Origin of the sequence: Dorea chungnamensis (assembly GCF_039832125.1) — a bacterium.
Classification (GTDB): domain Bacteria; phylum Bacillota; class Clostridia; order Lachnospirales; family Lachnospiraceae; genus JAFBIX01.
The window spans coordinates 1-57,671 of the sequence record NZ_JBDOHT010000007.1 but is presented as its reverse complement, the minus strand read 5'-3'; the positions used below and the strand labels follow the sequence as shown (position 1 = coordinate 57,671).

Here is a 57,671-nt window from a genome sequence, read left to right as displayed (position 1 = left end):
GGAATATCAGAATTGGATTCCGGGAATTCTGCAGGCGGAACAGATTATCCGTGAAGTAGCCGGAAGACATCATCAGTTGTTTATTCCTTTGCATGAGGAGATGCAGGAAGCGGCTGAAAGGTACGGCTATGATGCGTTGACGACAGATGGGATTCACCTGACAAGAAAAGGTGCCGGGATTGTGGCTGACAGATGGATAATAGAAGTAAAATGAGACTGTTGCTGGTATTTATCTTGACAAAATCAAGGAAATCAGGTAGGATTTTAGACAAACCTGTTTTTTATATGATTCAAAGGCTTAGAAAAGAAGAAGTAGTAATCTTTACACCCATACAGAAAGTTGCCGGTTGATGAGAGGCGCATGAAGGAAGCGGTTATGAATACATCTTGGAGCTGCACACCGAAAATATCAGATACTTTTTGTGTATGCGCAATAAAGTATCAGTAGGCTGTGACGTAAGGCACACGTTACTGTGCGAGAGTTGTGAATACGCAACTTACAGAGACTGTTTATGCGAATGGCAGTGAATCAAGGTGGTACCACGGTATATATCCCGTCCTTATCTATGATAAGGACGGTTTTTTATGATACAGGGATTTTGTCCTAATAGAACATTTCCGCAAAGTGTGGGTCTGTAACATTTATATAAGAATCATAGAATAAAAAAAGAAAAGGAGAGAAAACAATGGGAATTTATGAAGAATTGCAGGCGAGGGGACTGATTGCTCAGGTAACAGATGAAGATGATATCAGAGAGCTGGTTAACAATGGAAAGGCGACTTTTTATATAGGATTTGATCCAACTGCAGACAGTCTCCATGTGGGACACTTTATGGCACTCTGCCTGATGAAGCGTCTGCAGGATGCAGGAAATAAGCCGATTGCGCTGATTGGCGGTGGAACCGCGATGATCGGAGATCCGTCCGGTAGAACCGATATGCGTCAGATGATGACGAAAGAGACTATCCAGCATAACTGTGAATGCTTTAAAAAGCAGATGAGTCGTTTTATTGATTTTTCAGATGGAAAAGCACTGATGGTCAATAATGCAGACTGGCTTCTGGATCTGAATTATATTGATGTACTCCGTGAAGTAGGAGCACACTTCAGTGTAAACCGTATGCTGACAGCAGAGTGCTATAAGCAGAGAATGGAAAGAGGACTTAGTTTCCTGGAGTTCAATTATATGATCATGCAGAGCTATGATTTCTACGCATTATACCAAAAATATGGATGTAATCTGCAGTTTGGTGGTGATGATCAGTGGAGTAATATGCTTGGCGGAACAGAGTTGATTCGTCGTAAATTAGGAAAGAATGCATGTGCAATGACGATTACATTACTTCTCAATTCTGAAGGCAAGAAGATGGGTAAGACTCAAAGCGGTGCAGTATGGCTTGACCCGAATAAGACTTCTCCATTTGAATTCTATCAGTACTGGAGAAATGTTGCAGATGCAGATGTATTAAAGTGCATCCGTATGCTCACGTTCCTTCCATTAGAAGAGATCGACAAGATGGATTCATGGGAAGGTGTACAGTTGAATACTGCAAAAGAGATTCTTGCATATGAATTGACCAAACTGGTTCATGGAGAAGAAGAAGCACAGAAAGCACAGGAAGCGGCAAAAGCATTGTTCAGCAAAGGTGCAGCAGCAGATATGCCTACTACAGAATTGACAGAAGCAGATCTGACGGAAGGAAATATTGATATTCTTACTATGCTCGTAAAAACAGGATTAGTTTCGTCCAAATCAGAAGCGCGTCGTGCAGTACAGCAGGGCGGAGTAGCTGTGGATGGTGAAAAGATCACGGATATCTACGCATCATTTGCCGGAGAAGATCTGAATGGCGAAGGCATTGTCCTGAAGAAAGGTAAGAAGAATTTCAGAAAAGTTGTTTTAGTCTAGCATGCTGCATGTTGTCAAGTGATAAGGAATGAGAAAAATGAAAAAATATAAAATATTTCTTTTGTTACTCTGTCTGATGTTTATCCTGTCAGGTTGTAAAGCAAAAGAGAAGCAGACAGAGGAGACAACGGAAGAACCATTGAAGATAGAATCTGAAGAGGAAGAAGAAGTACCGGAGGAAGAGGAATCTGAAGAACAGGCACAGGAGCCGGAGGAACCTCAGACAAATGGAAAGCTGATCGTAATTGATCCGGGGCATTCCGGGGTGGTCGCTCAGGGAACGGAACCAGTAGGACCTGGAGCATCTGAGTATAAAGCGGCAGATTCCGGCGGAACCTGTGGTGTCAGTACCGGGATTCCCGAGTACGAACTGACACTGACATTATCTGTAAAACTAAAAGCAGAATTAGAAAACAGAGGATATACAGTCATAATGACAAGGGAGACGAATGATGTCCCAATGAGCTGTACACAGAGAGCAAATGTAGCCAATCAGAATGGTGCGGATGCATTTGTCAGAATACATGCAAATGGTTCGGAGAACAGTGGAGCACAAGGTGCCATGACGATCTGTACAACTCCTTCCAGTCCTTATGTTCCGGGGCTTTACAGTCAGTCCCGGGCATTATCTGATTGCATTATCAACCATCTTTGCGCGGCAACCGGATGCAGAAGTGAGGGAGTATGGGAAACAGATTCCATGAGTGGAAATAACTGGAGCCAGGTTCCGGCTACCATTGTGGAAGTGGGATATATGACGAACCCACAGGAAGATCAACTGATGGCAACGGAAGATTATCAGAATAAGATTGTGCTGGGCATTGCAGACGGAATTGAAGATTATTGTTTCTGATTGCCTCATGATAATGAGGTAAAAAATAAGGAGGAATATTATTATGGCATTTCAAGAAATAGCAATTGACAGTTTGGAATTCAATCCATTCCAGAAGATTTCAAAAGAATGGATGCTGATCACTGCAGGTGATGAAATCAAAAGCAATACGATGACAGCAAGCTGGGGAGGTCTGGGAATCATGTGGGGCAAAAACATTGCAACCGTGTATATCCGCCCACAGCGTTATACCAAAGAATTCGTTGACCAGAACGATACATTTACTATTTCCTTTCTTGCAGAGGAATACAGAAAAGCATTGAATGTATGTGGAAGTGTGACTGGAAAGAATGTGGAAGATAAATGGAAAGAAGCAGGGCTTCATCCATATTATGTAGACGGTACAACAGCTGTAGAAGAAGCGGATCTCGTATTCGTCTGCAAAAAACAATATCATCAGACTATGAAACCAGAATGTTTCGATGTCACTGAAAATGATGACAAATGGTATCCAGAGAAAGATTATCATGAAATGTACATGGCAGAGATTGTAAAGGTTCTGAAGAAGGGATAGCTGATATGTTAAGAGATAAGATGCTGTGGATATTCCCAAGTGATATGTTACGGGATGAGTATCGTCAATGTGTGGATGAAGGTCGCCTGGTAGAAGAATATGCTCCCGAGATTGAAAAAATCCTTGCAATAGAGGAGGAAGATAGTCGAAACGCACAGGCAAAAAGACTGTTGCTTCAGATGGAACAGGCTCCGATAAAAGAAGATTTTGAATATCTGGAGCCAGTGTCTTATGAGGAGATTCAGCGATGTCTGAGTGAAGAAGCAAAGCAGAATTATCCGTACGATACAGATCATCTCAAAGACCATGTATTAGGTGCAGTCTATGGAAGAATTACGGCCTGTGTACTTGGAATTCCTGTGGAGGGATGGCCACGCAAGAAGATAAGGGAATATCTGGAGGCAACAGGTCAGATGCCTTTAGCATATTATATTTCCTCAACGAAGGATGATGCTGTCAGGGAAAGATTTGATCTCCGGGAAGAAGATGCAATGACGTCTTATGACCGTCAGAAAGTAGAATGGTACGATAATCTGAATGGGCAGTTTCCGAATGATGATGATATTAACTATACCGTAATTGCGCTCAAGATCCTTGAACGATATGGAAGAGACTTTACCATGGAAGATGTTGCGGAGGCATGGCTTCTTGGAATCCCTGCATTCCATGCCTGTACCGCAGAGCGTGCAGCTATCCGTAATCTAATGAATGGGGTATTACCGCCGAAGTCAGCTGTGGAATGCAATCCTTACCGGGAATGGATCGGAGCTCAGATACGGGGAGATTTCTTCGGCTATGTGAATCCCGGTCATCCATTCGAAGCAGCAGAGATGGCATACCGTGATGCATCGGTGTCCCATACGAAGAATGGTGTCTATGGAGAGATGTTCATTGCAGCCTTGATCAGTCTGTGCTTTGTTCCGGATATGACGATGATAGAGAGAATCTATACAGCATTGCAGCAGATTCCGCCCAAGAGTCGGTTAAAAGAAAGTCTGGATGAAGTGTGTCGGTGGTATGAACAGGGATGGACATTTGATACAATGGCCGAAACAGTGCATCAAAGATATCACGAAGAAGAGATGTTTGACTGGTGCCTGACCATTCCGAATGCTATGCTGGTCGTTGCATGCCTGCTCTGTTATGATAACTTTGACGATGCAGTGACCGCTGCAGTGCTGTCTGGATTTGATACGGACTGTAACGGGGCAACCGTAGGTTCCATTATGGGAGCGATTCATGGATTGAAAGGCATAGATCCGAAATGGTATGAAGCATTCGATGGGATTGCCCGTACCAGTGTGCATGGATATCATGAGATACCATTGCAAGAATTGGCAGAGCGGACAATCTCACTGATAAAAGAATAGATGAATATAGTTGGAAAAAGATAAACAGCCGGATTGCATAGAATCTCATGGAAACTATGTGTCCGGCTGTTTGGATGATCGAGTTGTCATGGCATTAGAAAGTATTTTCTGTAGAAAGCCATATAAGGATTATTGTTTCAGATATTGAATGCTGTAAGGAGGTAATTCCAGCTCTCCATTCATGGAGAGTTTTCCATGAGTCAGTAATTCGACCGCATCTCCCTGAAGATCCTGATGCCTTGCAGTATAAGGGGTATCTGCTGCATTGATCGCAACCATCACTCGTTCAGTATCTGAAGAGCGCTCAAAGATTAGCTGATGATTCTGGATCAAGACATTTCGATAAGTGCCATTGCACAGAGCGTCGCTGTTCTGGCGGGTACGAATTAATAGTTTCATAAAGTCTGTCAGTTCATTGGGCTTTGGCGCATCGAAACAAGGGCGCAGTGAATAGTCGTTATCCGGCGCTTTTTCTCCGGGTTCTCCCCATTCACTCCCATAATACAGGCATGGAATCCCCGGCATCCCCAGTAAAAGACCATAGGCCAGAGGAATGTGTTCCTTGTTCGTTAATATACTTGCAAGTCTCGTGACATCATGATTATCCACAAAAGTCATCAGATGCTTGCCACGATAGATACACCAGGGATCAGCTCCAAATTGACGATGCAGAGAATGTGCAATCTCAAAAAGGTTCATGGAGTTAAAGCTTGAGAAAATCCCCTTGTAACATTCATAGTTTGTACAGCTGTGAAGCATATCATCATTCACAATCAGATTATAGTCTCCGAATAATACTTCTCCGATCAGAGCAAAATCAGGTTTTAATTCCTGAACATAAGAACGGAGCCTGCGCATAAAATTATGATCCAGGCTGTAAGCAACATCCAGTCTCAGACCATCAATATCGAATTCATCTACCCAGAATCTGACACACTCCAGCAGATATTCTACAACAGACGGATTCTGAAGATTCAGTTTGACCAGCTCATAATGGCCTTCCCAGCCTTCATACCAGAATCCGTCATCGTAACAGCTGTTTCCGTCAAAGTTGATATGAAACCAGTCTTTGTATGGAGAATCCCATTTCTTTTCCTGTACGTCCTGAAATGCCCAGAAACCACGTCCTACGTGGTTGAATACGCCATCCAGGACAATCTTGATTCCATGTTCGTGAAGACAGTTACAGACTTCGGAAAAATCTTCATTCGTTCCAAGCCGGCAGTCGATCGTTTTGAAATCACGGGTGTCATAACCATGGTTGTCGGATTCAAAGATTGGATTCAGAAGAATAGAATCAATTCCCAGGTCGTCCAGATAATCCGTCCATTCCATTAATTTGCGGATTCTAGGAACACATTCTCCGTCATTGTGAACAGGAGCGCCACAGAAACCTATGGGATAGATTTGATAAAAAACACTATTGTAGGTCCACATTTTATACCCTCTCTTCCTTGAAATAATCATTCAGTTGTAGTATCGTAAGAGATGCCTCAAGGCAGAGACACTTACAGCAGTTATTATAGCAAAAATCGGAAGAAAAATCAAAGAAAATGGTTGACACACGTGGCACCGTATAATATAATAATTCAGTGTGAAAAAACGAGAAACAGCACGAAACCAAAGCCCCGGAGTCTTGCTGATTCTGATATAATTATTACAATGTTAATGATTCATAGGAGGTAAACCAATGAAAACTTATATGGCTAATCCAGATAAGATTGAAAGAAAATGGTATGTAGTTGACGCTGCGGATTATACATTAGGACGTTTAGCATCAGAAGTAGCTAAGGTTTTAAGAGGAAAGAATAAACCGGAATTTACACCACATGTTGATACAGGTGATTATGTAATCGTTGTAAATGCTGAGAAAGTAAAAGTAACAGGTAAGAAGCTGAATCAGAAGATTTATTACAATCACTCTGATTATGTAGGAGGAATGAAAGAGACTACATTAGCTGAGATGATGAACAAGAAACCTGAAAAAGTGATCGAACTTGCTGTAAAGGGAATGCTTCCAAAAGGACCTTTAGGAAGATCTATGATTAAGAAACTTCATGTATACGCTGGACCAGAGCATGAACAGCAGGCTCAGAAACCAGTAGAACTGAAATTTTAAGGAAAGGTTGAAAGGAGGATATTACAGTGGCTAAAGCAAAATTCTACGGAACAGGAAGAAGAAAAAAATCAATCGCAAGAGTATATTTAGTACCAGGAACAGGTAATATTACTATAAATAAAAGAGATATCGATGAGTATCTTGGACTGGAAACATTAAAAGTTGTTGTACGTCAGCCATTGGTTGCTACAGAGACATCTGACAAATTCGATGTAATCGTTAACGTAAAAGGCGGCGGATACACAGGACAGGCAGGAGCAATCCGCCATGGTATCGCAAGAGCACTTCTTCAGGCAGATCCAGATTACAGACCGGTTCTGAAGAAAGCTGGATACTTAACACGTGATCCACGTATGAAAGAACGTAAGAAATACGGTCTCAAAGCTGCACGTAGAGCACCGCAGTTCAGCAAACGTTAATTTCGGTTCACAAAGAGATAATCGTTTGGGACGAGAAAATGCATACAAAACCTCAGAAACCTTGTGTTTCTGGGGTTTTTCTTTACCCTCGAATCTTTATGGGATGTCCAGAAACGTGGTGGAAATTTGTGGATATGTAGCAAGTATGCAGCATGTATGCATCAAAAATCACAGCAACTATGTGGTCAGATTCTCCTTTCCATTCTCTCTTTCTCCCACAATTTTGTTTATGGCATCGATCAGAACCTGGACATCAAGATGTGTGTAGACACGTTCTGTAAGCGTCATAGCTCCAGAATGCCCAACAATCTTCTTGATGGTAGTTTCATCAATGCTGTGTTCTTTCATCATGGAGATTGTAGTGTGGCGTGTACAGTGTGGTGACCACTTAATTCCAATCTGTTCCATGATTGTGGTGTAATAACTGTCTTTGTAGTTTCGATAAAGGAAGTGTTTCCCGTCAGGTGTGCTTAAGAGATATTCGCATTCCGGATGACGGTCATACCATTCTTGATAGAAAGGTAAAAGTTTATCTGGAATTGGAACTTTTCGAAGTCCGTTTTCGGTTTTGCTGGCGATGACATCGAAATACTGTTCTTCCAGATGGACGTTTTCTTTCTTGAGATCCAGAAATTCGCTGATTCGGCAACCATTGTAGAGAAGCATCAGAACAATTTGATAATATGGATCTTCTTTCATTGTCCATACCCGTTCGACTTCTTCTTTACTGAACTTGTTGCGGTCATGTTTGTTTGGGTTGCGATCCTTATACTTTGCAACGTCGACATATGTCGAGTAGTCTTTGTTACAGATCTCGTATTTCAAAGCATATGCATACAACTGATTGAACAATACCTTAATCTTTTTCAATGTTGGATAATTCTTGCCGCAATCATCAATTACAAACTGCAGATCTGCCAACTTAATGTCCTTAAATACCTTGTTGTAGAGATAGCTGCAAGCTCTGTAGGATGCATTGTATCCTTTTACATTGCTTTCTGATACGGTAGGAAACTTTGTTTTCGACCATTCTTCAAATACTTCTTCAAAGGTCATCTTGGCAGCCTTTGCATCGAATGGATTATTATTATAATCAGCCAGCATTTTCAAGCCTTCTGCCTTTGTAGGAGCATAACCTATAATGATATATTTCTGTTTCTTTGTCCTTTTTTCCGGATCGAGTTCGTATCCGTCTGTTTTTCTGACAACCCAGGGATTTCTTCTTCTCCCTGACATCTTGGTAACACTTCCATAACCATTCGGTAATTTCATATAATTTAGCCTCCTTTTTGTCGCATATAGCAACTTTTAAGAGCCTAAATTCCAAACTGTTCATCTAGTAAAGCATTTCTTTTTTTAATACGTTCATCCTCTGTAAGTTTCTCAACTTCTTTTTCGGAAAGAGTAGTGTTGGCATAATAGGCGAGCGTTTTATCTTTCCAATTCTGGTACGCCTGTGCTGTTTGAGCATAGGAAGCATATTCTTCTCGTTTTTCATTAAATTCTTCCAGAAACAGGCACATATCGGCATTTTCAGAAGCAGTGGTATCTTTGCCATTGAATGTAATAGAACATTCCCAACCATCGTGATTTGGTGGACGTTTTACATCAATGGAAAAACCTAATTCATTCAACTGATCTAAATGGAAGAGAAACTGCATCACATCTGCCATATTTGTGATGGCTTTTGTATCAGCCTGATATCCAATGAGATAAGTTGAGGTGGTGTCCAGTACTTTGGCAATATCGTTGATCACACCGATCGATACTTCAATCTCTCCACTTTCATATTTCTGGATTGTACGAAGAGATTTACCAAGCTCTGTTGCAAGCTGCGTCTGATTCATACCTTTTTGCTTTCGGGCAGTTCGGATTCTAAGCCCTATTTCATTATTATTGTCTTTCATTTTTTGAGTTCACCTCTCTTCGATTACATAGTAACACAAGAAAATGCGAATTACAAGTACATATTCTAAAAGAAATGTGTTGACATGCGCATTAATTATGCGTATAATCAAAATACGAACTAATAGTGCGTATTAAATGGAACGGGGGTGATATATATGAAAATAAACGCACTTAAACTACAGATTCTAATGGGTGAACAGGATCTGTCGATAAAATCACTTGCTGAAAAGAGTGAAGTATCAAGGCAGACAATTTCCTGTATTAAAGCAGGAAAAAGCTGTTCTCCACCGGTAGCCTGTAAGCTTGCTAAGGCACTGGGAGTTCGAGTTGAAGAACTATTGATGTAACGTATGTTATGACAGATATTTGAGGAGGTGATGAAAAAATGGAGAAAAAGCTGTATGTGGAATTACCACCTTTTACTGGACGGAATGTTCCGATTAAAGAAATTGCAAGTGCAATAGGGAAAGATCCTCATTATATTCGTTTGGCGATCCAGGCCGGAGTTTTAAAATTCGGAGTTGCAATGAAGATGGAGAATTCAAATGAATATAGCTATTATTGTCCGGATCGAAAGGTCTGGGAAGAAACCGGGTATTTCCGAAATGTCGCAAAAGAAAAAGCCCTTGCACAGTAGGCAAGGACTGATCCAAAGAGCTTCTGATATGCTCTATCTCGCAAATTCAGTATATCAGAGGCATCCGTTGGATTCAATGGAAAGTTTGAGGTATACGTATGAATATTTTTACAGAAGTGAAAAGCCGTGTGAGTGCGGCAGAAGTGGCAAAAACCTACGGTTTGAAAATCAATAGAAATATGATGGCTTGTTGTCCATTTCATGATGATAAGCATCCAAGCATGAAAATTGATCAGACTTATTATTGCTTTGGGTGTGGTGAAAAAGGAGATGCCATCAATTATGTTGCCAAGACATTTGGATTAAGCCAGATCGAAGCTGCAAAGAAAATAATACAGGATTTTCATTTGCCTATTGAATCTGAAAAAAGAGAAAAACGAAAAAGGAAAACACCTGAATCAATCAAGAAGAGGAAAGAATTGGAAAATAATCAGGTGGAAGAAATCAAAAAAAGATTTCATAAGTGGTGCACAGACAAATGTCATACTTTTTTAGACCTATTAAATCTGATTCAAACAGTGAAAGAATCTCTGGAAGATAAGCATCCAGAGGTGATAATGAATGATGACGCATTTGCTGTAATGCTTCATGCAGAACCAAAGCTGAATCATTGGATGGATATCCTGTGTTTTGGAACAGAAGAAGAGAAGAAAGAGTTCTTTTTACAGGGACGAAAGGAGGTGATGGAGCTTGAAGAACAATTATTCAGAGCAGGAAAAGCAATCCTGGACAGAGATTGGAACTGCATTGAACAGCGAAAATGTGGATGATCCGATTACACTAAGAGATTACTCCTGGATTACAGAGGATGGAAAGATTGACGAGGTGTCATTTTGTAAATCTTTTGTAGCCAGCAATCCCATCAAATGTGTAAATGGAATTTTCTATGGAATGGATGGAGTGGTGGAAATTGAAAATCTGAGAGCAGATATTTATCAATTAATTTGTGAAGTACTGACCAATGGAGTTGCAAAGAAAGTGGATAATCTGATTGAAGCATTAAAACTTGAAACGCATACGAAAGAACTTCCGCTGGAATTGGATCGTATTCATGTTGTAAATGGAGTCTATTATCTGAATGGAAATTTTGAAGGTGAAAAACAGTTCTGTAGAAACCGGTTAAATGTCAATTATAATCCGGAGGCTCCGAAACCCGAAATGTGGTTGAAGTATTTAAAGGATCTGGTTGAGGAAGAGGATATCCCAACCATTCAGGAATATCTGGGTTATATGCTGATTCCATCCAACAAAGGACAAAAGCTGATGATGATTTTAGGACGTGGTGGAGAAGGCAAATCCCGCATGGGGCTAATCATCAAAAAGATTTTTTCAGAGGCACTCAACTTTAGTAGTATTGAAAAAGTGGAGCATAACAAATTTGCCAGAGCTGACTTGGAAAACAAACTGGTAATGATTGACGATGATATGAAAATGGAAGCATTGAAAGATACGAATTATATCAAAACCATTGTTACATTGGAAGACGAGATGGATCTAGAGCGTAAGCAGAAGCAAAGTGTACAGGGAAAACTATTTGTTCGATTCCTTCTTTTTGGAAATGGAAGTCTAAGTGCTCTTCATGATAAGTCTTATGGATTTTACAGAAGGCAGTTGATTATTACAACGAAAAAACCACCAGATGATCGAGTAGATGATCCCTATCTGGTAGAAAAAATCGTAACAGAAAAAGAAGGAATCTTTCTCTGGATGTTGGAGGGATTGCAACGGTTATTGGAAAACAATTATAAGTTCACAATCAGTGACAGGGCAAAAGGCAACCTTCTTGAGGCAATGCAAAGTTCCAATAACGTAATTCCGTTTTTGGAGTCCGAAGGATATATTCGTTTTGAAAAAGGAACCACAGCAACCAGTAAGGCAATTTATAATGTGTATTGCAAATGGTGTGAGGAAAATGCTGAAAAGCCGATGTCTTCCAAAACGGTGTTAGGTTATCTGAAACAAAATTCAGAGGAGCTTGGGATTGAGCCTTCCACCAATATTCCAATTGATGGTGGAAAAAAGGCTCGTGGTTTCAAGGGTATTTTTACAAAGATACGTGCAGATGGCACATAAAATACACATTATCATAAATGTGCAAAATCACGTGTATATGCGTATATTGCAGATATATAAAGACTTTTACATTAGCCATATGTGTATGAATACACGTATACGCATGATTTGCCGTATTCATCATTTTTAGAATGACGATACGGATTATATGCCATCTTTGTACCTTTTCTTATCCCGGCAGCCTAACGCCTAAGCTCCTAAGTAGGCTGCTCGGTATAAGGCAAGTTTCGCAAAGTGGTATACCACATTCGCACCGGAAGCAGCCCAAGGGCTGTTCCTAAACTTGTCAGGGGCGTTGCCCACCTTGAATCCCCCAACAGGCGCTGCCCGCCCTGTACCCGGGATGAAATTATGTTCTATACGGAGGTTGAAAATGAGAAATAGATCACACAATGTCATGGTACGAATGGATGATGAGGAATACAACCAGTTCTGTACCAATGTGAAAGAATCAGGCCAGACAAAACAGGCCTATGTGACGAATGCAGTGCTTCATGTGCCGGTGATGCCAAAAGAAGAATTAGAGGAAGTACAAAAGATCAGTCAGCTTATGGCTGATGATAACAGACAGCTTCGTGGAATTGCAGTAAATCTGAATCAGATGACAAAGCGGTTACACACATTTGGAGAGATTCCTCAGATAAAAGAATTGCACGAACTTGAACAAATGTTACAGAAGATGAGAGAGGAGAGTGAACGTCCATGGCAATTAATAAGATTATTACTAAACCGCCAAAAAGCCACAGCGGATTAAAAAACTGTTTAGCATATGTGCTGCGATCCGATAAGACAGAACAAACGCTGACAGCAATCACAGGTCCATATCATCATAAGGAATTAAATCCCAATTTTGCTTATCAATCATTTTTACAGGAAAAGAGAATCTGGCAGAAGGATAAAGGACGGATGTGTTCACATAGTATCATTTCCTGGCACAAGGATGAAAAGATTACACAAGAAGAAGCCTTTACCTTTGGTCAAGAATTTGCAGAAAAATGGTTTGCTGGATTTCAAACGGTCATTGCCGTTCATCAGGATCAGGATCACATTCACTGCCATCTGGTAACCAATTCTGTCAGTTATGAAGATGGGAGAAAATATCACACTTCAAAAAAAGACTTAGAGCGGATGAAGCTTTTGACAAATGAAATGTGCAAGGAGCGGAATCTGATGGTAGCGGAAAAGGGTAAACATTTTGATGGTACACCGATGGAAACCGGAGAGGTAACTACCTGGAATCAGGACAAGTACCAGATGTTTAAAAATGATGCAAAGAAAAGTTACTTATGGGATTGTGCGATGGCAGTGGTGAATGCCATGAAGCAATGTATAAGCAGAGATCAATTTATAGAGCGGATGAAGCTATCTGGATGGAATGTTCATTGGAAAGATTCTAGAAAGCATATTACTTTTGAAAACAAAGATGGTAAAAAAGTGAGAGATTCTAATCTGTTCAAAACATTTCATCTGGATGTAGGAAAGGAGGGGCTGGAACGTGAATTTATTCGACAGCGAGAAAACACCGAATTGTCAGAGCAAGAACTTGAGCAGTACTACAGACAACTCGAAGATATTGATGCAGGAAATGTCACAAAAGCTCAGAGAGAGCTTGTGTTTGAATCAGGAGCTATCAGAAGTGAATCACAATCTGCAAGAAGAACTTCGGAAAGTTCTAACAGATCTGTCCGATATAACGAGGCTCAATCAACAACTGAGCATCGAGAACGACAACTTGCGGAACAGAGGAGGCTGGATGCTGAGAGAGCAGCAAGAGAAGCTCGAAAGAGAAATCGCAGACGTTCAGGACCAGAACTCTAGGCTGAACAGACTGGTAAATATGTCGAACGTAACTGCATACGAAAAGATGAGAAGAGAAAGAGATGATGCTTTGAATCAGGTGGCAGAAGAAAGACAGAAAACTTTCATGGCAAAAAAGAATTTCAGAGAGGACATTAATAAGGTAAACAAAAAAACAAACGATAAAGTTCTGGATATGAAAAATAGAATGCAATTCTGGCAAATAGTTTCTATTGGAACTTTGATTGTGGGATTTTTAATTGGATGGATACTGTAAAATATTGCATTGTAAAAAATGTTAGCGTCAACCCGGTCATTTTTGACCGGGTTCATTATATGAAAAGACTTGTAAAATATTTATTTTTTTTGTGCACTGAATAATCACAAAATTGAGATTCTTTCTTTTTTTCCCATACCCAGGAAAAGTCTGTGGTACAATATTGAAAGGTATCATTGCTATGCAGAGATTTCTTTGTGAGAATCTGTATTGGAGGAATTAGGATATGCAGAATATATTAGTTGTAGAAGATGATTATGATTTGAATCAGGCGATCTGTTATTCTTTGAAAAAGTCAGGATATGGAGTTTATGGTGTGACTTTTATGGAAAAAGGGAAGCAGATTTTTTTTGAGAATCAGATAGATATGGTCCTTCTGGATGTGAATCTTCCAGATGGCGAGGGCTTCTCTTTTTGCCAGTGGGTAAAAAAGCAAAGAGAAGTTCCGGTCATTTACCTGACAGCCAGGGATATGGAGGAGGATGCTCTGGCAGGATATGAATCCGGGGCAGAAGATTACGTTACAAAACCATTTTCAATGAAGATTTTACTTAGAAAAATAGAAGTCATTTTAAAAAGAACTGCTTCGGTCAATCGTCTGATTTTTGCAGATGAGTATTTATATATAGATTTGGATAATGCACGAGTGACGGTAAAAGGTCAGGAATGCCCCGTCACACCGACAGAGTGCCGTCTGCTTCGTCAATTTCTTATGAATCGGGGACAGCTTCTGACTTATGATTTGTTATTGGAGCGGTTGTGGGACAGCGGAGGACAGTTTGTGGACAAGCACACACTGGCAGTAAATGTGAATCGTCTGAGAGGAAAGATTGAAGATAAGAATCACAGGTATATTTCAAATGTATATGGGATGGGATATCAATGGATTGGCTGATGTGTATCATGATGATAATTTTATTTGCAGCAGTAATGGTATTGTTATGGAAAAACTACCGGATAAAAAAAGAAGCGAAGTTGTTTGCTGAAAAGGTGGAAGATGCTCTGGATGCTATCGTAACAGGAAAAGAATGGAATATGGAAGAAGAATTGGAGGATAGCCTCTGGGGAAGAACAGGAACACAATTAGCGAAAGCCGGGCACGTATTCCGGAAAAAAGAAGAAGACGGTTTTCGTGAGAAAGAAAGAGTAAAGGGATTGATTTCTGATATATCCCATCAGACAAGGACGCCCATTGCCAATATAAAACTATACCTGGAACTCCTTGAGGACGAGGAGTTTTCGCAAAACAGTCAGGAGTTTTTGGGAAAAATCAAAGGGCAGATGGAAAAAATTGATTTTTTAATGCAGAGCATGGTAAAAATGTCAAGGCTTGAAACGGGAATTCTGCAAATACATAAGGAAGACAAAAATCTATACGAAACAATTCGCCACGCGGTTGCCGATGTGGTTCCGGAGGCGGCGTTGAAGGGGATTGATCTATATGTGAACTGCGAAGAAAATATGATGATCCGTCATGACAGCAAATGGACGGAGGAAGCAATTTATAATATTCTGGATAATGCACTCAAGTATACCGAGCCTGGTGGAAAGATCCATATTCAGACAGAAAGACAGGAATTATTTTTTAAGATCAGTATTTCCGATACTGGAAAAGGGATTGCCCCGGAGAGGCAGGCAGAGATCTTTACAAGATTTTACCGTGAGCCGGAGGTTCATGATAAACCAGGGGTTGGGATCGGATTATATGTTGCAAGAACAATCATGGAGCTTCAGAAGGGCTACATAGAAGTACAGTCTGAAATGGGAAAAGGAGCGTGTTTTCGCCTGTATTTTCCAGTGAATGAATCGTAACATAACCGGGGGATTGTCACAATCTTGTGATAATTGAAAATTGAGACAGGTTTGTGATTTTTAGGAGATATTCTATAGAATATCAAAAGAAGGAGGCAAACCAATGAAAGAGTACATTGTAGAGACAAGAAGCTTAAAAAAATACTATCAAATGGGTGAAAATACGGTAAAGGCATTGGATGGCGTAGATTTTCGTGTGAAAGATCAGGAATTTGTTGCTATTATCGGAAAAAGCGGATCCGGGAAAAGTACACTTTTGCATATGCTGGGTGGACTGGATGTGCCAACAGAAGGGGAAGTGTTGGTAGAGGGTAAGTGTCTTCTGGGGATGAAAAAAGAACAGCTTGCCATATTCCGCAGAAGAAAGATCGGGTTTATTTTTCAAAATTATAATCTTGTCCCGGATCTTAATGTATATGAGAATGTCATTCTTCCGGTGGAACTGGATGGGAGAAAGGTTGATGTGGAATATGTGGATAGGATACTGGAACTTTTAGGGCTGTCAGAGAAGAGGGAAGCTCTTCCTGGAACATTATCTGGTGGACAGCAGCAGAGGGCTGCGATTGCCAGGGCGCTTGCGGCGAAGCCCGCCATTATTCTGGCTGATGAACCCACGGGAAATCTGGATTCGGTTACCAGCCATGATGTGCTTGGACTTTTGAAAATGGCAGCAAGACAGTTCAGCCAGACCTTGATCTTGATCACTCATGACAGAGACATTGCACAGCTTGCAGATCGTATCGTACATATTGAGGACGGAAAGATTGTAGGAGATACCAGGAAGGGAAGTGATTCCTATGCTTAAGAATCCTAATCAGAAAGTGATCAAAAGGATGGCATGGAATGCTTTAAAAGTAAACAGGAGAAAGACCATTACGTTGTTCCTTGCGGTTCTTCTTTCTTCCTTTTTGGTATTCACAATATTCACAGTTGGAGATTCTTATTTTAGACTTCAGAAAATTCAGAACATCCGTATGTCAGGAGCTGAATTTGATGCAATCATGTATGGAGTGACGGATGAACAGAGGAAAATGTGTGAGAACAACCCGGATATCGTTCTGACAGGTGCGGTGGGAGTCTGTGGATGGGTAGAAAAAACAGATCAGGATTCCACACCTAATGTGGGACTGATCTGGGCAGATGATGGATATTGGACACAGATGATGGAGCCGGTCAGAGAAAAGTTGGAAGGAAGATATCCGACAGCTTTGGATGAGATAATGGTAACAAAATCCGCTTTAAAAGAATGTGGTTACGAAGATCTTGATGTAGGCGATACCCTTGCTATGTCTTATGGAACACATGAGGGAATCTTTACAGGGACTTTTCGAATCTGTGGGATCTGGGACGGATATGGACCAAAGAAACAGTTTTATGTCTCGAAAGAATTCTATGATCAATCGGGATGGAAGCTTTCGCAGGCAGCTTCCGGTCGTTACTTTATGGATTTTAAGCAAAAAATAATGACAAAAACAGAGCAGAATGCTTTTATCGAAAGTATGAATCTTGGAAAGCAGCAGAATCTTTTCTTCATGGAAGATCTTGGCGCATCGGTTCAGATATTGGCAGGCCTTATTGGCTTGATTGCAGTTACCTGTTTGTGTGCGTATCTGCTTATTTATAATATTATGTATCTTTCCGTAGCTGGAAAAGTTCGTTATTATGGTCTGCTTCAGACGGTCGGAATGACTGAAAAGCAGATAAAAAGGATGATGAAGGAACAGATGCTTCTGATCGGATCTGCAGGGACAGTACTTGGATGTCTGTCAGGTGGGCTGGTATCCTTTTTCCTGATTCCTGTTGTAGTAAAATCACTTGGAATTAAAAGTGGTTATGTTGGAGCAGATATGGTTCGTTTTCATCCGGCAGTTCTGCTGGCAACCATCTTACTGGTTGGAGTTACCATCTTTCTTGCTGGCCGGAAACCAGCAAAAATGGCAGCAGATATCTCTCCAATAGAAGCGCTTGGTTATCGTTCGACCCACAAAACCGTAAAAGAAAGAAAAGCAGGAAAGGGGAAAGTAATAGCAAGACTTTCCCTGGAGCAGTTTACAAAGGATAAGAAAAGAACTGCGGTGGTACTGTTGTCTTTGGCAGCCAGTCTGTCTGTGTACCTTTGTATTGTGACCATGCTGGACAGTCAGGCAGCAAGAACCATAGTGTCAAATTATATGGATACGGATATGGTCATTAAAAATGATACGGCATGCAAAGAAAAATCAGAAGACAGAAGAGACATTCTGGATGATTCTTTCGTGAAGTCAATCAAAGAAAATGCTGGAGTCTCTGAAGTACATTCTATGATATTTGCCGAGATTACAGTTCCATGGGAACCGGATTTTGCTGAGATGTGGATGAAAGAATTTTATGCAAAGTGGATGAGCATTCCATATAGTAAGGAAAAGGACGAGTATCAGAATCATCCTGAGAATTTTGGATCCTCTCTGATTGGAATTGATGAACAGGAATTTGATTATTTAAATAACAGTCTTGAGCATCCGATAAATAAAGAGGACTTCCTTTCGGGAAAAGCATGTATTGTTTATCGAAATGGTTTGGATTTCGCAGATGCTGATATAATAGGAAAAAATGTGACATGTGCTTTGTATGAAGATCAACAAACGACAAAAACTTTTACCATAGAAGGAGTTACGGACGAGAATTATTATACAGCACTCCTTGGATACCCACCGACGATTATAGCCAGTGATCAGGTGGTGAAAACATTTGCCAATAATCCAATTACACTAAAGACCAGCATAAAATATCACAAAGAATATGATAAAGATACAGAGCAGGAAATCCTGGCGTTATTAGAAGAAAATGACAATGCAAAAGACTTTTCCTGGGAATCCAAAATCGAAGATGCAGATGAGATTGAAAAAGCACAGGGCAATATGCCGCAAGTGGGAATCGGGATTGTGTTGATTCTGGCTTTTATCGGAATCATGAACTATATGAACACCTTTGTAGTAAATGTGCAGAGCCGGATGACGGAGCTTTCGGTTATGGAGAGTATCGGGATGACCCCGAAGCAGCTTCCTGGAATGCTGGTCAGGGAAGGAGTTCTCTATGTAGGCGGCGCATGGCTTGTTACGCTAACAGTAGGAATGGGAGCAACGTATCTTCTTTATGAATCAATGAATTATCGGGGGATTGCGTTTTCAGTGCCATTACTTCCACTTTTATTTGCATTGGGAATCAGTTTGCTGGTTTGTACTATGGTTCCAGTCCTTACCTGGATTATTTTGGAAAAGAATGGAACTGTTGTTGAGAGGATTAAGGGAGTTGAGTGATTTGACAGGAAGTGTTTCTATTAATTATTTTAATTGAATTACCAGATGGATATACATATTCAGAACAGTATTTATCAATGAACACCACAGTTTGATTAGTATTGGAAAGGGCTATCTATGGGCTGATTCTATACCAAACATTTACGTTGGTTAAAAAGACAAAGAATGCTATAGAGGTTAGTAATAGAGAAAATAATTGTTAAATCAACGGGAAAATGAGAATAACCGTATTTTAATCAATGGAAATGCTCTAACTTGTTGTTAAAGTTAGAGTATTTTTTGATGTGAAAACAACAAAATCGAAAAACACGAACATTTATATTGAAAAATTAATAAAAATTGAAATTTATATTATAAAAAAACGAAAAACACGAATTTTCTATTGAATGGTGGATAAAATAATAGTATAGTAAATACATAGAAAGTGAAAGAGGGAGTGATATTTATGTTGATAATGTTTAGAATTAAGAATTTTGCATCTTTTAAAGATGAGGTTATTCTGGATCTCAGAGCTGTCAGTTATAAAGATATGAAAAGTCATGTTATTGATTTGAAGGATAATAAAATTTTAAAAACATTAGCTATATATGGAAAAAATGCAAGTGGAAAATCAAATTTAGTAAGTGCACTCTATTTTTTTGAAAGTTATATTTTTAATCAATTTTTTGGAGCCGGTCATAAAGATGATGATATGGATAAAGTAGAAAAAATGCCAGATATTCGACGTACATCATTTAAGTTAAATGAAAAGATTGAAGAAGAATCTGAGTTTGAAATAATATTTAATCATAATGACACAACTTATCAGTATGGTTTTTCGATAAAAGATGATTTGGAGAGTAATGATTATATTATTGAAACCGAATGGTTGCTCGTAAATGAAAAAGAAGTTTTCGATAGAGCTAAAAATGAACTTACATTTGGAAAGGTGTATGAGAAAGAGTTACAAAAAATTGATAAAGTAAGGGACGATCGCTTATACATTGGGACATTAGATTATTTTGCTGATGGAGAAGTAAAAAGTATCGTTGATGGTTTTAAGGAATATTTAAAAAAGAATTTTAATGTTCATTTTGAGGTTATTATTGAATCGAGTATTAAGGGTATGGTTTCAGGTATAACTCTATCCAAAAGGCTATTGGAAGATGAAGAGTATAGAGCTATAATAGAGAGATTTTTACGAGTTGCAGATATTGGTATATCAGGATTAAGAGTAGAGCCAGTAGAGAGTAAAAACGGAAAGAAATATAAAATAAAAACATTACATGATGTATATAACGATGCGGGTAACATTGTTAAACAGGAAGAGTTTGATTTACGTGAAGAATCATCAGGAACAATAAGGTATTTCTCATTTATACAATATATTCTAAATATGATGGATAAAGGAGGCGTTTTTATTGTAGATGAAATTTCAGCAAGATTACATCCGGTACTGACAAAATTTATTGTTGATTTATATCAAAGTGAAAAGAATAAAAAAGCTCAATTAATATTTACTACACATGATATATCATTAATGAATAGAAAGCAATTCAGAAGAGATGAAATAGCATTTGTTGATAAAAATAAGAGAGGAGAATCATCTATATATACGTTAGCAGATATAAGAGCTAGATCCGATGCAAGTTTTTCAAAGGATTATTTATATGGTAAATATGGTGCAATTCCAGTAATTCGTGATTACGAGGAAGAAGTAAAAGAAATGGTTGGTGAATGGACTTGGGAAGACTAGTTAATGGAGAACGAAAAATAAATAATCCAAAACCAGAAAACGCAGGTAGTTTATTAATATTTTGCGAAGGTTCGACAGAGTATAATTATTTGAGTTATTTTAAATCATATTTAGAACACAATGTAAAAGCACATTATTCTAATATTGTTTTAGAACCAATCAATACTGAAGGAAATGCCATGCATGTATATAATTATGCAGAAGAATTCCTAAAGAATGATACGAACAGAAAAAAATATGATTTGTATGAAAAACATTTGGTTTTTGATTGCGATGCACCTGAGAATATTGAGGAAGTATTACGACTTATGAGTTTATCAGAAAACGAGTATGTTATAGATTATTCTAATTTGTTGTTTGAAACATGGTTAGTAATGCATTTTATGATTCTCACACCAGAAATGAATAATGGAAAAAGTAAAATGTATGAAACAATGAAAATATTTTTAGGTGTTGATAATTATGGCTCCCAAGAAAAAGCTGATGTTGGAACAATAAAGAAGTTGTTGAGCGATGATGGAAATAAAAGAATTCGAGATGCTGTTGAAAATGCAAAATCATTGGAGAAACATTGGTTAGAATCGGGTATGACTCTACCGGACAAGATAAAAGAAATGAATCCATCTGTTTCGGTACATATTTTGATTGAGCGATTGTTGGATGAGATTGAATATTCATGTAAATAGTATACGAAGGAATTAAGAGAATCAATGCTTGAAGAAAGGAGAATCTATATGAGAAAAGAAGAAAAATTAAATATGATTTTTGATAATTTAGCTAATGGATTAAATATTACTCAAACGATGATGGAAAAAGCTGAGACGGCTTATCATGCATTAGGTGAGCATATTAAGAATACAAATGAAGAATGGGATGTCACTATATATCCGCAGGGATCTTTTCAATTGGGAACAGTAATAAAACCCGTGAATGATGAAGAACAATATGATGTAGATTTAGTAGTATTGGTAAAGGCGCCTCACTATAGTGCAGAGTCACTAAGAAATGAAGTTCTACAGGTTTTGGAAAGCCATGGAAGATATGAAGGGAAAATTGAAAATAAGAAGCCTTGTATTCGTATCCAATATGCTGATTCGGCACAGTTTCATATGGATATAGCAAGTGCGCAAGAATTTGGGATGTCTAATGATACCTCTATTAACATAGCTCGTTTTGATGGTGATGAAAGCTATTTTTATGAAATTAGTAATCCCAAAGGATATATTGAGTGGTTTAAAAAGACAATGCAGTTTGAAGAATTGCAAAAATCCCAAAGAGCATTATATGAGAAGTGTCAAACAGAAGTTGAAGAATTAGAGCTTTCAAAGATGAGAACACCTTTACAGAAAGCAATTCAAATACTTAAAAGACACAGAGATATTTTTTTCGCAGATAGAGCTAATGCAGACGACAGGCCATCTTCTATAATTATCACAACACTTTGTGCAATGGCATATGAAGATTTACTTGGAAAATACGAAAAAGATAACATATATCTTACAGTTGTAAATATGTTGGAAAGATTCCCTACATATCTTAAGAAGAATGATGATGGGGAATATTATTTGGAGAATCCTTCAAATCCAAAGGAAAATTTTTTAAAAAAGTGGTGTGACAATCCAAAGTTAGTAACTGCATTTGAACAATGGATAGTTAAAGCAAAAACAGATATTATCTATAATCCGGAATCTTTTATTGAAGATAATCCGCAAGAATTACGAAAATCTTTGTATGAATCTTTTGGGCAAAGAGACACGGATATTGCGTTGGACAATTACGGGAAACAAATTGGAAAGTCTGCACAAAATGGTCAGTTGAAGTATGATGCGACCGGTGCTAATGTTGTATTGCTTGAAAAAGAAGGAAAATCATATAATAAACATACATATTTTGGTGGGATGCTTAAATGAAAGAATCAACTTTAAATATGTATAAAAACCTATTACAGTTAAATAAGTTGGAAGGTTGCCGGATAGTTGCTAAGAAGAGAAACTGTTTCTCAGCGGAGCTTCTGATACGTGATGGAAGATATAAAATAAGATTAGATTATTATGCTACAGGGAGTCCTAATGTGTATGTTGTAAGTCCAGTAATAGATATGAGCAATTCTTTAGAAATTCATACATTTGGATTAAAATTTCACGGCGCATATAATAAAGAATTACCCTGTTTATGTCTTACACATTATGAAAGCGATAAATGGAATTCTTCTATTATGCTTACTGAATCATATATTCCTTGGGCGATTGAGTGGACAGAGTTTTACGAATTATGGCTATTGACTGGAACATGGTATGGTGGTGGAGTACATCCAGGAGGTGATAAGGAAAATGAGTAAAAAATGTATTAGAGTTGCGTTTTGGGGAGTAGTTACTTGTGTTGTTTTTGGTGGAATACTTTACGCAGAGAAAAATAATATTTCAGTGTTGAATACATTACTGGGAATACTTATTGCATATACGGTGCAATTTTGTGTGACAGCAATTGTAGATTGCACAGATAATAGTACTTGGAAAGAGCAGTTAAGAATGTTTATGCGTAAACAAATTATAAAAAAAGATGATCCAATTAGAATCTCGTTTGCATATTTGTTCCGAATAAAAGTAGATGGAAAGTATTTGCTTGTGCGTAATGGGAGAGGAACTGGAAAATATCAGCCTGTTGGAGGAGCATATAAAACTAAAAATAAAGAGAAAAACTATTTGAAAGATAATTTTTATTTGGCAGAGGATAATAAGATACCAGTTGACGCTGCTTCTAAGAATGATTATCGTATGTTTGTTCCAGCAAGTAAGTTGAAATCATTTGTGAGACGATTTGATAAGACTATAGATAGAGAACTAGTTAAAAGTTTAGAGAGGGAATTCCGGGAAGAGTTAATTGCTACAGGTATTCTTGATTTTGAAAAGATACGATATAGGTACTGTGGTAGACATTTTACCAGTATAGAATTTAGCAGACATTTTCGATGTTATGAATTGTTATTAGCAGATATAGTTGAATTATTACCAACATCTGAACAAGAGGATAAATTAAGAGAATTGATAAAGAGTGATAGTAATGAGTATTATTTTGCAACAAAAGAAGAAATTGAACATTGTGGAATTGTAGAGGGCACGGATAACCTTAAAGAAGTGATAGCGGATCATTCGTTTAAAATTCTTGAGGAGACAGAGCAATATTTAAAAAAAATTAGAAGAGATAAGGGCATTTATAAAGTGAACATACATTAAAAGCCAGATACCATTGCTGATACCTGGCTATGAAGAGAAGTGCTCAGTTGTTATAAGATGCTGTGGGTTTGCAGCATGTATGCAGCATACATATCCACAAAGCCTTATTTTATGGGCTTCCACAGTTTCCTAAACGTTAATCATTCGTTCGAGACTACAAATTATATACGACGCAGAACGTCACAAGACGTTTCACGACCTCTCAGGACATTTGTTCTGGGAGGTTTTTAGTTTATCAGAAGTGAGAACTGTGGTAGAATGTAATCAGGTTCATATGTAATATTATTTTCATAAGAAAGAGGATAAAAACAATGTTGGCGCCAAGGAAAGTGAAATTTGAAGCTCAGAAAAGAGAAAGGGAAAATCTGGAATTTCGTACATTTTTGAAGTGTAATGCGGATGAAAAAGAACTGGATGAGCAGTTTTTTAAATTGCATGACGAGTTGTTTGCACAATATGATTGTAATAGATGTAGAAATTGCTGCAAGATGTATCATGGAAGTATTCCGGAGGAGGATGTTGAGAAAGATGCGATGTATTTAGGAGTAACCGCTACAGATTTTGCTGAACAATATTTAGGCGGAAAAGATTCTGAGGGGAATTACAAGACAAAGCATAAACCATGTGATTTTTTGATGGAAGACGGGAGTTGTAAATTGGGAGATTGCAAGCCTGAAAGCTGCAAAAAATATCCGTATACGAATCAACCAGAACGTCTGTGGAGCTTATATAGTGTGTTGGATACTGTGTCTGTTTGTCCGGTGGCTTTTGAAATCTATGAAAGACTGAAGAAAGAATATGGGTTCAAAAAATGAAATGGTATACATTATTTAGACAACACATTTTAGACAGAGGGATTGAATATTATGAAGATGGTCATGTCGTAGATTTTAGCTATTCTGATGACGAAATTATAGCACGGGTAGATGGAGCGGATGTATATGATGTTCAAATTACGTTGGATGAGGAAGACGTAATAGATATGTACTGTTCCTGTCCATATGCAGCGGATGGAAGGAATTGCAAACACATGGCGGCGGTTTTGTTTCAGTTTGAGGAAATGCTGGCTGGAAAGGATGCTGAAATAGAAGATAACGATACAGAAGAAGAGGTTTCATTACAAAGAGAGGACTTTTTCCAAAGGTATCAAAGGGAAAAAGAAGAAGTAATAGAGCTTATTTCAAAAATACCGGAAGACAAAGTAAGAGAATTGTTGGTCGGCTTTGTTTTGGTAGATGAAGGATTAAAGCATAAATTGCAAATGCAATATGAATTTAAAATGAATAGTAAGTTAATGCTGGAACTTCGGACAGAAATAGATCACATTATATATCGACATAGCAGGGGCGGGTATGTGGATTGGTATCATGCCTCTGAATTCATATCCGAGTTAAGTTATTTTTTGAATACGAAGGTAATGCTGTTAATTGAAAAGAATTGTTTAAAACAAGCATTTGAGTTGACAAATCTGGTGTTCCATTGTATTGGAAATATTGATATGGATGATTCGGATGGAGGTTCATCTTTTGTTGCAAATTCCTGCTATGAATGTTGGAAGCAAATTATTGAAAAAAGTGATGAGATTTATAGAAATGAGATGAAATCATGGTTCGAAACGCATCAGGATGGGTACGTAATTGATATTTATGAAGAATATATGGAAGAAATCTTGTTTGAATTTTTTGCAACAGAAGAAAAGATAACAGAAGAGATTAAAAACCTGGATAATTTCATAAATAAACGTTCGGGATCCGATTGCGGAAAAATATATTCGGTTCACTACGGATACGAAAATCCGATATTAAAAAGGATAGAATATATGAAAAAATTGAACTATACTGCTGAGCAAATCGAGGAGTATAAACAAGCAAACCGCAGGTTTTTTGTGATTCGAGAATTGGAAATCTCAGAGGCAATCAAGAATAATGATTATGATACAGCTATAAAGGTGTTGTTAGAAAGCAAAGAACTTGATGCTGGTAATACCGAGCAGTTGGAAAAATATTGCGAGCAATTAATAGAAATATACGATAAATTAGGGAAAACAGAGGAATATATTGAGGAACTTATACGGTATGTTACATCTTTTTGGCAATATGATTTAACCTATGTTAAGATGTTGAAAGCATGTATTGTGAACCCGGATCAATGGAGTCAGATGGTTGATGATATCGTGATGAAAAGCCGTTATGAAGATTTTGTATGTCAGTTACTCTATGAAGAAAAACGATATGATGAGTTGATGAGTAAGATTGAAGAGAGTTCCAATAAAGTTAGTCTGCTGGATTCATATGATAAAATTTTGCGCAAAATAATGCCGGAACGAGTAATAAAAATATATTCTGCTTATTTAAAACAGGCGGCTGAAATGGCGAATGAAAGGAAAAAATATAAATATCTCATGCCATATCTTAAGAAGATATCTAAATGTGATGGAGGAAAAACTGTAGCAGAAGATATTGCGGCTACATGGAGACGAGAATACAAACGTAGAACTGCAATGATGGATGAACTTCGATAGGCAGGTTTTTAAATTGCTTAAAAATAAAAGAATTGTTTTGCAAAATCCCCTGGTGTGGTAATATATATAAGATTGGCTACGGAGGTGTTAGATATGCCAGAAATTTCTTTGTTTTATGAGATTCGTGTTACAATGTATTATGAAGATCATAATCCACCACACTTTCACGCAGAATATAATGGAAATCAAAGATGGACTTCCATTAAATCGAATCAATTCTTTGGTTTAATATGAGAGGGGATGAATATGTTTCCAAAAGTAGTGCAGGTAATCCCATATAGGGACTATAAAGTAGATGTATATTTCGAGGATGGAAAAATAGTTTGTTATGATGCAAGTCATCTCTTAGAAAAAAAGGTTTTTGAACGATTAAAGGATATTGATTTTTTTATGAATGCATGCACAATATTAAATGATTCATTGGCTTGGGATGTCACTGGAACCAGAGATGAAAGCAAATGCTTAGATTTGGATCCGGATATGCTATATGAATTAGAAAATGTAAAGGAAAAAATTGCTTAAATATTTGTCCGAATACTTTTTCAAAAAGCCAGATACCATCGCTGATATCTGGCCATGAAGAGAAGTGCTAAGTTGTGATAAGCTGCTGTGGGTTAGTAGCAAGTATGCAGCACACATATGTTTAAACAGAACGAAGGAGAAAGCTTTCGAAAAGATCGCACAAAAACAATTGAAATAGAGAGAGGTAATCATATGGCGAAGCAAACAAGAGGAGTCTGTAAATTTTGTGGCAAAGAGTATACGAGAGGTGGAATGCTCAGGCATTTGCCGACGTGTAAGGCCCGAGAGAAAAGAATGGAACAGGAGAATGGCAAACCAAGATGTGGATGGTTTGAATTAGTAATCTCAGATAAATATGATTCTGCATACTGGTTAATTGTAGAGATAAGGGAAACAGCAACATTAAAAGACTTAGATGCATTTATTCGTGATATCTGGGTAGAATGTTGTGGACATCTTAGTGCGTTTGAGATTCAGGGAATAAGATATGAGTCTTGCCCAGATACAGATAGCTTTTGGGGATCGCCTGCAAAGAGTATGAATTATAAAATGAAAGACGTACTTATTGTTGGTGATTCAATAAATTATGAATATGATTTTGGCTCTACAACAGAATTGGTGATCCATGTGCATGATTATTATGTGGCAGCTAGAAAATCAGAAAAGATCACCTTGTTATCGCGGAATAATCCACTTCAGATTCTTTGTAGTCAATGTGGAAGTAATGTGGCACAGTGGGTGGACCCTGAAGGAGTGTATGAAGGTAATCCGTTTTGGTGTAATGAATGTCTGGACGAAGCTGATATAGGAGAAGATACCTTCTTCTTACCAGTATGTAATTCACCGCGAATGGGTGTCTGTGGGTATGAAGGAAGTAACCGTTATCCAGATCAATTTGTGCCAGATGGTAGCATGGATGAAGAAGAGAAAAACTTTGAAGATTCTGGAGATTTTGTGCCATATGAAGAGGGCAGGAAAGAAGCAACAATCATACAATGGAAAGAATTATATGAAACGGCAACGAGAATTCAAAAACTAGAACCCTGGAAAAAATTCTGGGATATGGATATCATTGGAATCAGAAATGGTGCTGAAGAAGATACTACATTTTTCAGCATCCTTGGCCGTGGTGGTGATTGTTATGGAATTGTGGTGTATGAAGGGTATGAAGGACTCAATGATTTTATGATGCTTACGATGCAGGAACAGTTGAACCTTCCGGTTGATTATGTGATGTTTTCGCAGAGAAATCTGACGTGCTATTGGGGGAACAGAGATGAGCTGTCGAATGAGCAGAGAAAGATTATAAAAGAACTGGGGTATAAATATAGAGGGAAAAATCAGTGGCTGTATTTTCTGTCTTTTGAACCTGGATATTTCCCATATAATTTCAATCAGGATGAAGTGCTTCGAATGACAGAATATCTGCAAGATCTGGAAGTTGCTTTAGAACAATATGAAAAACAGAAGATGTCTGTAGATTTTGAAAAAGGTAATATGCTTTCTTTGGAGTTTGAAGCGGATAAAAAGACTTGGGAGCTTAGTGCAAAACCTCTTCCGTTTGTGTCATTCCAATTTCGGAATCTGATCATAACAGATGAAGAGCTGCTTGCTGATTTATCCCGGGCACCAAAGTGTAAGATGATATTAGAGATAGATGTTTCTATACCAGGATTTCGAATCAATGATGTAGAATATGGCCGACCGGCGAATCCAGCGATGTACATGATTGCAGATGCCTCGTCGGGAATGATGCTAAGATGTGAACTACAGGAACCGAAAGAAGATGCGGTTGCGTCTATAGCAGAAGAAATCGTTGGATTTATTTTACAATGCGGTGCGCCTGATGAAATTCGGGTATCCAACATATTGGTAGAGGCCGGTCTTGAACAGATTTGTGATGTATGTGGAATTAAACTTCGCAGAGTTAAGCGGTTAAAGGCATTAGATGAATTCAAAAAAGGGATGAAAGATTTTCTGTAGTGTATGGATAATAAATTAGTTGGAGATTTCTATATATTAAAAAGAAAAATTGTGTTAAAATCTATTTAAGCGGAAATATAGTATCAGGTAATTGATATTACGGCTCAAATCTAAGATTCTCATAATTGAGAAGGAAATTAAAGGAGGGAAATGATATGCCACATATCAACGTAAAATTATATGCCGGAAAAAGTGAAGAGATGAAGGAAAAGCTTGCAAAGGCAGTAAGAAAAGCTCTGGCTGAGGAGTCCGGAGTCTGGAAAGAAAGCGATATCTCGGTATCTATGGAAGAATATTCACCAGAAGAGTTTGAAGCAGCAACAAAAGCAAGTTTTCAGAAAGAACAACTTGTATTTGATTCAGACTATATTAATTTTAAATAATAGCACAGCCTCCCGGTGATTATCTGGGAGGCTGTTTTAGAATATGTTTATAGATTATTTTAAGAAAATATGGATTAATTTGTTGTTGAGTTTTTTATATGGCTGATATCGCATCGGAAGATCCAGCCATGTTTTTTTGTCTATGATACTCTTGTAATGGGAGAAGGTATCAAAACCGTCTTTGCCATGATAAGAGCCCATGCCGCTTTCTCCAAATCCGCCGAATCCCATTTCGCTGGTAGCCAGGTGGATGATGGTATCATTGATACAGCCTCCACCGAATCCACAGCGGGAAGTGATTTTTTTCGCTACGTACGAATTATTTGTGAAAATGTATAATGCCAATGGATGTGGCATTGCATTGATGTTACGGATGGCTTCATCTAGAGAATCATAGGTCAGAATCGGCATGATCGGACCGAAGATCTCTTCCTGCATTACGACATCGCCAAAGGTGACATTGTCCATTACTGTAGGCTCAATACGTAAAGTGGCACGGTCAAAGTTCCCGCCATATACAATCTTGGCAGAATCCATAAGTCCAAGAATCCGGTCGAAATGCTTTTCGTTGATAATCTTTCCATAATTTTCTCTGTTTAATGGCTGTTTACCGAACTGCTTTTGAATCTGTTTCTTGATTTCTTTGACCAGACGGTCTTTGACCGAGCGTTCGCAGTAAATATAATCAGGAGCAACACAAGTCTGGCCGCAATTCAGATATTTACCGAAGACAATTCTCTTTGCTGCAAGCTTCAGGTTGGCATCTTTATCTACGATACAAGGACTTTTGCCGCCTAACTCCAGAGTGACCGGCGTTAGATGAGCAGAAGCCTGCCGCATGACTTCTTTACCGACTGCCTGGCTTCCGGTAAAGAAGATATAGTCGAAATGTTCGCTTAACAGGCAGGTATTCTCAGCCCGCCCGCCCGTTACGACAGCAACATATTTTGAATCAAAACATTCCTGGATCATTGCCTGGATGATTTCACTGGTGTGAGGAGAATAAGCACTTGGTTTCAGTACTGCAGTGTTACCGGCAGCGATAGCATCGACCAGTGGATCGATAGTCAAAAGGAATGGATAGTTCCATGGGCTCATGATCAGAACTACGCCATAGGGAGATGGCTTTTTATAGCTCCTGGAGTGGAACTGAGCGAGAGGAGTATGCACCGCCTTTTCTCTGGCAAATGAATGAATATGCTTCAGCATATAGCTGATTTCGCTTAACACAAGTCCGGTTTCGCACATATAGCTTTCAAATGCACTTTTTCCAAGATCTTTTTTGATTGCTTCGTTGATGTCTGCTTCGTGTTTTAGAATACAGGCCTTTAATTTTTTCAATGCCAGGATGCGGGCGTCAATACTGAGAGTTGCGCCGGTATAATAATAGGTGCGTTGCTCCTGGACGATTTTTTTAATCTCAGTTTCTGTCATGATCAGCTTCCTCCTCTATATCTTCTTCCATCAAGAGATAATAAAAATCCTCTAATTCTTCTGCATTCATTAATACTGGAACCGGATAAAGAGGATTTGCTTCTTTGTCAGCGTAATGTGCCAGTTTTGGAATGTCCTCCTCCTGGATTTCTTTTACTGTATCTCCGATGTGAAAGCGCTTCTTCATATCTTTGATGGCATCAATAAATGCTTTTGCTGCTTCATCGTATGGAGTTCCTTCTTCTACGATTCCGGCTTCCAGAGCCAGACGGTATAATTTTTTATGAATGCTGGTGCCATAAGCTTCTAATACAAATGGCAGCAGGATTGCATTTGCAAGTCCGTGCGGAACATTATATTCTCCGCCAAGAGAATGTGCGACTGCATGGACATATCCAACATAAGATTTGGTAAATGCACATCCGGCATAGAATGAAGCGTGGAGCATATTCCTTCGTGCATCCACATTTTTACCATCATTATACACGATATCGATATTTTCGAAAATTAATTTTACAGCTAAAAGAGCATCTTTTCGAGTGCCAGGCGTAGTAGAATTGCCGATATATGCTTCCACAGCATGGGTCAGAGCATCCATACCGGTTGTCGCAGTAATGAATGGTGGAAGACTTAACGTAACTTTTGGGTCTAATACTGCATAACGCGGGATTAGTGGAAAATCATTGATTGCATACTTGTGCCGGGTCTCTGCATCTGTGATAACAGCAGCCAGGGTGGTCTCGCTTCCAGTTCCGGCAGTTGTAGGAATGGCAATTAGAAGAGGAAGTTTCTTATGTACTTTCAGGATTCCCTTCATTTTTGCCAGAGACTGCTTCGGTTTTGCAATTCTGGCTCCGACTGCTTTGGCACAGTCCATACTGGAACCGCCCCCGAATCCGATCAGCGCATTACAGCCGTTGGTCTGATACAATTCCAGAGCTTCTGCAACATTGTCAGTCGTTGGATTGGCAACCGTCTTGTCATATATGGTGTAGGCAATGTCATTTTCGAACAGTGCGTTTTCCAGACGCTTCGTCAGGCCGAGCTTCATAATGCCGGCATCCGTAATAATAAGCACATGGTCACATTTTTTCTTCTTAATAAAATCCGGCAACGCTTTCACACTTCCCACAATCTTTGGTTTGCGATATGGAAGAAATGGCAGTGCAATCTTAAAGGCAGTCTGAAACGTTCTACAATATAGTTTTTTAAGTTTATTCATAATCGTATCCTTTCTGCTGTTGTTCTAATTCTTCACATAGCTTGTCTAGATTATTCGCAATCTGGAATAAGACACGGTAAAAAACCTCCCGGTCTTCATCGCTAAGACCTTTGCCTCCCATCAGTGTTGCGTGAAGAATTAAATCAGTTACTTTCGATGCATATTCATTTCCTTCTTCCGTTAACACCGCTTTGGTTCGATATTTTTTCCCCGTGCCAGATTGGTCATACTCAATAAAATGATGACGCTCAAGATCCGCTAATATCCGGGAAATCCCCGCCTTGTCTTCCCGGCAGAGACTGCACAGTTCTGTAGCAGTAAGACCCTCCGGATTCTGATGCAGATAATAGATACACATGGCATGTGTTCCTTTCAATCCAAGAGAATTCATACGAGCCTTCTTAATCTTCTGGATATCCTTGTATATCTGCGAGGTACCAAGCGTAAGCATTTCAAATCTTTCAAGCATTGAGAATCATCTCCTTAATATAGAAGTTGACAAATCAACAAGTAACATAATGAATATAGCATCAGAAAGTTGATTAGTCAACAGGTGGGAACGGGGGTTTTTTCATTTTCCCCCGTCCCCACCTAGACAAAAACCTGGTCAAAGGATAGAATAGAGGATAAATGAATTGACAAGGAAGTGGAGAATGCTATGGGAGAGCAACTGACGCAAAGTGACGTACAGAAGATTAAGGAAGAGATTGAATATCGGAAGCTGGTGGTTCGCAAGAGGGAGCTGGAAGCGGTGAAGGAAGCAAGGGCTCAGGGGGATTTGAGTGAGAATTTTGAATATAAGGCAGCGAAACAGGATAAGAATCGGAATGAGAGCCGTATCCGTTATCTGGAGAAGATGTTGAAGAATGCAAGGATTATATCGGATGTTTCGAGGGATGATGAGATAGGGATTAACAATACGGTGGATGTCTATTTTGAAGAGGATGACGAGACGGAGACTTACCGGCTTGTGACCAGCGTGCGTGGTAATTCACTTCAGGGATTGATCAGTATTGAATCCCCGCTTGGGAAAGCAATAAAGGGACATAAGGTCGGCGATCGGGTCAAGGTTAAGACCAACGGTGAGGATGGATACTATGTGATTATCAAGAAGATCGATAAGACGACGGATGATTCTTGCGATACTTTAAGAAAATACTAATGATTAAATTAGAGAGGAGACATCCAGATGAACTGTAAAAAAGAAGATATGTTGTTATATGCTATTACAGATCGTAGCTGGCTTGATGGGAAGACATTATACAGCCAGGTCGAACAGGCGCTGGAAGGCGGCGTTACTTTTCTGCAATTAAGGGAAAAGGAGTTGGATGAAGAGCATTTTCTGGAAGAAGCCAGAGAAATAAAAGAATTATGCAGGAGATATCATGTTCCATTCGTCATCAATGACAATGTGGATATTGCAGCTGCTGTGGATGCAGATGGGGTCCATGTGGGGCAGAGTGATATGGAGGCTGGAAATGTCCGTGAAAAACTTGGCCCTGATAAGATCATCGGAGTGACAGCCAAGACGGTGGAACAGGCGTTGCTTGCTGAGAAGAGAGGAGCCGATTACCTGGGAGTGGGTGCGGTGTTTCACACGGATTCGAAGGCAGATGCCAAGGGAATCAGCCATAAAACATTAAAAGCAATCTGTGACGCCGTAAAGATACCGGTGGTGGCAATTGGAGGAATCAGTAAGGACAATGTATTACAGCTTGCTGGAAATGGAGCAAGTGGAATCGCAGTCATTAGCGCCATATTTGCACAGAAGGATATAAAAAACGCAACAATAGAATTAAAAAAGTTAACCAAAGAAATGGTGGAATCATGTTAAAAGGAATCATTTTTGATGTGGATGGAACACTCCTGGATTCAATGGAGATCTGGCAGGATGTAGGCGTGCGTTATCTTGAGAAGCAAGGAGTGAAACCAGAACCAGGACTGAGCGAGATATTGTTTCCCCTTGGAATTGAAGAAGGCGCAGTATATTTAAAAGAGCATTATCATTTAGAGCAAAGCGTAGATCAGATGATTGCAGGAGTGCTGGATACAGTGCGAGATTTTTATTATAATGAAGTTCAGTTAAAGCCCGGTGTGACAGACTATCTGGCGAGCCTGTACCAGAAGGGCATATCGATGGTCGTGGCAACATCCAGTGAAAGAGAACTGGTGGAGGCAGCATTCAGGCGACTGAATATAACGAATTACATTGAGAAAATATTTACCTGTTCGGAAGTCGGAGCAGGAAAGAATCGTCCCGTTATCTATCAGAAGGCCAGTGAATATCTGGAGGCAGGACCCGAGGAGATCTGTGTATTTGAGGATGTGCTTCACGCACTTGAGACGGCAAAAAGAGCAGGCTTTCACACGGTAGGCGTGTATGACAGATTTAGTGCGGATGATAATGAAAAGATCCAAGAGACGGCAGAGCTTTATCTGGAAGATATGACGGAAGTTGACAGATTCTGGAAATATGCATCTGGGATATGAATAAAAAGATGGAAATGAATTTCAGATGCTTACTTCAGCGGCAAATTGGGGGCACCACCTTATGTCGCTATAAAAAATTAATGCTATCAAAAGAAGAAAGGAAGAATGAGAGATGAGAACAGCATTAACAATCGCTGGCAGTGATTCCAGCGGAGGCGCCGGTATTCAGGCGGATATTAAGACAATGATCAGTAACGGCGTATACGCTATGAGCGCAATTACAGCTTTAACAGCGCAGAATACAACTGGCGTGACCGGAATTATGGAGGTGACTCCTGAATTTTTAGCAGAGCAGTTAGATAATATATTTACCGATATCTATCCCAATGCAGTGAAGATCGGCATGGTATCAGCGAGTCCATTGATTACGACGATTGCTGACAAATTAAAAGAATATAAGGCTGAGAATATAGTGGTGGATCCGGTCATGGTCGCGACCAGTGGCGCAAAACTAATTAGTGATGATGCAATTGCTACATTAAAAGAATGTTTGCTGCCGATGGCGTGCGTTCTGACTCCGAATATCCCGGAAGCAGAGGTTCTGTCCGGTATGTCCGTGAAATCAGAAGAAGATATGATTGAGGCAGCCAAAGTGATCAGTGAGACTTATCATTGTGCAGTGTTGTGTAAAGGCGGTCATCAGCTGAATGATGCTAATGACCTGTTATATCGCGACGGCGCTTATAAATGGTTCTATGGCAAACGAATTGACAATCCGAATACCCATGGTACCGGATGTACACTTTCCAGTGCAATTGCTTCGAACCTTGCAAAAGGATTCGATCTGGATACTTCGGTGGAACGTGCCAAAGCATATATTTCCGGGGCACTTGGCGCAATGCTTGACCTTGGCAAAGGCAGCGGTCCAATGAACCACGCATTTAATCTGACCGGAGAATATGCAAAAACTGCGGAGGAGGTACGATAGTATGGAAGAAAAACGTACTTCTATCTTTGAAAATGGGATGATCTGGTTTGGTGCAGGTGTTTCCATTGCAGAGATTCTGACAGGTACTTATCTGGCGCCGCTTGGATTTGGACGAGGTCTGGCGGCGATTATCGTCGGACATATCATCGGATGTCTCATGTTATTCCTGGCCGGAGTAATCGGCGGAAAAGCCAGAAAGAGTGCTATGGAAACAGTGAAAATGAGCTTTGGACAGAAAGGAAGTCTTTTGTTCTCTGTGTTAAATGTGCTTCAGCTTGTGGGATGGACCGCAATTATGATATATGATGGAGCCCTGGCGGCAGACGGGATTATGAGTACCGGCAGATGGATCTGGTGTCTGATTATCGGAGCATTGATTGTGCTCTGGATCATGATTGGAATTACCAATCTTGGCAAGGTAAATGTGATTGCCATGACAGCATTATTTATCCTGACACTGATCTTATGCAAAGTTATCTTCTTTGACAGCGGTGCTGTAGGCATGGCGGCAGATGAAAGTATGACATTCGGAGCTGCTGTAGAATTGTCGGTAGCAATGCCGTTATCCTGGCTTCCGTTGATCAGTGATTATACCAGAGAAGCGAAAGAACCAGTCAAAGCAACAGCAGCCAGTGCCATTGTGTATGGAATTGTGAGTTGTTGGATGTATGTCATTGGAATGGGTGCGGCAATCTATACCGGAGAATATGACATTGCACAGATTATGCTGAAGGCAGGACTTGGCGCAGCAGGACTTCTGATCATTATCTTTTCCACAGTTACTACAACATTTCTGGATGCGTATTCTGCCGGAATTTCCAGTGAGTCCATTGTATCAAAATGGAATGGAAAGCATGTGGCAGTTGCAGTGACGGTTATCGGAACGGCTGCAGCAATCGTATATCCGATGGATAATATTACTGATTTCTTGTATCTGATTGGTTCTGTATTTGCACCGATGATTGCCATTCAGATTGCAGATTTCTTTATTTTGAGGAAAGATCATAGCGTGAGCATGGTAAATGTACCGAATATGGCAGTGTGGGTCATTGGTTTTCTTGCATATCGAGTTCTCATGAATGTTGATATGATAGTGGGAAATACACTGCCGGATATGATCATTACGATCATCCTTTGCCTGATTGTAAACAAGATTATAAATTCTGTTTCTAAATCATAGATTTTTATTGCCCGACCATGATATTTGTAGAACATGATGAGGTATTTCAGGAGAAGACTGCAACAAAGATAATCAAGTTGTGAGAGATGGTATGTAGAGATGGAGAATCAGAACACATTTGAAAAAATCTATGATATTGTCCGTCAGATTCCCAGGGGAACAGTGGCTTCTTACGGACAGATCGCGGAATTGGCAGGAAATCGCCGCTGGTCCCGAGTAGTGGGATATGCTTTACACGCGGTCCCTTTCGAGAGTGATATACCCTGTCACCGCGTTGTGACAAAGGAAGGGAGAACTTCCAGGGCATTTGGAGGAACCGATGGAAGCCTCCAAAAAGAGCTCCTGGAGGCTGAAGGGGTAGAATTCATTGATGGGCATGTGGATATGAAGAACTATCAGTGGACAAAGAGAAGAGTTTGAAGGGTGATGAACAAGAAGTTACAGTAGCGATCGCAAGGTTTGGCTTGACAAAAAAGGAAGAAATAGTAAGAATAAACTTATAATTCACAGGAAGAGAGGTTCATGTATGGGGCAGGAGATGATTAGACTTTATACCCGGCAGAATGATAAGACGTTATATCAATTGGAAAGGGATGGAAGAATCATTAATCAAAGAGTGTATGTAGAGATGCATTTTGGGGATATCGCACCACTTTTTATGGAGAGTTATGACTGGTTTACGAAAGAAGCGGCAAAAAGAGTGCCCAAGCCGGATGATGTACAGGCACCAATCTGGTGCTCTATCAGTGAAGAGAACTGTCTGAGACCGATTCCTGGAACGGTGGTTTATGTTCTGGAGGTCCCTAAAGAGCAGGTAATGTATTTTGACGATGTGAAATGGGATTATGTGCTGAATCGTATCTATCTTCCGAAGGATGAGGAAGATGCGGCTGCTTATAAGCAGCATCTGAAAGATCTTGGAGTTGCGAATGGGTTTGAGTTCATTGAAGGCAGATATAAAGGAATGTATCCGGAAGAAGAACAGCGGATAAGAGAAAGTTGGAAGAGATGTTTTGAGATTGATAATTGGACTATTTTTAACGTGTGTGGCAATCTCTGGGAGATTCGAAAAGAATGGGTAAAAAAGATTGTCAGGCCAGGAGAAACAATCGCAGATTAGTGGGCTAATCTGCGATTGCTGTATCTATACACATGTTCCGGTAATATAATATTGTAATCGGTTAGATGTGCCATAAAATCCCTCAGATGCAAGTTGGAAATTGTATTGGTAAAAGTAGTCAACTGTGAGGAAGATAAAGCTATCGTTAGTAAAATACAAAAAAGAATCAGTAAAATAGATTCAAAAAGTGTGTTTACATTTTGCAGGATGTTAGTGCATCCTTTCAAATAAGAATAAATTAATCCGTGGAACAAATAAACTGCCATGGTGCGTGTGCCAATATAAGAATATTGATTTTTCTTTTCAGATATTAAAAGTGCAATTGCAAAAGTCATTCCAAATCCAATTGCGTAACAAATCATTCGACAGAGAATTCCTTCCAGGGAACCCTGTCCAAGATAATTGTAATTGTATCTTCCGTAAAAAATCTTTGGTGACAGATTCTTGTGCAATGGTTCTAATATTAGAAAAGAGGTAAAAGCAATAATACCAGTCAATGCCAGAAACTGGTTCTTACGGTTACGAAGTCTTGTTAGAATATCGCGGTCGAATAAAGTCCCAGCCAGGAAAAAAGGGAAGAAAACCAGAACTCTTGGAATGCTTAAAAAATTATCTGGAATGCTGGAACATCCGATAAGAAGCCCGGCTGTAACAGAAAGCATCATGTAGTGTGGAAGCTTCTTAACATAAGGAGTGAGCAGGCGCCAGATAAAGAGAGCCAGAATATACCACAAAGAGAATTTTGGGTACATTAGATAAAGTCTGGTTGATTTATGGATAATTATAATATACAAAAGATAATACATTAGTTCATATACAATGTAAGGAATTACCAGTTTGCGAAATAGCGTTTTAAAAGAGAGTTCTCTTTTGGAAAAGTATCCTGATATAAAGATAAAAGCTGGCATGTGAAAGGATACAATCAGCCATTTTAATGTATATAAAAATGAGTTATATTCATAGCTTTGTTCAATAAAATGTCCGATAACGACTAATACAATTAAAAAAACTTTATAATTATCGAACAGATAATCTCGTTGTTTTGTTGTTTTCATATTTAGTCCCCTGTTCATGAATTTTTAAAATGTCGTTTTTAACTTCATACATTTTAACTCAGGCAAAAGCAGGGAACAAGAAGTAAAGTATATAAAAAAATTCAAAAAATATTTACAAATTTGTTACATTTTATTAAGCAGATCAGAATTTTACTCTGGTAAAGGAAGTATTGTAGCTGCCAGATTGGATAATTCAGAATCATCATTTCCTGCATTTAGTAAGGAATTCATATTAATTGGAACATTTAAGACGGTTTCTGTACCATAATCAGGCGATGCACTATATTTTTCCATTGCCTGTACAAGACCCAAAGAAGCTTCGTCAATGGAATAATAGGTTCCTTGTTTGAATTCCTGAAAAGCGTTGAGCAGACTATTGTTGGGAATTACGGTAACATCTACTGTGTAGCTATAGATCCCGGATTCTTTTTGAGGAATGCCTACGGTGTATTGACATTGCTTCATAATTCCTTTTAAAGCTTCCTGATATCTGGACACATATGCAAAACTTAAGTCTGAAGGAGAATCAAAAACATCTGATTCATACCATGCGAGAGCTTCTTCTTCAGTACGGCCAGTATGTTTGGCAAATTGTACAACATCACCTTTAAAAGATGCGTCAAGGTAAGCAGTAAGAAAATCCTGCGCATCAAATAATTCACAGACAATGTTGTATGGTTCCATATATCCATAGAGCGCCTGAGACAAAAATGTAAACATACTGTCTTCATCAATGGAATATCCGTCAGCATTTTGGGTCAGCTTTACGGTGGATATAATCTCATCATTATAAACTGGAGAATCAGCAAGTATCTTACAGTCCTCTTTTAATACAGAAGAAACTGCCTCTGTAAGACTGGAACTTTCCAGAGAAGAGGTCAGCTCAGTATTTTTGGAACTTAATGTTTCTCCAATATTGACAGGGGTATAAGTAATCTGGACAGAATAGCTTCCGTCATCATTTTCTTTGGCTTTGGCCACTTCAAACTGGATTGTCTGAAAAGAGGATTGCAGGAATTCGAGATAAGGTTCTTTTAACTCTTCAGGGAACTGCAATACATAGGTTTCGTTACTTTTTGCAATCCCATCATCCAGAAGGGAAGCAAAACTTTCGGGGGCAGAATTTTTCATAGTAGTGATCTGTTCGCCAACATATTGATCAGCTGTATCTTTACTTTTACATCCTGAAAGCAGTATTGCCAATAGAATGCAAAAAAGAATAGATAATTTTGAATTTCTCATAAAAATATTCCTTCCTTTTAGAATTGTCTGATTATAGACATTGTATCATTACAATTTAAGCGCTTCAATAGAAGGGCTAAGAAGTTTGAAATATGACTGGAAAAAAGGTCGTATATTATATATAATAGAATAACAGTTCAAAACCAACGAAAAAGGAGATGTATTCATGGAAATGTTATCAATCGAGAAAGAATTACAGGGAAATTCTTATCCTGGACGTGGAATTATCATTGGAAGAAGTGCAGACGGAACTAAGGCTGTGACTGCTTATTTTATTATGGGAAGAAGTGAGAATAGCCGTAACCGTATTTTTGTTGAAGAAGGAGAGGGAATCCGCACACAAGCGTTTGATCCGTCAAAACTTACCGATCCAAGTCTGATTATCTATGCACCTGTTCGTGTGCTTGGCAATAAGACGATCGTAACGAATGGAGATCAGACGGATACGATCTATGAAGGTATGGATAAGCAGATGACATTTGAGCAGTCATTGAGAAGCCGTGAGTTTGAACCGGACGGACCGAATTACACACCAAGAATTTCAGGTATCATGCATATTGAAAAGGGTAACTATAATTATGCGATGTCCATTTTAAAGAGTAATAATGGTAATCCAGACAGCTGTAATCGTTATACATTTGCATATGAGAATCCAGCAGCAGGAGAAGGTCATTTCATCCATACATACAAGTGCGATGGCAACCCATTGCCAAGTTTTGAAGGAGAACCGAAGCTGATTGCAATTCCAGATGATATGAATGCATTTACAGAGATGTTGTGGAACAGCTTAAATGAAGATAATAAAGTTTCCCTTTTTGTGCGTTATATTGATATCACAACAGGAACTTACGAGACAAAGATTGTAAATAAGAACCAGTAAGGAGGATAACATGAAAGAATTAGAGTTAAAGTATGGCTGTAATCCGAATCAGAAGCCGTCAAAGATTTATATGGCAGATGGAAGTGACCTTCCAATTCAGGTGTTGAACGGGCGCCCGGGTTATATTAATTTTTTAGATGCATTCAACGGCTGGCAATTGGTCAGTGAATTGAAAAAAGCGACTGGACTTCCGGCAGCAACGTCTTTTAAGCACGTATCACCAGCAGGGGCGGCGGTTGGACTTCCTCTTTCAGATACATTGGCAAAAATCTACTGGGTAGATGATCTCGGAGAATTATCTCCTCTGGCATCTGCATATGCAAGGGCAAGAGGTGCAGACCGTATGTCTTCATTTGGCGATTTTATTTCTCTGTCAGATGTCTGTGATGTAGATACTGCAAGACTGATTAAAAGAGAAGTGTCAGATGGTGTGATCGCGCCTGGTTATGAACCGGAAGCATTGGAGATCCTGAAGCAGAAAAAGAACGGAAATTACAATGTGATCCAGATTGATCCAGATTATGAACCAGAACCGTTGGAACACAAAGATGTATTTGGAATTACATTTGAGCAGGGAAGAAATGAACTGAAGATTGATGATGCATTTTTCGCAAATATCGTAACAGAGAATAAAGAGCTGACTGAGCAGGCTAAGATTGATCTGGCGATTTCTATGATTACTTTAAAATATACACAGTCTAATTCTGTATGTTATGTAAAAGACGGACAGGCGATCGGTATCGGAGCAGGACAGCAATCCAGAATTCATTGTACTCGTCTGGCAGGCCAGAAAGCAGATAACTGGTGGCTAAGACAGTCTCCACAGGTTATGAATCTTCCATTTGTTGATTCTATCAGACGTGCTGACAGAGATAACGCTATTGATCTGTATATCGGAGAAGATTATATGGATGTACTTGCAGATGATGCATGGCCGAATATCTTCAAAGAGAAACCAGAAGTATTTACAAGAGAAGCCAAGAGAGAATGGTTAGATAAGATGACAGACGTTTCTCTTGGATCTGATGCGTTCTTCCCATTCGGGGATAACATTGAGCGTGCGCATAAAAGTGGTGTGAAATATATTGCACAGCCAGGCGGCTCTGTGAGGGACGATAATGTTATTGATACATGTAATAAATATGGAATGGTGATGTCATTTACCGGACTTCGTCTGTTCCATCATTAAAAAAATAAAAATGGGGACGTAGTATTTTTGCAAAATACTACGTCCCCATTTTCATTTTACGGTGTACCCAAATGAAAAGAGGGGTGTACCTTTTTGATATGTTTTCGCTACAAATCTTCAAAATTGTAGCATTCTTAAAACGTTCTCAATTCTTTGTAGATTCAATTTTTCGACATTTCCCGATAAAATATCATCTAAAGGAAGGTGATGCGAATGTCCGTTGTAGAGATTTTGCTGGTCTCAGTGGGACTGTCTATTGATGCATTTGTGGCAGTTGCCTATATCGGTGCGGGATTTTCCAAGATTCAAATAAAAAATATGGTGGGGTTATGTTTTTTATTTGGAGGGATGCAGCTTGGAACGTTATTGATTGGCAATCTGATTACATTGCTTCCGATGTTCTCGTGGGCGCATGCGCAAGATATGGCTGACAGTTGGGAGGGACTTACGGTTCTGATCTTCGCAGGACTCGGCATATACATGATCTGTAAGGGCATAAAACGGGAGAATGTACTGGAAAGGCGTCAGGATACTATTGACTGGAAGACAACAACGATTTTGTCAGCACTTACCAGTATAGATGCTTTTTTTGCAGGAGTTGGATTAGGATTTTTGGATACAGAGATGATTTGTCAGGCACTTACATTATTTCCGGTAACTGTATTAGAAGTAATATTCGGAATTATTGTTGGTTATCGGTTGGGATTAAAGCATAATCGTCATGCTTACTGGATCGGAGGTGCATTGTTATTAATCTCTAGTGCAGATGTGATGTTGCACTATTATGTTTAATCGGATGTTTTATATCATTTTGATGGAAAAATAAAGGAGGAATTTATTATGGGTACATTAACACACAAAGCTGCAAGAAGTGCTTATGGAGCTGCTATTGATCTGGCTTTAAAGCATGTTAACAAAGACAGAGAAAAAGGATTGTTGCAGATTGTAGATCTGACAGAACGGTATATGGGAGATAATTTTTCGACGGAGAGTTATGAGGCAGCTCGCCGGTTGATTCGCAATCCAGAGAATAAGTGGATGAAGTATGTTGATCGGGCCTTGGATGAACTTGATTCTCATGTAATTCGGCAGACTGCACTGAATCTGGGGTATGAAGCAGCTTTTCATGGGACGAAAACGATTCGTGAGATGAGAAAGAAATATGATTGCAATATCCCATGGTTGATCTTAATGGATCCAACCAGCGCCTGCAATCTTCACTGTACTGGCTGCTGGGCGGCAGAATATGGCAATAAGTTGAATCTTACATACGACGAGCTTGATAGTGTTATTACACAGGGGAAAGAATTAGGAATCTATTTCTATATGTATACAGGTGGGGAACCTTTGATCAGAAAAAATGACATTATAAAGCTGTGTGAGAAACATAACGATTGCGCATTTCATGCATTTACCAATGCGACACTGGTAGATGATGCGTTTTGCGAAGAGATGAAGAGAGTTGGAAACCTGTCTTTATCCATCAGTCTGGAAGGATTTGAAGAAGTGAATGATTTGAGACGTGGCGCAGGAGTATATGATAAAGTTATGCATGCGATGGATTTGTTGAAAAAGCATGGACAGATCTTCGGAACATCTATCTGCTATACAAGCAAAAATATAGAAACCGTAACTTCCGACGAATTTTTAGATTTGATTATTGAAAAGGGTTGCCGTTTTACCTGGTATTTTCATTATATGCCGGTAGGAAATGAAGCAGCAGTTGAGTTACTTCCTACAAAAGAACAGCGAGAATACATGTACCACAGAGTTCGGGAAATCCGTTCGATGGAGGGTGGAAAACCAATATATGCTATGGATTTCCAGAACGATGGAGAATTTGTTGGAGGATGTATTGCCGGTGGAAGAAATTATTGCCACATCAATCCGAATGGTGACGTAGAACCGTGTGTATTTATCCATTACTCAGGGGCTAATATTAGAGAGGTGTCTTTATTGGATGCTTTAAAACAGCCATTGTTCATGGCATACCGAGATAACCAGCCATTTAATAACAATCATCTGAGACCGTGTCCAATGCTTGAGAATCCGGAGATATTGCAAAGGATGGTAAAAGAAACAGGGGCAAAATCAACAGATCTACAATCACCGGAATCTGCAGAACACCTTTGTGGAAAATGTCTGGAATATGCACAGAACTGGAAAGAATCTGCAGACAGAATATGGGAAGAACATCCATATCATAGAGAAGGATACCAGAATTATAAATCTGGAAATAAGTAAAAACATCAAATCTTCTCCAGAGAAGTTCACTTGCTTCCAAGAGATGTAATGTGCTACAATATCCAATAATAAAAATTAAGGTGATAAAATGGAACGTAAGAGCGAGATGACAAAAGCTTTGCTTGGTGAAAAGTTTAAAAAATTAGTTATCGAAAAGTCTTTTGAAAAGATAACGATTAAGATGATCACCGATGAAGCCGGCGTTATCAGGCCAACATTTTATAATTATTTTCAGGATAAATATGAAGTAATGGAATGGCTTCTCTGGGAAGATGTATTCAAAAGTGTGACAGAACTCGTTAATATGGATATGGACAAAGAAGCTCTGAAAATGCTTTTTCGAAAATTCGAGATAGACAAAGAGTATTATGAAAAAGTGTTTACTATAAGTGGCCAGAACTCTTTTGAAGAGATGTTATATAATCAGATTTATGATCTGGCAAAAAGAATGTTGGCAGAGCATCCGGTAAAAATCGAAGACCGTTCCCAGATTATAAATGAAGAAATATTTACAAAATTTCAGGCAATCACATTGATGAATGGAATTAAAAGCTGGATACTATACTCTGGGAATCAGATATCAGCGGATGATGCTTTGAAATTCTATGAATTTCTTATGACACATTCGTTACTTGATATTGTGGAAGATGGAGAAAAAGTGATCAAATAGGTACACCACATTTTTCAAATAGGGACGTAGTAAAATGCAATTTTACTACGTCCCTATTTGAAAAATGTGGTTGTATCTTATATCAAAAAACTATATAATAATAAAGATATATGTGATGATTGTGCAAAAAAAATGGTAAATAAGCCAAAATTCATAAAGGAGAAGATTTATTATGGGTAAATATTTTGGAACGGATGGGTTCCGTGGGGAAGCAAATGAGGTCTTGACGGTTGAACATGCATTTAAGGTGGGAAGATTTCTTGGATGGTATTATGGTCAGGATCATAAAGCAAAGGTAGTGATTGGTAAGGATACAAGAAGAAGCAGTTATATGTTTGAGTATGCGCTTGTTGCAGGTATCACGGCGTCTGGTGCTAATGCATATTTATTGCATGTAACTACAACACCAAGTGTATCATACGTGACGAGGACTGATAATTTTGACTGTGGTATTATGATTTCTGCAAGTCATAATCCGTTTTATGATAATGGAATTAAGGTTATTAATGGAAAGGGACACAAGCTGGAAGCTGAAGTGGAAGAGAAGATTGAGGCATACATTGACGGTGAGATAGGGGAACTTCCGTTGGCTAAGAAGGAAGATATTGGCCGTACCGTTGATTATGCAGCCGGAAGAAATCGTTATATTGGATATCTGATATCTCTGGCAACACGTTCTTTTGAGGATATGAAGGTTGGTCTGGATTGTTCTAACGGAAGCGCATTTGCCATTGCAAAGAGTGTCTATGATGCATTGGGGGCTAAGACATATGTGATTAACTGTGAACCGGATGGAACGAACATTAATACCAATTGTGGTTCTACGCATATTGAAGTATTGCAGCAGCATGTGAAAGACAATCATCTGGATGTTGGATTTGCGTATGACGGAGATGCGGACAGATGTATCGCAGTCGATGAAAATGGAAATGTCATTGACGGAGACCTGATCCTGTATATTTGTGGAAAATATATGAAAGAAAATGGGCGTCTGAATGGCGATACGATTGTGACTACGATCATGTCTAATCTGGGCTTATATAAAGCTTGTGATAAAGTTGGATTAAAATATGAAAAAACGGCTGTCGGCGATAAATATGTATATGAAAATATGGTTCGTAATAATTTCTCACTTGGTGGAGAACAGTCTGGACATATTATCTTTAGTAAGCATGCGACAACAGGAGATGGAATCCTGACATCTCTTATGCTCATGGAAGTAATGCTGGAGAAAAAGCAAAGCCTGGCAAAACTTGCAGAAGAAGTTAAGATATATCCGCAGTTATTGAAAAATGTCCGTGTGGCTGATAAGAAGACTGCCAGAGAGAATCCTGCAGTGATCGAAGCTGTCAACGCAGTGTCAGAAGCTTTAGGTGACGATGGACGTATTCTGGTAAGAGAAAGTGGTACAGAGCCTGTGATTCGTGTTATGGTTGAGGCGGCTACAGATGAGTTATGTGAGAAATATGTAGACCAGGTGATTGAAGTGATTAAAGCAGAAGGCCTGATTGTTGAATAAAGTTTTCTGAATACAAAGGGTTCCACTCTAGATTGAGTGGAACCCTTTTCCTATGATCTCACTGGTATTTGATATCAATAAAAATGCATCTGGAGAATTCTCCTTGATAAAATTACGAAGTTTTATAGCTTCCATCCGGTTTAATGCCGTAAGCAAAATGTATTTATCTTCGCCGGAAAATGCACCTTGAGCCAATACAATAGTTGCACTTCGGTTAAGATCATCTCTGATAAAATCACAGATTGGTTTCGGATTGGAACAGACAACGTTAAAATACTTGGAAAGATTCAGACTTTCGATAAAACCATCAATCATAAAAGAACGAAGTGCCAATCCCAGGAAAGAATATAATCCTGTCTCTATATCGAAGACAAAACAACCAGCTAATGTAACGATAAAATCAGTAGCAAGCAATGCTTTTCCGATATCCATGCTGGTGTATTTCTTCATAATCATAGCAACAATATCCGTTCCACCGCTGGAAGCACCAATGTTGAATAATACTGCAGAGCCAATAGAAGGAAGTGCGATTGCAAATGCAAGTTCCAAGATTGGCTGATCAGTTAATGGATGGGACATAGGATAGATGCGTTCTAATGCCGATAAAGTTACAGATAATAAAATACTGCTATATGCTGTTTTAGCTGCAAACTTTTTCCCCAGGATAATAAAGCCAATCAGCAATAGAATCATGTTGGCGATAAAAGAAAAATCACCGGCAGAAATTGGGCATAATCTGGCGACTAAGACTGCGAGACCTGTAATACCGCCAAAAGTAAAGTTGTTGGCAAATTTAAAGAAATAGATGCCAACTGCCATAACCAGTGTACTCAGAGTTAATAAAACAAAGTTTTTCAGTTGTGATTTCATAATACATTCCCCAATTATATTATTTATTAAAGGATCACCCTTGATACCACACCGATTGTAACGCTCAGGTATAGAAAAGTCAATGAAAGAATGCTATATTATACCTAGAAATCATAATAGGAAATGAGGAGAGAAGATTGAAAGTTTTTCAACAAAAATCAAAAATTCAAAAATTTGCAGATGCGGAAGAATTTGTGAGGGAATATCAGATTGGAAAGGGTGATTTTGTTCTGGCAAGTCGGCATATATATGAGACTTATTTTGCTCCATTAAAGATTGAAGCACATGTGGAGTATAAGAGTAAATATGGAGCCGGAGAACCGACAGATGTTATGATAGATGGTCTTCTTCAAGATTTTGCAAGAACTGAGTGTACACGAATTGTTGCAATTGGCGGCGGTGCAGTCATAGATATGGCAAAGATCTTGGTTTTAGGTGGGAATTATAGAGCAGAAGAAATATTTCAGCGCAAAGTACCGCTTCAAAAAGTTCGCCCATTGATTGCAGTTCCAACAACCTGTGGAGCAGGATCGGAAGTGTCCAATGTATCGATTACGGAATTAACCAGCCTGCATACGAAGCTGGGCTTGGCGGTTGATGAGATTTACGCAGATGATGCAGTGCTGATACCGGAACTTTTAAGAGAATTGCCATATCCATTTTTTGCAACCAGCGCGATTGATGCATTTATTCATGCGATTGAATCTTATGTGTCTCCGAAAGCAAACTTATATACAGAAATGTTCAGTATGAAAGCCATGGAGATGATTATAGATGGATTTCGTAAAATTGTTGAAAATGGACCGGAATATCGATGGAATCTTCTGGATGAATTCCTGACAGCAAGTAATCTGGCTGGAATTGCATTTGGAAATGCTGGTACCGGAGCAGTACATGCCATGTCGTATCCATTAAGTGGTGTATATCATGTGACACACGGCGAAGCAAATTACCAGTTCTTAACAGCCGTATTTGCAGTGTATCAGGAGCTGAAACCAGAAGGAAAGATCCAGGGACTGAATCATTTCTTGGGCAAGCTTTTGGATTGTGAGGAAAGACAGGTCTATACAGAATTAGAAAAACTTCTGGATAAAATTATTTCCAGAAAGCAGTTACATGAATATGGCATGACAGAGGATGAAATCGAAAGCTTTGCCAAGAGTGTTGAAGCAAGTCAGCAGCGTCTGTTGAATCAGAGTTATGTAAAGCTGTCTTGGCAGCAGATGGCAGAAATATACAAAAAATTGTACTAATTATATGAAGGAAATCCCGCATTATAAATCCGGAATTGGCAAATAATATTTCCCAAAAAGGAGGAAATGTCTCATGTATAAATATTTGCCAATTACGGATGTATACGCAAGAGAAATATTAGATTCTCGTGGAAATCCTACGATAGAAGTAGAAGTACTTGCGGAAGATGAGTATTGGGGATGTGCCAGTGTTCCTTCTGGCGCTTCGACCGGACAGTTTGAAGCTGTAGAATTAAGAGATCGTGAGGATAGATACGGAGGACTTGGTGTTGAACGTGCAGTGGATCATGTGAATGCACGGATTGCCCCTGAAATTATAGGAATGAATGTATTAGATCAGGCAGCTATCGATACAATCCTTATTCAATTAGACGGAACGGAAAATAAGTCGAATCTGGGGGCCAATGCTATGCTTGGAGTGTCCATGGCAGTTGCAAGGGCAGCGGCATCTGCACTGCGTCAGCCATTATATGCGTATCTTGGAGGGACGAATGCCAAACGGATGCCGGTTCCGATGATGAACATTATGAATGGAGGAAAACATGCCGATAACACGATTGATATTCAGGAGTTCATGATTATGCCTGCCGGTGCAGTCTGTTTTCGGGAAGGCCTTCGAATGTGTGCAGAAATCTATCATACATTAAAAAAGTTGTTGAAAGAACAAGGCTACAGCACTGCAGTCGGAGACGAAGGTGGATTTGCACCGAATCTTCCAGATGCCAGAGAAGCGTTGCACTTTATTACAGATGCAATCAAAAGATCCGGATATAGACCAGGAGAAGAAGTTGTAATTGCACTTGATGTAGCTGCTTCAGAATTATATGACAAAAGCTTTAAAAAATATGTATTCGAAGGCGAAGGAAAGATGAAGAACAAAAAGATTGTTCGTTCGGTTGAAGAACTCATCGATTTTTACGCAGACCTGGCAGAAGAATTTCCCATTGTATCTATTGAAGATCCATTGGATGAAGAAGATTGGGAAGGGTGGGAATTACTAACGACAAGACTCGGGTTAGACCTTCAGTTAGTCGGTGATGACCTCTTTGTCACCAATACCCATCGCTTGAAAAAAGGAATTAAACGAGAAGTAGCCAATGCGATTCTCATAAAAGTCAACCAGATTGGTACTCTGACAGAAGCTTTTGACGCAATTGAAATGGCAAAAAACGCCGGATACAAGACTATCATATCCCATCGCTCCGGCGAGACAGCAGATCCAATGATCGCAGATATCGCAGTAGCATTTAATGCAGGACAGATTAAGACAGGAGCTCCGTGCAGATCCGAACGAGTAGAAAAATACAATCAATTATTGCGAATCGAAGAACGGCTTGGCGATGTCGCCGAGTATGAAAATCCATTTTAGTGTCAAAAAGGTACACCACATTTTTCAATTGGGGACGTAGTAAAATTTAATTTTACTACGTCCCCAATTGAATTTTCCTTGCCATTTTGTCTTCCTTATGCTAGAATAAGTATGGTTTATCCGCAGGAGGTGTAGAAAGTGGAGATTTTAAAAACGGTATTAATGATTATATTTGCAATAGACTGTATCGCATTGACGGCAATCGTATTAATGCAGGAAGGTAAATCAGCTGGGCTTGGAACAATCAGTGGTATGGCAGATTCTTATTGGGGTCAGAACAAAGGTCGTTCTATGGAAGGTGCGCTGGTGAAGTCTACGAAGTTCCTTGCGATCCTGTTTGTTGTATTGGCAGCAGTGTTGAATTTAAAAGTATTTGCATAAGATAAGGCATATTTTTATGAGAATGGTGGGACACTCCTGTATGGGAGTGTCTCTTTGTGTATATTTGATGAAAGTGACATCGTTTCTTGTGGAAATATTCTTAAATGGAGGACTTGTAAGAGATGGACAAGACATTTGAAAAGCGAAAAAAGGTAATCTATGATTTGATCTGTGATGATTTATATGTGCCTATGAAGTTCAAAGAACTTGCAATGCTTCTGCAGGTTTCCAAAGATCAGAGAGATGCTCTGCGGGAGGTATTGGAATCTTTGGAGGAGGATGGAAAAATCTATCTTTCTAAGAAGGGCAAATATTGCAAAGGAGAGGCGAAACGTCTGACTGGAATCTATCGCGCGAGCCTGAAAGAATTTGGATTTGTTGTAATTGAAGGTGAGGATTCAGATATATATATTGATGAGGAACATGTAAATGGTGCATTTGATGGCGATGAGGTAGAAGTCGTAATTACAAAGGAGCCACAGGGAAGAAGCCGGGAGGGTAAGATTGTAAGGGTTGTATCCAGAGGCTTGACAAAGATTGTCGGACTGTATCAGATGAAGGCGAACAAGAATTATGGATTTGTGATACCAGATAATCAGAGATTCGCGCAGGATATCTTCATCCCGGTTGAAAAATCAAAAGGTGCAGTGGATGGTCATAAAGTAGTAGTGGAATTGACTTCATATGGTGAACAAGGACGCAAGCCTGAAGGAAAAGTAATAGAGATTATAGGACATGTCAATGATCCGGGAACAGACATTATGTCTATTGTAAAAGGGTATGATCTGCCAGTAGAATTTTCAGAAAAAATTTTAAATCAGGCTGAGCGTGTGGCAAAGGACGTTAGCGAGGCTGATATGGCTGGCCGTAAGGATATCCGGGACTGGCAGATGGTGACGATTGACGGAGAAGATGCGAAAGATCTGGATGATGCTGTCTCGATTGAACGTGATGGTGACAATTATATCCTGGGGGTTCATATTGCAGATGTGTCGAATTATGTACAGGAAAATAGTTCGATTGACCGGGAGGCTTTGGAACGTGGAACGAGTGTATATCTTGTGGATCGTGTCATTCCTATGCTTCCACATAAGCTTTCGAATGGAATCTGTTCGCTGAATGCGGGAGAAGATCGTCTGGCGCTTAGCTGCATCATGACAGTGAACCCGAAGGGGGTTGTAATCGATCATGAGATTGCAGAGACAGTTATCCATGTCGATGAAAGAATGACTTACACAAGTGTCAAAAAGATTCTTGTAGACAGAGATGCAAAAGAATGCGAACGGTATCGTACTTTGATTCCCATGTTTGAATTGATGAAGGAATTGTCAGGAATTCTCCGGGAACGCAGAAAACAAAGAGGATCTATTGACTTTGATTTCCCAGAGACAAAGATGGTATTAGATGAAAATGGAAGACCAGTTGAGATAAAGCCATATGACCGCAATGTGGCGACAAAGATTATTGAAGACTTCATGCTGCTTGCAAATGAGACTGTCGCCGAAGATTATTATTGGCAGGAACTTCCTTTTGTGTATCGTACACATGAAGCACCGGATGAAGAGAAGATTCGTGCTTTGGCAATATTTATTAATAATTTCGGCTATTCAATGCATGTTGGTGTAAATGAAATCAGACCGAAAGAAATTCAAAAGTTGCTTGCAAAAGTAGAAGATACACCAGAGGAGGCGTTGATCAGCCGTCTGGCACTCCGTTCTATGAAGCAGGCCAAATATACACCGGAGAACACCGGACATTTTGGACTGGCAGCTAATTATTATACTCATTTTACCTCTCCGATTCGCCGATATCCGGATCTGCAGATTCATAGAATCATTAAGGATAATCTGCGGGGAAGGATGAATGAGAAGAAGATGGAACATTATCATCAGATCCTTCCTGACGTGACAAAGCATTCCAGCGAGATGGAGAGAAGAGCAGATGAGGCGGAGAGAGAGACGGTTAAATTAAAGAAAGTTGAATATATGCAGCAACATATCGGTGAGATCTTTGAAGGAGTCATATCCAGTATTACAAAATGGGGAATGTATGTGGAACTTCCGAATACTGTAGAAGGTCTGGTGCATGTTGCGAATATGACAGATGATCATTATGAATATTTCGAAGATCGTCATGAAATGGCAGGTGTGCATACGCATAAGGCATATAAATTAGGACAGCAGGTGACCGTTCGGGTGATTGATACGGACAGACTGCTCCGAACGATAGATTTTGAATTAGCAGATGAAGGAGATATGGAAGATGGCGAAGACGAATGGTAAGATGATAGCTAACAACAAAAAGGCATATCATGATTATTTTATATTAGATACTTATGAAGCCGGCATTTCTCTGCACGGCACAGAGGTGAAGTCCTTACGTATGGGGAAATGCAGTATTAAGGAATCATTTATCCGAATTGAAGATGGGGAAGTCTTTATCTATGGTATGCACATCAGTCCTTATGAAAAAGGAAATATATTTAATAAAGATCCATTGCGTGTCCGAAAACTTCTTCTTCATAAGTCAGAGATTAATAAATTACTCGGAAAGACAAAAGAAAAAGGGGTAGCAATCGTACCGCTAAAGGTGTATTTTAAAGGTAGTTTAGTGAAAATAGAGATTGGTCTTGCCAAAGGTAAGAAATTATATGATAAACGCCAGGACATTGCAAAAAAAGACCAGCAAAGAGAAGCGCAGCGGGATTTTAAAGTGCGTAACTTTGGATAGCAAAGCAAGGAGGGAAACATGGTACCAATAAAAAAAGAAGATTTAAGAAAACTGGTGACACAGACGACGGTAGAAATGTATGAAGAATTAACGCCACAGTTAATTCAGCTGATCGATCAGACGAAGCATGATGATACATTGACAGAAGCGCAGAAACAAGATGAGATATCTTTACATATGTTGGGTTATGTAAAATCCTGTACAAATGAGATTATTATTGAAGTTCTGGCGGAGATACTGGGACTGGAAGATGAATAATTCACAGGAAAGAGAGGAAAATTAGAATGGCATATTGTGTAAAATGTGGTGCGAAGGTGGATGATGACATCCGATTCTGTCCGCAGTGTGGGGCAGAGATCCCTCGGCAGACAAGCCAGGAACAACAGTATACATATGGTCAGCAGACGGGCCAGGAACAACAGTATACATATGGTCAGCAGACAGATCAAAAACAACAGTATACATATGATACGGAAGAGTATTTTGATCCGCAGGAAGTACGCGGAAATAAAGGGATGGGTATACTCTCCTATTTTGGAATCCTGGTATTAATCCCATTGTTAGCCGGAGATAAGCGTTCGCAGTATGTAAGATTCCACGCAAACCAAGGACTGGTTTTATTCCTTGTTTCGTCTATTATAGATCTTTTAGATGGAGATTGGGTGTGGGGATTGCATTCTGTCATCAACTTTGGAGAAAGCATCTTTTCGTGGGCATTTGATATCTTAAGTTTTGCATGTTTTATCCTGATGATTATGGGCATTGTTGCTGCATGTAAAGGACAGAAAAAAGAATTACCTTTGATAGGAAAGATTAAAATATTAAAATGATTTTATATAAATGAAGCAGTTGTCAGGTTGACAACTGCTTCATTTATATATGAGATTTATAAGATAGGATCATCTATATAAGAAAGGAAATAATTCCCTGACAACGTGGGACCTGGTCCCTTTATAATTAAAGATTACTCAATAGTAATCAATTTTGGCTGTTCTTCCTGTCTCTGTACTTCCTTCGGGAATGTCAGATGAAGGACCCCGTCTTTGAATGCGGCTTTAATGTCTTCTTGGCTGATCTCGTCACCTACATAGAAGCTTCTGTTGCAAGTGCCGGTGTAGCGTTCTTTGTGGATGCATTTTCCTTTTGCATCTTTTTCTTCTTTTGTCTCATTTTTATGAGCTGTAATGGTAAGGTAACCATCCTTTAAATCAGCTTTGATGTCTTCTTTGGCATATCCTGGAAGTTCCATTGCGATCATGTAGTTCCCGTCTTTTTCATGAATATCTGTCTTCATGATCTGTGTAGAAGTACGGTCATATGAAGTGGTGAAAAATGGATCATTGAACATGTCATCAATTAAATTAAATCCTCTGTTTGTAAGTAACATAAGTCATTCCTCCTTAAATATATGCCTGACCGGTGAAAAGATATCCGTTTTGGTTTTATACGAAATCACCGGTGGTATTTTGCTTTGTTTTATTTGTTATAGTTATTATATAACATATATTGTTAGCAGTGTCAATAGGTGAGTGCTAATTTTTTTATAATTTTTAAATTTATGATACCAAGGACAAAAGATCTAAACCCATATGAGCTTGCTCATAGGTGGGGCGTTTGATTCCCAACATCATTTTATTTGAGATTTCAATAAAAAAGAGAGCAGAAAATCTGCTCTCGTTGTAATATCTTATGTTGAATAATAATTCTATTCTTTAATTCCGTTCTTCAAGCGGAGTGAAATCTTCATGTGTTCCCACATATTTATAAGCAGGACGAATAATCTTGCCGGCGTTGATTAATTCTTCTAAACGATGAGCACTCCAACCGGGCATACGTGCAATTGCAAAGATTGGGGTAAATAATTCCTGTGGAATGCCTAGCATAGTATAGACAAAACCGCTGTAAAAGTCTACGTTGGCGCAGACATTTTTGAACAGTTTGCGGTGTTCCATGATTAGCTGTCCGGCCAGGCGTTCTACCAGTTCGTAAAGTGCAAATTCTTCCATTAATCCCTTTTCCTCGGCAAGTGCTTTGGCGAATTTCTTCAAAATGACTTCACGAGGATCGGAGAGTGTATAAACAGCATGCCCCATACCATAGATTAGCCCAGAGTGATCAAATGCTTCTTTATTAAGAATCTTTTGCAAATATGTGGCTACTTCTTCTTCGTTGGTCCAGTCATTGATATGAGCTTTGATGTCGGCAAACATATTCTGGACTTTTAGATTGGCTCCACCATGACGAGGTCCTTTTAATGAACCGATAGATGCAGCGACCGAAGAATAAGTGTCTGTACCAGAAGAAGTGACAACATGGGTTGTGAAAGTAGAATTGTTACCACCGCCGTGTTCGGCATGAAGAATCAAAGCGATATCCAATACTTTGGCTTCCAGCTCGGTATATTGACTATCCGGACGTAACATTAGCAGAATGTTCTCGGCCAAAGACAGCCCTTTCTGTGGATTGCGGATCAGTAAAGTCTCGTCCTTACGGAAATGTCGATATGAATGATAAGAATAAACAGCAATCAGAGGAAGCTTGGCAATTAGTTCCAGAGACTGGCGAAGTACATTTCCAGGAGTGATACTTTCTGGATCAGAGTCATATGTATAGAGCGTAAGAATACAGCGCTGCATGGCGTTCATGATATTCTCGTTTGAAGCTTTCATGACAACATCACGGACAAATCGACCGCTTAAATTCTGTAATTCAAACATAACATCAAGAAACATAGAGAGCTCCGTTTTGCTGGGAAGTCTTCCAAACAAGAGAAGATAAATGGTTTCTTCGAATCCAAATTTGCGACCTTTCAGACTGTTTACAATATCATTTACATTAATTCCCTGATAGTATAATGCACCTTCAGCAGGAATCTGACGTCCATTGATGAGATTATAGGCACAGACATCAGAGACTTCCGTCAATCCTGTTAAGACACCCTTTCCGGCGGAATCACGCAGACCACGTTTGACATCATATTCAATATATAAGTTAGGATCAATCCGGTGATTTTTCATCAATTCTTGTTCTAATTTTTCTATGTTCTGTTTTAAAATGTCTGTTTCGTGTAAGTCTTCAAGGTACGTCAATTCATTTTCAGCCATACTCATTCCTCCGCTTCTCCGAGATTTAAATGAAAAAACACCTATTACAATTTATCATCACGTCATCGTAATTGGTGTTCGTTATACATAGTATATTAAAATATTTTACACGAAAGAGGATGATAATACAAGAATTTTCTTGGGATTTCTTTGGCTTTGAAATTTTTTATTAGAAAAAAATGGCATTTATATGCTCCACACTTTTGCAGTTAGTTATGAACTGATATAGCTCGAAAGCTTTATAGAATAAGGCTTCCGAGCATTTTTTATTTTATATTTTCAACTTTTATATATGGCGTTTTATAACGTTTCGTGATATAATAAGTATTATATCGAAGGAGCTGAATTATGTACTTAAAAAAAACACCAAACACCCACGGACGCATTAGACTTTCTATCGTTGATAATTACTATGATAAAGTCAAGAAATGTTCTAGGCAGAAGACGATTGAATCGATTGGTTTTCTCGACGAACTCCAAAAAATCTATGAGGATCCGATTGCCCATTTTCAAAAAAGAGTCGATCAATTAAATGAGGAGAAAAGAGCAAAACAAGCTCCTATCAACTTCACTTTCTATGATTCTGACCGCTTGTGCGTCGGTGACAGCTTACGAAAAAACTTTGGTTACGCTGCTCTTAGTAAGATTTATCATGAACTTGAAATTGATAAGTTCCTCATTCACCGTCAACGCTATACCAAGGAAAAATACGATGCCAACACGATCATGAAGATGCTGGTTTATTCCAGAATCCTTGCTCCTGCTTCAAAAAAAGCTTCTTTTGACAACCGTGAATGGTTCTTCGAAAAAAGTAATTACTCCCTTGATGACGTTTACAGATGCTTGGATTTCTTTCACAAACACAAGGAAAGCCTTCAAGTGTGGATGAACGACAGAATCAAGAAAAACTATGGAAGAGATACCAGCCTTATCTACTATGATGTGACGAATTATTACTTTGAAACAGATAACCAGACTGACTTCCTTCGTAAAGGAGTATGCAAGGAGCATCGTCCAAATCCAATCGTACAGATGGGACTTTTCATGGATAACAATGCACTCCCGATTACTTACGAACTTTTTCCAGGAAACACGAACGACTGTCTCACTTATCGTCCGAACTTTGGACGAATCAAAAAGCAGTTCGACCTTGGACGTGTCATCACAGTTGCCGATAAAGCCATGACAACAGGTGATAACATCTGGTATACCATCAACACACCAACCAAAGATGGTTATGTGTTCAGTATGTCCATCCGCGGAGCCACTCAGGAATTAAAGGACTTTGTATTAGATGAATCCGATTATATATGGCTCGGGAACGAATACAAGAGAAAATCCAGATACTACCCACGTACCATTAAAGTCACTGGTGTTAGTGGCAAAAAAT

Annotated in this window: 61 protein-coding genes, 1 pseudogene and 1 other annotated feature (1 of these 63 running past the window's edge); of the genes and pseudogenes, 51 read left to right on the top strand and 11 right to left on the bottom strand. The window is 39.1% G+C overall.

From position 1 onward, the window contains the following. The 5 genes from ABE613_RS07795 to ABE613_RS07775 form a co-directional block, all read left to right on the top strand. Positions 1-214, top strand: the 3' portion of a protein-coding gene (locus ABE613_RS07795) for an SGNH/GDSL hydrolase family protein (protein WP_347376094.1). It extends 389 nt beyond the left edge of the window; 214 of the gene's 603 nt are visible here — the last part of the coding sequence; its start codon lies beyond the left edge, outside the window; the stop codon is at positions 212-214. Positions 215-290: 76 nt separating this feature from the next. Further along, positions 291-565: a binding site (T-box leader), on the top strand. A 121-nt stretch (positions 566-686) separates the two neighbouring features. Next, positions 687-1,910 (top strand): tyrosine--tRNA ligase, encoded by a 1,224-nt coding sequence (tyrS, locus tag ABE613_RS07790; RefSeq protein WP_235233314.1) that lies wholly within the window; start codon positions 687-689, stop codon positions 1,908-1,910. 37 nt (positions 1,911-1,947) lie between these two features. Further along, positions 1,948-2,763 (top strand): N-acetylmuramoyl-L-alanine amidase, encoded by an 816-nt coding sequence (locus tag ABE613_RS07785; protein WP_235233317.1) that lies wholly within the window; start codon positions 1,948-1,950, stop codon positions 2,761-2,763. A gap of 43 nt (positions 2,764-2,806) precedes the next feature. Beyond that, entirely contained in the window at positions 2,807-3,316 is a 510-nt protein-coding gene (locus tag ABE613_RS07780) for a flavin reductase family protein (RefSeq protein ID WP_347376093.1), read from the top strand. Between the two features lie 5 nt (positions 3,317-3,321). Then, positions 3,322-4,686, top strand: coding sequence for an ADP-ribosylglycohydrolase family protein (locus ABE613_RS07775; protein WP_235233321.1), 1,365 nt, complete (start codon positions 3,322-3,324; stop codon positions 4,684-4,686). 129 nt (positions 4,687-4,815) lie between these two features. Here ABE613_RS07775 and ABE613_RS07770 read toward each other — a convergent pair whose 3' ends face one another. Further along, complete coding sequence (locus ABE613_RS07770) at positions 4,816-6,123, bottom strand: alpha-amylase family glycosyl hydrolase (protein ID WP_235233323.1); 1,308 nt, start codon at positions 6,121-6,123, stop codon at positions 4,816-4,818. A 253-nt stretch (positions 6,124-6,376) separates the two neighbouring features. On the opposite strand from ABE613_RS07770, the gene rplM reads away from it, so the two are divergent. Continuing rightward, positions 6,377-6,805 carry a 50S ribosomal protein L13 gene (gene rplM, locus ABE613_RS07765; RefSeq protein ID WP_235233325.1) on the top strand — a complete coding sequence of 143 codons (429 nt, stop codon included), beginning with the start codon at positions 6,377-6,379 and terminating at the stop codon, positions 6,803-6,805. Positions 6,806-6,831: 26 nt separating this feature from the next. Beyond that, positions 6,832-7,224 (top strand): 30S ribosomal protein S9, encoded by a 393-nt coding sequence (rpsI, locus tag ABE613_RS07760; RefSeq protein ID WP_235233327.1) that lies wholly within the window; start codon positions 6,832-6,834, stop codon positions 7,222-7,224. 177 nt (positions 7,225-7,401) lie between these two features. Here rpsI and ABE613_RS07755 read toward each other — a convergent pair whose 3' ends face one another. Beyond that, entirely contained in the window at positions 7,402-8,496 is a 1,095-nt protein-coding gene (locus ABE613_RS07755; protein WP_347376092.1) for a tyrosine-type recombinase/integrase, read from the bottom strand. Positions 8,497-8,540: 44 nt separating this feature from the next. Then, the gene (locus ABE613_RS07750) at positions 8,541-9,131 is read right to left on the bottom strand and encodes a helix-turn-helix domain-containing protein (protein WP_347376091.1); all 591 of its coding nucleotides are present in this window, start codon (positions 9,129-9,131) and stop codon (positions 8,541-8,543) included. A 156-nt stretch (positions 9,132-9,287) separates the two neighbouring features. Here ABE613_RS07750 and ABE613_RS07745 point away from each other — a divergent pair, with 156 nt between their 5' ends. The 23 genes and pseudogenes from ABE613_RS07745 (at position 9,288) to ABE613_RS07640 (ending at position 29,401) form a co-directional block, all read left to right on the top strand. Further along, positions 9,288-9,479: a helix-turn-helix transcriptional regulator gene (locus tag ABE613_RS07745; protein WP_291237026.1), complete on the top strand. Its 192-nt coding sequence runs from the start codon at positions 9,288-9,290 to the stop codon at positions 9,477-9,479. A 38-nt stretch (positions 9,480-9,517) separates the two neighbouring features. Further along, a complete protein-coding gene (locus ABE613_RS07740) occupies positions 9,518-9,769 on the top strand; it encodes a hypothetical protein (RefSeq protein ID WP_291237025.1) in 252 nt (83 codons plus the stop codon). Positions 9,770-9,867: 98 nt separating this feature from the next. Continuing rightward, a complete protein-coding gene (locus ABE613_RS07735) occupies positions 9,868-10,539 on the top strand; it encodes a CHC2 zinc finger domain-containing protein (RefSeq protein ID WP_347376090.1) in 672 nt (223 codons plus the stop codon). Continuing rightward, positions 10,460-11,842, top strand: a complete 1,383-nt coding sequence (locus ABE613_RS07730; RefSeq protein WP_347376089.1) for a DNA primase family protein — start codon at positions 10,460-10,462, stop codon at positions 11,840-11,842. The genes ABE613_RS07735 and ABE613_RS07730 overlap by 80 nt, the downstream gene beginning before the upstream one ends. Positions 11,843-12,215: 373 nt before the next feature. After that, positions 12,216-12,596 carry a plasmid mobilization protein gene (locus ABE613_RS07725; protein ID WP_347376088.1) on the top strand — a complete coding sequence of 127 codons (381 nt, stop codon included), beginning with the start codon at positions 12,216-12,218 and terminating at the stop codon, positions 12,594-12,596. After that, complete coding sequence (locus tag ABE613_RS07720; RefSeq protein ID WP_347376087.1) at positions 12,545-13,660, top strand: relaxase/mobilization nuclease domain-containing protein; 1,116 nt, start codon at positions 12,545-12,547, stop codon at positions 13,658-13,660. Before ABE613_RS07725 ends, ABE613_RS07720 begins: the two co-directional genes overlap by 52 nt. Further along, entirely contained in the window at positions 13,596-13,916 is a 321-nt protein-coding gene (locus tag ABE613_RS07715) for a hypothetical protein (protein WP_291237021.1), read from the top strand. Before ABE613_RS07720 ends, ABE613_RS07715 begins: the two co-directional genes overlap by 65 nt. Positions 13,917-14,142: 226 nt before the next feature. Then, on the top strand, positions 14,143-14,811 hold the full coding sequence (locus ABE613_RS07710) for a response regulator transcription factor (protein WP_347376086.1): 669 nt from the start codon (positions 14,143-14,145) through the stop codon (positions 14,809-14,811). Next, positions 14,799-15,728 carry a sensor histidine kinase gene (locus tag ABE613_RS07705; protein WP_347376085.1) on the top strand — a complete coding sequence of 310 codons (930 nt, stop codon included), beginning with the start codon at positions 14,799-14,801 and terminating at the stop codon, positions 15,726-15,728. Before ABE613_RS07710 ends, ABE613_RS07705 begins: the two co-directional genes overlap by 13 nt. Before the next feature lie 103 nt (positions 15,729-15,831). Beyond that, positions 15,832-16,533 carry an ABC transporter ATP-binding protein gene (locus tag ABE613_RS07700; RefSeq protein WP_347376084.1) on the top strand — a complete coding sequence of 234 codons (702 nt, stop codon included), beginning with the start codon at positions 15,832-15,834 and terminating at the stop codon, positions 16,531-16,533. After that, entirely contained in the window at positions 16,526-19,024 is a 2,499-nt protein-coding gene (locus ABE613_RS07695) for an ABC transporter permease (protein WP_347376083.1), read from the top strand. The genes ABE613_RS07700 and ABE613_RS07695 overlap by 8 nt, the downstream gene beginning before the upstream one ends. Positions 19,025-19,469: 445 nt before the next feature. Beyond that, entirely contained in the window at positions 19,470-20,759 is a 1,290-nt protein-coding gene (locus ABE613_RS07690; protein ID WP_347376082.1) for an AAA family ATPase, read from the top strand. Then, positions 20,747-21,445 carry an RloB family protein gene (locus ABE613_RS07685; protein ID WP_347376081.1) on the top strand — a complete coding sequence of 233 codons (699 nt, stop codon included), beginning with the start codon at positions 20,747-20,749 and terminating at the stop codon, positions 21,443-21,445. Before ABE613_RS07690 ends, ABE613_RS07685 begins: the two co-directional genes overlap by 13 nt. Positions 21,446-21,493: 48 nt before the next feature. Next, positions 21,494-22,669 carry a nucleotidyltransferase domain-containing protein gene (locus ABE613_RS07680; protein ID WP_347376080.1) on the top strand — a complete coding sequence of 392 codons (1,176 nt, stop codon included), beginning with the start codon at positions 21,494-21,496 and terminating at the stop codon, positions 22,667-22,669. Next, complete coding sequence (locus ABE613_RS07675) at positions 22,666-23,097, top strand: type II CBASS E2 protein (RefSeq protein ID WP_347376079.1); 432 nt, start codon at positions 22,666-22,668, stop codon at positions 23,095-23,097. The genes ABE613_RS07680 and ABE613_RS07675 overlap by 4 nt, the downstream gene beginning before the upstream one ends. Further along, positions 23,090-23,992, top strand: coding sequence for an SMODS-associated NUDIX domain-containing protein (locus tag ABE613_RS07670; RefSeq protein WP_347376078.1), 903 nt, complete (start codon positions 23,090-23,092; stop codon positions 23,990-23,992). Before ABE613_RS07675 ends, ABE613_RS07670 begins: the two co-directional genes overlap by 8 nt. A 311-nt stretch (positions 23,993-24,303) precedes the next feature. Next, on the top strand, positions 24,304-24,807 hold the full coding sequence (locus ABE613_RS07665; RefSeq protein WP_235233329.1) for a YkgJ family cysteine cluster protein: 504 nt from the start codon (positions 24,304-24,306) through the stop codon (positions 24,805-24,807). Then, entirely contained in the window at positions 24,804-26,513 is a 1,710-nt protein-coding gene (locus tag ABE613_RS07660) for an SWIM zinc finger family protein (RefSeq protein ID WP_347376077.1), read from the top strand. Before ABE613_RS07665 ends, ABE613_RS07660 begins: the two co-directional genes overlap by 4 nt. A 93-nt stretch (positions 26,514-26,606) precedes the next feature. After that, complete coding sequence (locus tag ABE613_RS07655) at positions 26,607-26,747, top strand: DUF4160 domain-containing protein (RefSeq protein ID WP_347376076.1); 141 nt, start codon at positions 26,607-26,609, stop codon at positions 26,745-26,747. A gap of 12 nt (positions 26,748-26,759) precedes the next feature. Further along, complete coding sequence (locus tag ABE613_RS07650) at positions 26,760-27,035, top strand: DUF2442 domain-containing protein (protein ID WP_347376075.1); 276 nt, start codon at positions 26,760-26,762, stop codon at positions 27,033-27,035. 117 nt (positions 27,036-27,152) lie between these two features. After that, positions 27,153-27,680, top strand: a pseudogene (locus ABE613_RS15170) (IS1096 element passenger TnpR family protein); the annotation flags it as partial. Between the two features lie 267 nt (positions 27,681-27,947). Continuing rightward, on the top strand, positions 27,948-29,018 hold the full coding sequence (locus ABE613_RS15165) for a DUF7309 domain-containing protein (protein WP_420370576.1): 1,071 nt from the start codon (positions 27,948-27,950) through the stop codon (positions 29,016-29,018). Between the two features lie 155 nt (positions 29,019-29,173). Then, positions 29,174-29,401, top strand: coding sequence for a tautomerase family protein (locus ABE613_RS07640; RefSeq protein WP_235233336.1), 228 nt, complete (start codon positions 29,174-29,176; stop codon positions 29,399-29,401). Between the two features lie 54 nt (positions 29,402-29,455). On the opposite strand, the gene ABE613_RS07635 is transcribed toward ABE613_RS07640, so the two are convergent. The 3 genes from ABE613_RS07635 to ABE613_RS07625 are packed head-to-tail and all read right to left on the bottom strand — an operon-like array spanning position 29,456 to position 32,526. Continuing rightward, on the bottom strand, positions 29,456-30,835 hold the full coding sequence (locus tag ABE613_RS07635; RefSeq protein ID WP_347376074.1) for an aldehyde dehydrogenase: 1,380 nt from the start codon (positions 30,833-30,835) through the stop codon (positions 29,456-29,458). Continuing rightward, positions 30,822-32,057, bottom strand: coding sequence for an iron-containing alcohol dehydrogenase (locus tag ABE613_RS07630; protein ID WP_235233339.1), 1,236 nt, complete (start codon positions 32,055-32,057; stop codon positions 30,822-30,824). Before ABE613_RS07630 ends, ABE613_RS07635 begins: the two co-directional genes overlap by 14 nt. Next, on the bottom strand, positions 32,050-32,526 hold the full coding sequence (locus tag ABE613_RS07625) for a MarR family winged helix-turn-helix transcriptional regulator (RefSeq protein ID WP_235233341.1): 477 nt from the start codon (positions 32,524-32,526) through the stop codon (positions 32,050-32,052). Before ABE613_RS07625 ends, ABE613_RS07630 begins: the two co-directional genes overlap by 8 nt. Positions 32,527-32,715: 189 nt before the next feature. Between ABE613_RS07625 and greA the strand changes: the two genes are divergently transcribed. The 7 genes from greA to ABE613_RS07590 all read left to right on the top strand — a co-directional run bounded on the left by greA (position 32,716) and on the right by ABE613_RS07590 (position 37,775). Then, on the top strand, positions 32,716-33,219 hold the full coding sequence (gene greA, locus ABE613_RS07620) for a transcription elongation factor GreA (RefSeq protein ID WP_235233342.1): 504 nt from the start codon (positions 32,716-32,718) through the stop codon (positions 33,217-33,219). A 27-nt stretch (positions 33,220-33,246) separates the two neighbouring features. Next, complete coding sequence (gene thiE / locus ABE613_RS07615) at positions 33,247-33,891, top strand: thiamine phosphate synthase (protein ID WP_235233343.1); 645 nt, start codon at positions 33,247-33,249, stop codon at positions 33,889-33,891. Continuing rightward, on the top strand, positions 33,885-34,547 hold the full coding sequence (locus ABE613_RS07610) for an HAD family hydrolase (protein ID WP_235233345.1): 663 nt from the start codon (positions 33,885-33,887) through the stop codon (positions 34,545-34,547). The genes thiE and ABE613_RS07610 overlap by 7 nt, the downstream gene beginning before the upstream one ends. Before the next feature lie 112 nt (positions 34,548-34,659). Further along, on the top strand, positions 34,660-35,475 hold the full coding sequence (gene thiD / locus ABE613_RS07605) for a bifunctional hydroxymethylpyrimidine kinase/phosphomethylpyrimidine kinase (RefSeq protein ID WP_235233347.1): 816 nt from the start codon (positions 34,660-34,662) through the stop codon (positions 35,473-35,475). Between the two features lies 1 nt (position 35,476). Then, on the top strand, positions 35,477-36,655 hold the full coding sequence (gene cytX / locus ABE613_RS07600) for a putative hydroxymethylpyrimidine transporter CytX (RefSeq protein ID WP_235233348.1): 1,179 nt from the start codon (positions 35,477-35,479) through the stop codon (positions 36,653-36,655). 99 nt (positions 36,656-36,754) lie between these two features. After that, complete coding sequence (locus ABE613_RS07595; RefSeq protein ID WP_235233350.1) at positions 36,755-37,075, top strand: MGMT family protein; 321 nt, start codon at positions 36,755-36,757, stop codon at positions 37,073-37,075. A 106-nt stretch (positions 37,076-37,181) separates the two neighbouring features. Continuing rightward, on the top strand, positions 37,182-37,775 hold the full coding sequence (locus tag ABE613_RS07590) for a DUF3841 domain-containing protein (protein WP_347376073.1): 594 nt from the start codon (positions 37,182-37,184) through the stop codon (positions 37,773-37,775). Here ABE613_RS07590 and ABE613_RS07585 read toward each other — a convergent pair. Both ABE613_RS07585 and ABE613_RS07580 read right to left on the bottom strand, forming a co-directional pair. After that, a complete protein-coding gene (locus ABE613_RS07585) occupies positions 37,772-38,830 on the bottom strand; it encodes an acyltransferase family protein (protein ID WP_347376072.1) in 1,059 nt (352 codons plus the stop codon). The two genes, ABE613_RS07590 and ABE613_RS07585, sit on opposite strands and share 4 nt — an antisense overlap. A gap of 150 nt (positions 38,831-38,980) precedes the next feature. Next, positions 38,981-40,072, bottom strand: coding sequence for a hypothetical protein (locus ABE613_RS07580; RefSeq protein ID WP_347376071.1), 1,092 nt, complete (start codon positions 40,070-40,072; stop codon positions 38,981-38,983). A 166-nt stretch (positions 40,073-40,238) separates the two neighbouring features. Here ABE613_RS07580 and ABE613_RS07575 point away from each other — a divergent pair, with 166 nt between their 5' ends. The 6 genes from ABE613_RS07575 to glmM all read left to right on the top strand — a co-directional run bounded on the left by ABE613_RS07575 (position 40,239) and on the right by glmM (position 46,574). Next, complete coding sequence (locus tag ABE613_RS07575) at positions 40,239-40,952, top strand: IMP cyclohydrolase (protein ID WP_347376070.1); 714 nt, start codon at positions 40,239-40,241, stop codon at positions 40,950-40,952. Between the two features lie 10 nt (positions 40,953-40,962). Further along, positions 40,963-42,141 (top strand): phosphoribosylaminoimidazolecarboxamide formyltransferase, encoded by a 1,179-nt coding sequence (locus tag ABE613_RS07570; protein ID WP_347376069.1) that lies wholly within the window; start codon positions 40,963-40,965, stop codon positions 42,139-42,141. Between the two features lie 213 nt (positions 42,142-42,354). Further along, on the top strand, positions 42,355-42,933 hold the full coding sequence (locus ABE613_RS07565; protein WP_235233358.1) for a manganese efflux pump MntP: 579 nt from the start codon (positions 42,355-42,357) through the stop codon (positions 42,931-42,933). Between the two features lie 48 nt (positions 42,934-42,981). Beyond that, the gene (locus tag ABE613_RS07560; protein WP_347376068.1) at positions 42,982-44,385 is read left to right on the top strand and encodes a radical SAM/SPASM domain-containing protein; all 1,404 of its coding nucleotides are present in this window, start codon (positions 42,982-42,984) and stop codon (positions 44,383-44,385) included. Between the two features lie 88 nt (positions 44,386-44,473). Then, positions 44,474-45,055 carry a TetR family transcriptional regulator gene (locus ABE613_RS07555; protein ID WP_235233362.1) on the top strand — a complete coding sequence of 194 codons (582 nt, stop codon included), beginning with the start codon at positions 44,474-44,476 and terminating at the stop codon, positions 45,053-45,055. Between the two features lie 172 nt (positions 45,056-45,227). After that, the gene (gene glmM / locus ABE613_RS07550; RefSeq protein ID WP_235233367.1) at positions 45,228-46,574 is read left to right on the top strand and encodes a phosphoglucosamine mutase; all 1,347 of its coding nucleotides are present in this window, start codon (positions 45,228-45,230) and stop codon (positions 46,572-46,574) included. 27 nt (positions 46,575-46,601) lie between these two features. Here glmM and ABE613_RS07545 read toward each other — a convergent pair whose 3' ends face one another. Continuing rightward, positions 46,602-47,444 (bottom strand): YitT family protein, encoded by an 843-nt coding sequence (locus ABE613_RS07545; RefSeq protein ID WP_235233370.1) that lies wholly within the window; start codon positions 47,442-47,444, stop codon positions 46,602-46,604. Between the two features lie 137 nt (positions 47,445-47,581). Here ABE613_RS07545 and ABE613_RS07540 point away from each other — a divergent pair, with 137 nt between their 5' ends. The 7 genes from ABE613_RS07540 (at position 47,582) to ABE613_RS07510 (ending at position 54,007) form a co-directional block, all read left to right on the top strand. Continuing rightward, complete coding sequence (locus ABE613_RS07540) at positions 47,582-48,697, top strand: 4-hydroxybutyrate dehydrogenase (RefSeq protein WP_235233371.1); 1,116 nt, start codon at positions 47,582-47,584, stop codon at positions 48,695-48,697. A 73-nt stretch (positions 48,698-48,770) separates the two neighbouring features. Then, positions 48,771-50,066 carry a phosphopyruvate hydratase gene (eno, locus tag ABE613_RS07535; RefSeq protein ID WP_347376067.1) on the top strand — a complete coding sequence of 432 codons (1,296 nt, stop codon included), beginning with the start codon at positions 48,771-48,773 and terminating at the stop codon, positions 50,064-50,066. Between the two features lie 138 nt (positions 50,067-50,204). Further along, a complete protein-coding gene (gene secG, locus ABE613_RS07530) occupies positions 50,205-50,447 on the top strand; it encodes a preprotein translocase subunit SecG (RefSeq protein ID WP_235233375.1) in 243 nt (80 codons plus the stop codon). Positions 50,448-50,569: 122 nt separating this feature from the next. After that, the gene (gene rnr, locus ABE613_RS07525; RefSeq protein WP_235233376.1) at positions 50,570-52,729 is read left to right on the top strand and encodes a ribonuclease R; all 2,160 of its coding nucleotides are present in this window, start codon (positions 50,570-50,572) and stop codon (positions 52,727-52,729) included. Continuing rightward, positions 52,710-53,177 carry an SsrA-binding protein SmpB gene (smpB, locus tag ABE613_RS07520; RefSeq protein ID WP_235233378.1) on the top strand — a complete coding sequence of 156 codons (468 nt, stop codon included), beginning with the start codon at positions 52,710-52,712 and terminating at the stop codon, positions 53,175-53,177. Before rnr ends, smpB begins: the two co-directional genes overlap by 20 nt. An 18-nt stretch (positions 53,178-53,195) precedes the next feature. Then, entirely contained in the window at positions 53,196-53,435 is a 240-nt protein-coding gene (locus ABE613_RS07515; protein ID WP_235233380.1) for a hypothetical protein, read from the top strand. 26 nt (positions 53,436-53,461) lie between these two features. Then, on the top strand, positions 53,462-54,007 hold the full coding sequence (locus ABE613_RS07510) for a DUF4870 domain-containing protein (RefSeq protein WP_235233381.1): 546 nt from the start codon (positions 53,462-53,464) through the stop codon (positions 54,005-54,007). Positions 54,008-54,141: 134 nt separating this feature from the next. Here the strand turns inward: ABE613_RS07510 and ABE613_RS07505 are convergent, their stop codons facing one another. Then, positions 54,142-54,564, bottom strand: coding sequence for an Hsp20/alpha crystallin family protein (locus ABE613_RS07505; protein WP_235233382.1), 423 nt, complete (start codon positions 54,562-54,564; stop codon positions 54,142-54,144). A gap of 325 nt (positions 54,565-54,889) precedes the next feature. Next, a complete protein-coding gene (locus ABE613_RS07500; RefSeq protein ID WP_347376066.1) occupies positions 54,890-56,281 on the bottom strand; it encodes a citrate/2-methylcitrate synthase in 1,392 nt (463 codons plus the stop codon). Between the two features lie 348 nt (positions 56,282-56,629). Here ABE613_RS07500 and ABE613_RS07495 point away from each other — a divergent pair. Further along, the coding region (locus ABE613_RS07495; protein WP_510182349.1) for an IS1634 family transposase at positions 56,630-57,671 on the top strand (1,042 nt) is incomplete at its 3' end.

Bases quoted from the DNA above. Each gene is read 5' to 3' on its own strand.
- ABE613_RS07545 (WP_235233370.1), bottom strand. From the start codon at position 47,444: ATGAAATCACAACTGAAAAACTTTGTTTTATTAACTCTGAGTACACTG.
- ABE613_RS07725 (WP_347376088.1), top strand. From the start codon at position 12,216: ATGAGAAATAGATCACACAATGTCATGGTACGAATGGATGATGAGGAA.
- ABE613_RS07680 (WP_347376080.1), top strand. From the start codon at position 21,494: ATGAGAAAAGAAGAAAAATTAAATATGATTTTTGATAATTTAGCTAAT.
- ABE613_RS07635 (WP_347376074.1), bottom strand. From the start codon at position 30,835: ATGACAGAAACTGAGATTAAAAAAATCGTCCAGGAGCAACGCACCTAT.
- eno (WP_347376067.1), top strand. From the start codon at position 48,771: ATGTATAAATATTTGCCAATTACGGATGTATACGCAAGAGAAATATTA.
- ABE613_RS07590 (WP_347376073.1), top strand. From the start codon at position 37,182: ATGGGGCAGGAGATGATTAGACTTTATACCCGGCAGAATGATAAGACG.
- ABE613_RS07735 (WP_347376090.1), top strand. From the start codon at position 9,868: ATGAATATTTTTACAGAAGTGAAAAGCCGTGTGAGTGCGGCAGAAGTG.
- thiD (WP_235233347.1), top strand. From the start codon at position 34,660: ATGAGAACAGCATTAACAATCGCTGGCAGTGATTCCAGCGGAGGCGCC.
- ABE613_RS07770 (WP_235233323.1), bottom strand. From the start codon at position 6,123: ATGTGGACCTACAATAGTGTTTTTTATCAAATCTATCCCATAGGTTTC.
- ABE613_RS07695 (WP_347376083.1), top strand. From the start codon at position 16,526: ATGCTTAAGAATCCTAATCAGAAAGTGATCAAAAGGATGGCATGGAAT.
- ABE613_RS07630 (WP_235233339.1), bottom strand. From the start codon at position 32,057: ATGAATAAACTTAAAAAACTATATTGTAGAACGTTTCAGACTGCCTTT.
- tyrS (WP_235233314.1), top strand. From the start codon at position 687: ATGGGAATTTATGAAGAATTGCAGGCGAGGGGACTGATTGCTCAGGTA.
- ABE613_RS07575 (WP_347376070.1), top strand. From the start codon at position 40,239: ATGGAAATGTTATCAATCGAGAAAGAATTACAGGGAAATTCTTATCCT.
- ABE613_RS07705 (WP_347376085.1), top strand. From the start codon at position 14,799: ATGGATTGGCTGATGTGTATCATGATGATAATTTTATTTGCAGCAGTA.
- thiE (WP_235233343.1), top strand. From the start codon at position 33,247: ATGAACTGTAAAAAAGAAGATATGTTGTTATATGCTATTACAGATCGT.
- ABE613_RS07625 (WP_235233341.1), bottom strand. From the start codon at position 32,526: ATGCTTGAAAGATTTGAAATGCTTACGCTTGGTACCTCGCAGATATAC.
- ABE613_RS07560 (WP_347376068.1), top strand. From the start codon at position 42,982: ATGGGTACATTAACACACAAAGCTGCAAGAAGTGCTTATGGAGCTGCT.
- ABE613_RS07660 (WP_347376077.1), top strand. From the start codon at position 24,804: ATGAAATGGTATACATTATTTAGACAACACATTTTAGACAGAGGGATT.
- smpB (WP_235233378.1), top strand. From the start codon at position 52,710: ATGGCGAAGACGAATGGTAAGATGATAGCTAACAACAAAAAGGCATAT.
- ABE613_RS07665 (WP_235233329.1), top strand. From the start codon at position 24,304: ATGTTGGCGCCAAGGAAAGTGAAATTTGAAGCTCAGAAAAGAGAAAGG.
- ABE613_RS07595 (WP_235233350.1), top strand. From the start codon at position 36,755: ATGGAGAATCAGAACACATTTGAAAAAATCTATGATATTGTCCGTCAG.
- ABE613_RS15165 (WP_420370576.1), top strand. From the start codon at position 27,948: ATGGATGAAGAAGAGAAAAACTTTGAAGATTCTGGAGATTTTGTGCCA.
- ABE613_RS07500 (WP_347376066.1), bottom strand. From the start codon at position 56,281: ATGGCTGAAAATGAATTGACGTACCTTGAAGACTTACACGAAACAGAC.
- ABE613_RS07655 (WP_347376076.1), top strand. From the start codon at position 26,607: ATGCCAGAAATTTCTTTGTTTTATGAGATTCGTGTTACAATGTATTAT.
- ABE613_RS07580 (WP_347376071.1), bottom strand. From the start codon at position 40,072: ATGAGAAATTCAAAATTATCTATTCTTTTTTGCATTCTATTGGCAATA.
- ABE613_RS07690 (WP_347376082.1), top strand. From the start codon at position 19,470: ATGTTGATAATGTTTAGAATTAAGAATTTTGCATCTTTTAAAGATGAG.
- ABE613_RS07570 (WP_347376069.1), top strand. From the start codon at position 40,963: ATGAAAGAATTAGAGTTAAAGTATGGCTGTAATCCGAATCAGAAGCCG.
- ABE613_RS07740 (WP_291237025.1), top strand. From the start codon at position 9,518: ATGGAGAAAAAGCTGTATGTGGAATTACCACCTTTTACTGGACGGAAT.
- ABE613_RS07515 (WP_235233380.1), top strand. From the start codon at position 53,196: ATGGTACCAATAAAAAAAGAAGATTTAAGAAAACTGGTGACACAGACG.
- ABE613_RS07720 (WP_347376087.1), top strand. From the start codon at position 12,545: ATGGCAATTAATAAGATTATTACTAAACCGCCAAAAAGCCACAGCGGA.
- ABE613_RS07555 (WP_235233362.1), top strand. From the start codon at position 44,474: ATGGAACGTAAGAGCGAGATGACAAAAGCTTTGCTTGGTGAAAAGTTT.
- ABE613_RS07510 (WP_235233381.1), top strand. From the start codon at position 53,462: ATGGCATATTGTGTAAAATGTGGTGCGAAGGTGGATGATGACATCCGA.
- ABE613_RS07750 (WP_347376091.1), bottom strand. From the start codon at position 9,131: ATGAAAGACAATAATAATGAAATAGGGCTTAGAATCCGAACTGCCCGA.
- ABE613_RS07745 (WP_291237026.1), top strand. From the start codon at position 9,288: ATGAAAATAAACGCACTTAAACTACAGATTCTAATGGGTGAACAGGAT.
- ABE613_RS07780 (WP_347376093.1), top strand. From the start codon at position 2,807: ATGGCATTTCAAGAAATAGCAATTGACAGTTTGGAATTCAATCCATTC.
- ABE613_RS07585 (WP_347376072.1), bottom strand. From the start codon at position 38,830: ATGAAAACAACAAAACAACGAGATTATCTGTTCGATAATTATAAAGTT.
- glmM (WP_235233367.1), top strand. From the start codon at position 45,228: ATGGGTAAATATTTTGGAACGGATGGGTTCCGTGGGGAAGCAAATGAG.
- ABE613_RS07640 (WP_235233336.1), top strand. From the start codon at position 29,174: ATGCCACATATCAACGTAAAATTATATGCCGGAAAAAGTGAAGAGATG.
- ABE613_RS07710 (WP_347376086.1), top strand. From the start codon at position 14,143: ATGCAGAATATATTAGTTGTAGAAGATGATTATGATTTGAATCAGGCG.
- ABE613_RS07775 (WP_235233321.1), top strand. From the start codon at position 3,322: ATGTTAAGAGATAAGATGCTGTGGATATTCCCAAGTGATATGTTACGG.
- ABE613_RS07700 (WP_347376084.1), top strand. From the start codon at position 15,832: ATGAAAGAGTACATTGTAGAGACAAGAAGCTTAAAAAAATACTATCAA.
- ABE613_RS07715 (WP_291237021.1), top strand. From the start codon at position 13,596: ATGCTGAGAGAGCAGCAAGAGAAGCTCGAAAGAGAAATCGCAGACGTT.
- ABE613_RS07670 (WP_347376078.1), top strand. From the start codon at position 23,090: ATGAGTAAAAAATGTATTAGAGTTGCGTTTTGGGGAGTAGTTACTTGT.
- ABE613_RS07610 (WP_235233345.1), top strand. From the start codon at position 33,885: ATGTTAAAAGGAATCATTTTTGATGTGGATGGAACACTCCTGGATTCA.
- rnr (WP_235233376.1), top strand. From the start codon at position 50,570: ATGGACAAGACATTTGAAAAGCGAAAAAAGGTAATCTATGATTTGATC.
- ABE613_RS07755 (WP_347376092.1), bottom strand. From the start codon at position 8,496: ATGAAATTACCGAATGGTTATGGAAGTGTTACCAAGATGTCAGGGAGA.
- ABE613_RS07650 (WP_347376075.1), top strand. From the start codon at position 26,760: ATGTTTCCAAAAGTAGTGCAGGTAATCCCATATAGGGACTATAAAGTA.
- greA (WP_235233342.1), top strand. From the start codon at position 32,716: ATGGGAGAGCAACTGACGCAAAGTGACGTACAGAAGATTAAGGAAGAG.
- ABE613_RS07565 (WP_235233358.1), top strand. From the start codon at position 42,355: ATGTCCGTTGTAGAGATTTTGCTGGTCTCAGTGGGACTGTCTATTGAT.
- ABE613_RS07785 (WP_235233317.1), top strand. From the start codon at position 1,948: ATGAAAAAATATAAAATATTTCTTTTGTTACTCTGTCTGATGTTTATC.
- ABE613_RS07505 (WP_235233382.1), bottom strand. From the start codon at position 54,564: ATGTTACTTACAAACAGAGGATTTAATTTAATTGATGACATGTTCAAT.
- ABE613_RS07675 (WP_347376079.1), top strand. From the start codon at position 22,666: ATGAAAGAATCAACTTTAAATATGTATAAAAACCTATTACAGTTAAAT.
- cytX (WP_235233348.1), top strand. From the start codon at position 35,477: ATGGAAGAAAAACGTACTTCTATCTTTGAAAATGGGATGATCTGGTTT.
- rplM (WP_235233325.1), top strand. From the start codon at position 6,377: ATGAAAACTTATATGGCTAATCCAGATAAGATTGAAAGAAAATGGTAT.